This is a genomic window from Burkholderia pyrrocinia (genome assembly GCF_022809715.1).
GTDB lineage: Bacteria > Pseudomonadota > Gammaproteobacteria > Burkholderiales > Burkholderiaceae > Burkholderia > Burkholderia pyrrocinia_C.
This window is the reverse complement of record NZ_CP094460.1, coordinates 799,795-856,300: the sequence shown is the minus strand read 5'-3', so window position 1 is coordinate 856,300 and position 56,506 is coordinate 799,795. Positions and strand designations below refer to the sequence as shown.

At 66.9% G+C, this 56,506-nt stretch carries 52 protein-coding genes and 6 pseudogenes (1 of these 58 cut by a window edge); 35 read left to right on the top strand and 23 right to left on the bottom strand.

What is annotated here, in order from left to right; genetic code table 11:
* The 3 genes from MRS60_RS20655 to MRS60_RS20645 all read right to left on the bottom strand — a co-directional run.
* Window positions 1–46 carry the beginning of a nitrite/sulfite reductase gene (locus MRS60_RS20655; RefSeq protein ID WP_243566561.1) on the bottom strand. The gene continues 1,739 nt to the left of window position 1, outside the view, so 46 of the gene's 1,785 nt are visible here — the first part of the coding sequence; the start codon lies at window positions 44–46; the stop codon falls past the left edge of the window.
* Window positions 47–256: 210 nt separating this feature from the next.
* Complete coding sequence (locus MRS60_RS20650) at window positions 257–652, bottom strand: hypothetical protein (RefSeq protein ID WP_243566560.1); 396 nt, start codon at window positions 650–652, stop codon at window positions 257–259.
* Window positions 653–753: 101 nt separating this feature from the next.
* On the bottom strand, window positions 754–2,187 hold the full coding sequence (locus tag MRS60_RS20645; RefSeq protein ID WP_243566559.1) for a PLP-dependent aminotransferase family protein: 1,434 nt from the start codon (window positions 2,185–2,187) through the stop codon (window positions 754–756).
* A gap of 539 nt (window positions 2,188–2,726) precedes the next feature.
* On the opposite strand from MRS60_RS20645, the gene MRS60_RS20640 reads away from it, so the two are divergent.
* Entirely contained in the window at window positions 2,727–3,857 is a 1,131-nt protein-coding gene (locus tag MRS60_RS20640; RefSeq protein WP_034180197.1) for an extracellular solute-binding protein, read from the top strand.
* Window positions 3,854–5,635 carry a sensor domain-containing diguanylate cyclase gene (locus MRS60_RS20635; protein WP_034180196.1) on the top strand — a complete coding sequence of 594 codons (1,782 nt, stop codon included), beginning with the start codon at window positions 3,854–3,856 and terminating at the stop codon, window positions 5,633–5,635. Before MRS60_RS20640 ends, MRS60_RS20635 begins: the two co-directional genes overlap by 4 nt.
* 97 nt (window positions 5,636–5,732) lie before the next feature.
* Here the strand turns inward: MRS60_RS20635 and MRS60_RS20630 are convergent, their stop codons facing one another.
* Window positions 5,733–6,035, bottom strand: coding sequence for a DUF4148 domain-containing protein (locus MRS60_RS20630; RefSeq protein ID WP_131948915.1), 303 nt, complete (start codon window positions 6,033–6,035; stop codon window positions 5,733–5,735).
* Between the two features lie 270 nt (window positions 6,036–6,305).
* Window positions 6,306–6,563, bottom strand: a complete 258-nt coding sequence (locus tag MRS60_RS20625; protein WP_006478949.1) for a hypothetical protein — start codon at window positions 6,561–6,563, stop codon at window positions 6,306–6,308.
* A gap of 773 nt (window positions 6,564–7,336) precedes the next feature.
* On the opposite strand from MRS60_RS20625, the gene MRS60_RS20620 reads away from it, so the two are divergent.
* Both MRS60_RS20620 and MRS60_RS20615 read left to right on the top strand, forming a co-directional pair.
* A complete protein-coding gene (locus MRS60_RS20620; RefSeq protein ID WP_105391943.1) occupies window positions 7,337–8,233 on the top strand; it encodes a LysR family transcriptional regulator in 897 nt (298 codons plus the stop codon).
* A 126-nt stretch (window positions 8,234–8,359) separates the two neighbouring features.
* Window positions 8,360–8,992, top strand: coding sequence for a LysE family translocator (locus MRS60_RS20615; RefSeq protein WP_105391942.1), 633 nt, complete (start codon window positions 8,360–8,362; stop codon window positions 8,990–8,992).
* A gap of 69 nt (window positions 8,993–9,061) precedes the next feature.
* Here MRS60_RS20615 and yddG read toward each other — a convergent pair whose 3' ends face one another.
* The 3 genes from yddG to MRS60_RS20600 all read right to left on the bottom strand — a co-directional run bounded on the left by yddG (window position 9,062) and on the right by MRS60_RS20600 (window position 12,324).
* Window positions 9,062–10,006 carry an aromatic amino acid DMT transporter YddG gene (gene yddG, locus MRS60_RS20610; RefSeq protein WP_243566558.1) on the bottom strand — a complete coding sequence of 315 codons (945 nt, stop codon included), beginning with the start codon at window positions 10,004–10,006 and terminating at the stop codon, window positions 9,062–9,064.
* A 240-nt stretch (window positions 10,007–10,246) separates the two neighbouring features.
* Window positions 10,247–10,540, bottom strand: a complete 294-nt coding sequence (locus MRS60_RS20605) for a hypothetical protein (protein WP_243566557.1) — start codon at window positions 10,538–10,540, stop codon at window positions 10,247–10,249.
* A 98-nt stretch (window positions 10,541–10,638) separates the two neighbouring features.
* Window positions 10,639–12,324: a purple acid phosphatase family protein gene (locus MRS60_RS20600; protein WP_243566556.1), complete on the bottom strand. Its 1,686-nt coding sequence runs from the start codon at window positions 12,322–12,324 to the stop codon at window positions 10,639–10,641.
* A 323-nt stretch (window positions 12,325–12,647) separates the two neighbouring features.
* On the opposite strand from MRS60_RS20600, the gene MRS60_RS20595 reads away from it, so the two are divergent.
* The 7 genes from MRS60_RS20595 (at window position 12,648) to MRS60_RS20565 (ending at window position 17,974) form a co-directional block, all read left to right on the top strand.
* Window positions 12,648–12,947, top strand: a complete 300-nt coding sequence (locus MRS60_RS20595) for a YXWGXW repeat-containing protein (protein WP_034180189.1) — start codon at window positions 12,648–12,650, stop codon at window positions 12,945–12,947.
* A 241-nt stretch (window positions 12,948–13,188) separates the two neighbouring features.
* Window positions 13,189–13,974 carry an RNA polymerase sigma factor gene (locus tag MRS60_RS20590; RefSeq protein WP_432207847.1) on the top strand — a complete coding sequence of 262 codons (786 nt, stop codon included), beginning with the start codon at window positions 13,189–13,191 and terminating at the stop codon, window positions 13,972–13,974.
* A complete protein-coding gene (locus tag MRS60_RS20585) occupies window positions 13,971–14,390 on the top strand; it encodes a hypothetical protein (RefSeq protein ID WP_131948924.1) in 420 nt (139 codons plus the stop codon). The genes MRS60_RS20590 and MRS60_RS20585 overlap by 4 nt, the downstream gene beginning before the upstream one ends.
* Window positions 14,387–14,890, top strand: coding sequence for a periplasmic heavy metal sensor (locus MRS60_RS20580; RefSeq protein WP_131948926.1), 504 nt, complete (start codon window positions 14,387–14,389; stop codon window positions 14,888–14,890). Before MRS60_RS20585 ends, MRS60_RS20580 begins: the two co-directional genes overlap by 4 nt.
* Before the next feature lie 243 nt (window positions 14,891–15,133).
* Window positions 15,134–16,537, top strand: coding sequence for a DUF1800 domain-containing protein (locus MRS60_RS20575; protein WP_243566554.1), 1,404 nt, complete (start codon window positions 15,134–15,136; stop codon window positions 16,535–16,537).
* A 2-nt stretch (window positions 16,538–16,539) separates the two neighbouring features.
* A complete protein-coding gene (locus MRS60_RS20570) occupies window positions 16,540–17,697 on the top strand; it encodes a DUF1501 domain-containing protein (protein ID WP_243566553.1) in 1,158 nt (385 codons plus the stop codon).
* 58 nt (window positions 17,698–17,755) lie between these two features.
* Entirely contained in the window at window positions 17,756–17,974 is a 219-nt protein-coding gene (locus MRS60_RS20565) for a YXWGXW repeat-containing protein (RefSeq protein ID WP_034180184.1), read from the top strand.
* Window positions 17,975–18,234: 260 nt separating this feature from the next.
* On the opposite strand, the gene MRS60_RS20560 is transcribed toward MRS60_RS20565, so the two are convergent.
* Window positions 18,235–19,428: a tyrosine-type recombinase/integrase gene (locus tag MRS60_RS20560; protein WP_243566552.1), complete on the bottom strand. Its 1,194-nt coding sequence runs from the start codon at window positions 19,426–19,428 to the stop codon at window positions 18,235–18,237.
* 584 nt (window positions 19,429–20,012) lie between these two features.
* On the opposite strand from MRS60_RS20560, the gene MRS60_RS20555 reads away from it, so the two are divergent.
* The 3 genes from MRS60_RS20555 (at window position 20,013) to MRS60_RS20545 (ending at window position 21,644) form a co-directional block, all read left to right on the top strand.
* Window positions 20,013–20,462 carry a hypothetical protein gene (locus tag MRS60_RS20555; RefSeq protein ID WP_243566551.1) on the top strand — a complete coding sequence of 150 codons (450 nt, stop codon included), beginning with the start codon at window positions 20,013–20,015 and terminating at the stop codon, window positions 20,460–20,462.
* 2 nt (window positions 20,463–20,464) lie between these two features.
* Entirely contained in the window at window positions 20,465–21,076 is a 612-nt protein-coding gene (locus MRS60_RS20550; protein WP_105391936.1) for an OmpA family protein, read from the top strand.
* Window positions 21,077–21,263: 187 nt separating this feature from the next.
* A complete protein-coding gene (locus MRS60_RS20545; protein ID WP_131948931.1) occupies window positions 21,264–21,644 on the top strand; it encodes a DUF4377 domain-containing protein in 381 nt (126 codons plus the stop codon).
* Between the two features lie 9 nt (window positions 21,645–21,653).
* Here the strand turns inward: MRS60_RS20545 and MRS60_RS20540 are convergent.
* Window positions 21,654–23,043 (bottom strand): annotated as a pseudogene (locus MRS60_RS20540) (DHA2 family efflux MFS transporter permease subunit).
* Window positions 23,044–23,350: 307 nt separating this feature from the next.
* Here MRS60_RS20540 and MRS60_RS20535 point away from each other — a divergent pair.
* The 6 genes from MRS60_RS20535 (at window position 23,351) to MRS60_RS20510 (ending at window position 27,763) form a co-directional block, all read left to right on the top strand.
* A complete protein-coding gene (locus MRS60_RS20535; RefSeq protein WP_243566550.1) occupies window positions 23,351–23,782 on the top strand; it encodes an SDR family oxidoreductase in 432 nt (143 codons plus the stop codon).
* 117 nt (window positions 23,783–23,899) lie between these two features.
* Window positions 23,900–24,481, top strand: coding sequence for a hemerythrin domain-containing protein (locus MRS60_RS20530; RefSeq protein ID WP_034180179.1), 582 nt, complete (start codon window positions 23,900–23,902; stop codon window positions 24,479–24,481).
* A 446-nt stretch (window positions 24,482–24,927) separates the two neighbouring features.
* Window positions 24,928–25,131: a cold-shock protein gene (locus MRS60_RS20525; protein WP_006483056.1), complete on the top strand. Its 204-nt coding sequence runs from the start codon at window positions 24,928–24,930 to the stop codon at window positions 25,129–25,131.
* Between the two features lie 473 nt (window positions 25,132–25,604).
* Window positions 25,605–25,868, top strand: a complete 264-nt coding sequence (infA, locus tag MRS60_RS20520) for a translation initiation factor IF-1 (RefSeq protein WP_034180178.1) — start codon at window positions 25,605–25,607, stop codon at window positions 25,866–25,868.
* 402 nt (window positions 25,869–26,270) lie between these two features.
* Entirely contained in the window at window positions 26,271–27,518 is a 1,248-nt protein-coding gene (locus tag MRS60_RS20515) for an alkaline phosphatase family protein (RefSeq protein WP_034180177.1), read from the top strand.
* Window positions 27,515–27,763, top strand: coding sequence for a hypothetical protein (locus MRS60_RS20510; protein ID WP_105391932.1), 249 nt, complete (start codon window positions 27,515–27,517; stop codon window positions 27,761–27,763). Before MRS60_RS20515 ends, MRS60_RS20510 begins: the two co-directional genes overlap by 4 nt.
* Before the next feature lie 66 nt (window positions 27,764–27,829).
* Here MRS60_RS20510 and MRS60_RS20505 read toward each other — a convergent pair whose 3' ends face one another.
* A complete protein-coding gene (locus tag MRS60_RS20505) occupies window positions 27,830–29,218 on the bottom strand; it encodes an MFS transporter (RefSeq protein ID WP_243566549.1) in 1,389 nt (462 codons plus the stop codon).
* Between the two features lie 188 nt (window positions 29,219–29,406).
* Here MRS60_RS20505 and MRS60_RS20500 point away from each other — a divergent pair.
* From MRS60_RS20500 to MRS60_RS20470, 7 genes and pseudogenes are all read left to right on the top strand, one after another.
* Window positions 29,407–29,586 (top strand): annotated as a pseudogene (locus MRS60_RS20500) (FAD-binding protein); the annotation flags it as partial.
* A 5-nt stretch (window positions 29,587–29,591) separates the two neighbouring features.
* Window positions 29,592–29,882: pseudogene (locus MRS60_RS20495) on the top strand (phenylacetic acid degradation protein PaaY); the annotation flags it as partial.
* A 77-nt stretch (window positions 29,883–29,959) separates the two neighbouring features.
* On the top strand, window positions 29,960–30,208 hold the full coding sequence (locus MRS60_RS20490; RefSeq protein WP_034180175.1) for a hypothetical protein: 249 nt from the start codon (window positions 29,960–29,962) through the stop codon (window positions 30,206–30,208).
* 434 nt (window positions 30,209–30,642) lie between these two features.
* Window positions 30,643–31,287 carry a DUF1326 domain-containing protein gene (locus MRS60_RS20485; RefSeq protein ID WP_034180174.1) on the top strand — a complete coding sequence of 215 codons (645 nt, stop codon included), beginning with the start codon at window positions 30,643–30,645 and terminating at the stop codon, window positions 31,285–31,287.
* Complete coding sequence (locus tag MRS60_RS20480; RefSeq protein ID WP_243566548.1) at window positions 31,284–32,075, top strand: DUF2182 domain-containing protein; 792 nt, start codon at window positions 31,284–31,286, stop codon at window positions 32,073–32,075. Before MRS60_RS20485 ends, MRS60_RS20480 begins: the two co-directional genes overlap by 4 nt.
* Before the next feature lie 374 nt (window positions 32,076–32,449).
* Complete coding sequence (locus tag MRS60_RS20475) at window positions 32,450–33,652, top strand: collagen-like triple helix repeat-containing protein (protein WP_243566547.1); 1,203 nt, start codon at window positions 32,450–32,452, stop codon at window positions 33,650–33,652.
* Window positions 33,653–33,661: 9 nt separating this feature from the next.
* Window positions 33,662–33,905: pseudogene (locus MRS60_RS20470) on the top strand (IS5/IS1182 family transposase); the annotation flags it as partial.
* Between the two features lie 20 nt (window positions 33,906–33,925).
* Here MRS60_RS20470 and MRS60_RS20465 read toward each other — a convergent pair.
* Window positions 33,926–34,588 (bottom strand): DUF4410 domain-containing protein, encoded by a 663-nt coding sequence (locus MRS60_RS20465; protein WP_243566546.1) that lies wholly within the window; start codon window positions 34,586–34,588, stop codon window positions 33,926–33,928.
* 370 nt (window positions 34,589–34,958) lie between these two features.
* A complete protein-coding gene (locus tag MRS60_RS20460) occupies window positions 34,959–35,420 on the bottom strand; it encodes an Lrp/AsnC family transcriptional regulator (protein ID WP_034180170.1) in 462 nt (153 codons plus the stop codon).
* 114 nt (window positions 35,421–35,534) lie between these two features.
* Between MRS60_RS20460 and MRS60_RS20455 the strand changes: the two genes are divergently transcribed.
* On the top strand, window positions 35,535–36,167 hold the full coding sequence (locus tag MRS60_RS20455) for a LysE family translocator (protein ID WP_243566545.1): 633 nt from the start codon (window positions 35,535–35,537) through the stop codon (window positions 36,165–36,167).
* A 71-nt stretch (window positions 36,168–36,238) separates the two neighbouring features.
* Here the strand turns inward: MRS60_RS20455 and MRS60_RS20450 are convergent, their stop codons facing one another.
* The 4 genes from MRS60_RS20450 to MRS60_RS20435 form a co-directional block, all read right to left on the bottom strand.
* Window positions 36,239–36,487 carry a hypothetical protein gene (locus MRS60_RS20450; protein ID WP_243566544.1) on the bottom strand — a complete coding sequence of 83 codons (249 nt, stop codon included), beginning with the start codon at window positions 36,485–36,487 and terminating at the stop codon, window positions 36,239–36,241.
* 119 nt (window positions 36,488–36,606) lie between these two features.
* Window positions 36,607–37,581 (bottom strand): threo-3-hydroxy-L-aspartate ammonia-lyase, encoded by a 975-nt coding sequence (locus MRS60_RS20445; protein ID WP_243566543.1) that lies wholly within the window; start codon window positions 37,579–37,581, stop codon window positions 36,607–36,609.
* A 51-nt stretch (window positions 37,582–37,632) separates the two neighbouring features.
* Window positions 37,633–38,271, bottom strand: a complete 639-nt coding sequence (locus tag MRS60_RS20440) for a helix-turn-helix transcriptional regulator (RefSeq protein ID WP_034180166.1) — start codon at window positions 38,269–38,271, stop codon at window positions 37,633–37,635.
* A gap of 50 nt (window positions 38,272–38,321) precedes the next feature.
* A complete protein-coding gene (locus tag MRS60_RS20435; protein ID WP_131948972.1) occupies window positions 38,322–38,837 on the bottom strand; it encodes a YbaK/prolyl-tRNA synthetase associated domain-containing protein in 516 nt (171 codons plus the stop codon).
* 246 nt (window positions 38,838–39,083) lie between these two features.
* On the opposite strand from MRS60_RS20435, the gene MRS60_RS20430 reads away from it, so the two are divergent.
* Window positions 39,084–39,272 (top strand): hypothetical protein, encoded by a 189-nt coding sequence (locus tag MRS60_RS20430; RefSeq protein WP_034180926.1) that lies wholly within the window; start codon window positions 39,084–39,086, stop codon window positions 39,270–39,272.
* A gap of 284 nt (window positions 39,273–39,556) precedes the next feature.
* Here the strand turns inward: MRS60_RS20430 and MRS60_RS20425 are convergent, their stop codons facing one another.
* Complete coding sequence (locus tag MRS60_RS20425) at window positions 39,557–40,498, bottom strand: LysR substrate-binding domain-containing protein (protein WP_243566542.1); 942 nt, start codon at window positions 40,496–40,498, stop codon at window positions 39,557–39,559.
* Window positions 40,499–40,579: 81 nt separating this feature from the next.
* Between MRS60_RS20425 and MRS60_RS20420 the strand changes: the two genes are divergently transcribed.
* Window positions 40,580–40,978 (top strand): nuclear transport factor 2 family protein, encoded by a 399-nt coding sequence (locus tag MRS60_RS20420; protein ID WP_034180925.1) that lies wholly within the window; start codon window positions 40,580–40,582, stop codon window positions 40,976–40,978.
* 150 nt (window positions 40,979–41,128) lie between these two features.
* On the opposite strand, the pseudogene MRS60_RS35040 reads toward MRS60_RS20420, so the two are convergent.
* Window positions 41,129–41,452: pseudogene (locus MRS60_RS35040) on the bottom strand (EthD domain-containing protein); the annotation flags it as partial.
* Window positions 41,453–41,657: 205 nt separating this feature from the next.
* Between MRS60_RS35040 and MRS60_RS20415 the strand changes: the two are divergent.
* Window positions 41,658–41,918 (top strand): annotated as a pseudogene (locus tag MRS60_RS20415) (SDR family oxidoreductase); the annotation flags it as partial.
* 527 nt (window positions 41,919–42,445) lie between these two features.
* Window positions 42,446–44,311 carry a phosphoenolpyruvate carboxykinase (GTP) gene (locus tag MRS60_RS20410; protein WP_243566541.1) on the top strand — a complete coding sequence of 622 codons (1,866 nt, stop codon included), beginning with the start codon at window positions 42,446–42,448 and terminating at the stop codon, window positions 44,309–44,311.
* Between the two features lie 297 nt (window positions 44,312–44,608).
* On the opposite strand, the gene MRS60_RS20405 is transcribed toward MRS60_RS20410, so the two are convergent.
* Window positions 44,609–46,273: an acid phosphatase gene (locus tag MRS60_RS20405; protein WP_034180162.1), complete on the bottom strand. Its 1,665-nt coding sequence runs from the start codon at window positions 46,271–46,273 to the stop codon at window positions 44,609–44,611.
* A 472-nt stretch (window positions 46,274–46,745) separates the two neighbouring features.
* Between MRS60_RS20405 and ftsH the strand changes: the two genes are divergently transcribed.
* Window positions 46,746–48,719, top strand: coding sequence for an ATP-dependent zinc metalloprotease FtsH (ftsH, locus tag MRS60_RS20400; protein WP_105391922.1), 1,974 nt, complete (start codon window positions 46,746–46,748; stop codon window positions 48,717–48,719).
* An 83-nt stretch (window positions 48,720–48,802) separates the two neighbouring features.
* Window positions 48,803–49,270 (top strand): OsmC family protein, encoded by a 468-nt coding sequence (locus MRS60_RS20395; protein WP_034180160.1) that lies wholly within the window; start codon window positions 48,803–48,805, stop codon window positions 49,268–49,270.
* 7 nt (window positions 49,271–49,277) lie between these two features.
* On the opposite strand, the gene otsA is transcribed toward MRS60_RS20395, so the two are convergent.
* Window positions 49,278–50,684: an alpha,alpha-trehalose-phosphate synthase (UDP-forming) gene (gene otsA, locus MRS60_RS20390; protein ID WP_034180159.1), complete on the bottom strand. Its 1,407-nt coding sequence runs from the start codon at window positions 50,682–50,684 to the stop codon at window positions 49,278–49,280.
* 309 nt (window positions 50,685–50,993) lie between these two features.
* Entirely contained in the window at window positions 50,994–53,072 is a 2,079-nt protein-coding gene (locus MRS60_RS20385; RefSeq protein WP_243566540.1) for a TonB-dependent receptor, read from the bottom strand.
* Between the two features lie 453 nt (window positions 53,073–53,525).
* Here MRS60_RS20385 and adhP point away from each other — a divergent pair, with 453 nt between their 5' ends.
* Complete coding sequence (gene adhP / locus MRS60_RS20380) at window positions 53,526–54,554, top strand: alcohol dehydrogenase AdhP (protein ID WP_034180156.1); 1,029 nt, start codon at window positions 53,526–53,528, stop codon at window positions 54,552–54,554.
* A 60-nt stretch (window positions 54,555–54,614) separates the two neighbouring features.
* Here adhP and MRS60_RS20375 read toward each other — a convergent pair whose 3' ends face one another.
* Window positions 54,615–56,057, bottom strand: coding sequence for a sialidase family protein (locus tag MRS60_RS20375; protein WP_034180155.1), 1,443 nt, complete (start codon window positions 56,055–56,057; stop codon window positions 54,615–54,617).
* Window positions 56,058–56,506 lie beyond the last annotated feature (449 nt).

The following is a 56,506-nucleotide window of genomic DNA, read 5'->3' as shown; positions in this document are numbered from 1 at the left end:
CGCGGCTCAGCACGAGCGCCCGGTCGAAATCGGTATATCGATACATGACGTGATACGCGAGAGGAGCCGCGGCGCGGCATGCGCACGGCTCGGAGGAACGTTGCGACGGATGTCGGGCAACGGAAGACAGCGTAGGGAACGCGGTGCGGCGGGACAAGCAGCAGATCGGGACGAAAAGGGCGCAGCAGATGGCGGGCGCGGCGCCGGCGCGGCGGGCCGGGCATGCGTCGTGCATGCCCGTGGCCGGTTGATGTGTTTATGCGTCGGCGTCGACGACGAGCGCCGGATCGAGCGCGCGGATGCGCTGGTCGATGAAGTAGCCGCCGCCTTCCTGATAGCGCAGGAACAGGCGGCCGCACGAGCGGCAGCGGCTGACGTTGCAGCGGTTGTACGGGAAATGGCGCAGCGCGATCGGCGCATCGTCCGACGCGTAGCGCGTACCGGCCGGATGATATTCCGCATAGGTCGGCTCGGTATCGCCGGGCGGCGCGAGCGTGGCTACTTCGGTCAGTTGCGCTTCCGGCAGCGACAGCGGCAGGCTCGTCCATCCGGCGAGCGAGGTCTTCGTGCACGTGCAAGGCTGCGTGACGTGCGCGGCTTCGGCCGCCAGTTTCAACAGCGCGTCGTGATCGAGGTAGGGCAGTTGGCTCATGAAAAATCGTGAAGGGGCGGTGAGATTCGCAATGTAACCCGCGCGCGGATTGGCTGCATGGCCGCGACGCTGACGGCGCGTACCGTGCACACCGTGTGCGGTCAACCGCCCTTGCGAACCGACGGCTGCGCGACCAGCTCGCCGAGCACGCGGATCGCGCGCTCGATGTCGCGGCTCCACGGATGGCCGAAGTTCACGCGCACGCAGCGCTCGAAGCCGTGCGCGGCCGAAAACAGCGGCCCCGGCGCGAAGCTGATCCCGCGCGCGATCGCCTGGCGATGCAGTTCCATCGCGTCGATCGCGTCGGGGAACGCGAGCCACAGGAAATACCCGCCTTCGGGCCGCACCCACTCGACGCCGGCCGGCAGCCAGCGCCGCAGCGCGTCGTCCATCCGGTCGAGCTGCGTGTGCAGCGCGCCGCGCAGCTTGCGCAGATGGCGGTCGTAGCCGCCGTGCTCGAGATAGTTCGCGATGCCGGCCTGCGCGGGAATGCTCGCCGACAGCGTCGTCATCAGCTTGAGCCGCTGCACCTTCTCCGCGAACCGGCCGGCGGCGGCCCAGCCGATCCGGTAGCCGGGCGCGAGTGTCTTCGAGAACGAACTGCAGTGCATCACGAGGCCGTGTTGGTCGTACGCGCGCGCCGGCAGCGGATAGTCGGGGCCGAAATGCAGCTCGCCGTAGACGTCGTCCTCGATCAGCGGCACTTCGCGCGCCGCGAGCATGTCGACGAGCGCGCGCTTTTTTTCGGCGGACAGCGTGACGCCGGTCGGATTCTGGAAATTGGTCATGAACCAGCACGCTCGGATGTCGTGCCGCTCGAGCGCGTTCGCGAGCGCATCGAGATCGAGGCCCGTGCGCGGATCGACTGGAATCTCGACCGCGCGCAGGTCGAGCCGCTCGATCGCCTGCAGCGCCGCATAGAAGCCGGGCGCCTCGACGGCGACGACGTCGCCGGGCCGCGTGACGGCCATCAGGCACAGGTTCAGCGCTTCGAGCGCGCCGTTCGTGACGACGATCTCGTCGATCGACTGCGACACGCCGGTCGCGAGATAGCGCCGCGCGATCTGCTGGCGCAGCGCCTCGTTGCCGGGCGGCAGGTCGACGACCGTGCTCCACGGACTGACGAGCCGCGTGGCCTGCGCGAGCGACTTCGCGAGGCGCGGCAGCGGAAACAGTTGCGGCGCCGGGAACGCGGAACCGAGCGGCACGATGCCGGGCTGCGTGGCGGCATCCAGTACGGAGAACACGAGGTCGCTGATGTCGACCTTGCGCGATGCGCCGGCACGGCTCGCGCGGCGCTTCGCGGCCGGGCCTGCTTCCGGCGTTGCGCCCGGCGCGACGTAGTAGCCCGAGCGTTCGCGCGCGCGGATCAGCCCCCACTGTTCGAGCTGGTAGTACGCGCGAAACACCGTCGACTGGCTCACGCCGTGCTGCGCGATGATCTGCCGCAGCGACGGCAGGCGCGTGCCGGCCGCGAGGTTGCCGTTGCGGATGTCGTCGGCGATCGTGTGGGCGAGGGTTTCGTAGCGTTTCATCTGCGTGGACGGGGGGCGCCGTCGCCGCGCGCGGGCCGGATTGGCGCCGCGCCGGCGGGCGCGGGTCATTGTCCGATGCGCGGCCCGAAAAGAAAAGCGCGGGCGGCATGCTCCACGTGCCGAGCGACGCGAGCGAGAAGCCGCACGACTGCAGCAGGTAGCTCGGAAGCCGCGTGATGAAGAAGCAGATCGCGAAGTTCGGGCCGGTATCGCGCTGACGGTCATTTCCGCGAGTGGGGCGAACCGACGCAATCAGCGTCGACGGCCGCAGGCAGGTATGCAACGCATGCAATGCGTCGTCATCGCATCGTCATCGAAATGCGAACCAGTCAGCATCGGGCAACGCGCTTTCTTCTGATCATTCATCGCCCGGCTTGCCGCGTTCGTGCGCCCGCAACGATTCCGGATCGACGCGGCGCCGGGCATGTCGCATGTCTGCATGCGCGACGCCTGCCGCGTGCGGCTATTTCCAATTGCGCGCCCATATTTTTTATGGTCTTGTTGCGGGATATCGCATCGACTCGAAAAAGGATGGTCGAATGCAGCCGAGCGATTCATACGGGGTCCGCTTGATCAGGGGAATCGGCGTGCGTACGCGCGCCCGCGGAGCCGTGCGCGCGTTGTTCGTCATCCTGACACTCGGCTTGCTTGCGCCTGGCCTGCCGGCTTTCGCCGACTCTCCCGAAACCGTCAACGACAACGTGCTGCGCGTGCTGGCATGGCCCGGCTACGCGGACCGCGACGTCGTCAGCGCATTCGAGGCGCGGTTTCATGTCCGTGTCGAAGTGACGTTCGTCGATTCCGACGAAGCGCTGTGGGCGCGGATGCACGGCGCGGCGCCGCCGCCGTACGACGTGCTGGCCGCGAACACGGCCGAGATCCAGCGCTATGCGCACGAACGTCTGCTCGCGCCGATCGACCTGGCGCGCATCCCGAACCGGCAGCGGCAGTTGCCGAACTTCCGGCAACTCGCGACGATCGGCGGGCTCGTGCAGGACGGTGCGACCTACGCGATCCCGTTCACGTATTCGTCGATGGGGCTGATCTACGACCGCACGCAGGTTTCGGCCGCGCCGCGCTCGATGCGCGAGCTGTGGAATCCGCGCTACCGCGGCAAGGTGCTCGCCTTCAACAGCGCGCAGCACAATTTCTCGTTCGCGGCGCTGGCGCTCGGCTATCCCGATCCGTTCCGCCTGTCGCCCGCGCAGACGCTCGCCGTCGCGCGCAAGCTGATCGACCTGCGCCGCAACCTGCTGACGTACTACACGCTCCCCGAAGAGGCGACCGCGCTGTTCGTCCAGCATCGCGCGGCGCTGATGTTCGGCAACTACGGCACGCAGCAGGTCGAGTTGCTGCGTCGCGCCGGCGCGGATGTCGGCTACGTGATCCCGGACGAAGGCGCGCTTGCGTGGCTCGACTGCTGGGCCGTCACGCGCGGCGCGCAACATGCCGAGCTCGCGTTCGCGTGGATCAACTACATGCTCGAACCGGCGATCGGCACGCTGCTGACCGAGCGCCAGGGGCTCGCGAACACGCTCGAGCCGCCGCCGGGCCTCGATACCGGGCACCAGCATCTCGTGTGGCTCCAGCCCGTCGAGGACATCGCGCGGCGCGAATCGCTGTGGAGCCGCATCGTGTCGGGCGATCGCCCGGAGCGGTTCGACAAATGATCCGGCTCGGGCTCACGTCGAAGCTGTCGGTGCTGTTCGCGTGCATCGGCGTGATCGCGTCCGGCACGACCGGCTATTACGCGTATCACGCGAACCGCACGATGCTCGTGCAGGAAGCGCAGCACAGCCTGCTGATGTCGACCCAGCTGCTCGGGCAGCGCTTCACGACCGCGCTGTCCGACGTTGCCGCCGATGCGCTCGTGCTCGCGCAGTTGCCGTCGTCCGCGCTCGTCGCGGGCAGCGACAATCCGGACAGCGCGCGACGCACGCGGCTCGAGCAGGTGTATTGCAGCTTCATGAGAAATCATCCGGAATACCTGCAGATTCGCCTGATCGCGAGCGGGCATTTCGGGCTCGAACACATCCGCGTCGTTCGCGACGCGCGTGGCGTCGTCGTGCTGCCGGAAAGCGAATTCCAGGAGAAAGGACAGTTCTCCTATGTATTCGATACGCTCGCGACGGAGCCCGGCCATATCTACCTGTCGCCGATCGTGATCAACCACGAGACGGGTTCGCACGCGGCCGAAGGGCTGCCGATCCTGCGCGTGGGCACGCCGGTCGTCGACACGTCGGGCCAGACGGTCGGCGCGCTGGTTGTCGATGTCGAGCTGTCGCGCGTGGTCGACCGGCTCGAACGCGATCTGCCGGAAGACTATGCGGTGTATCTCGCGAACGAGTGGGGCGATTTCCTCGTGCATCCCGACCCGGCGCAGACGTTCGGCTTCGATCGCGGCCTGCGCGTGCTGATGCAGGACCGCTTTGCCGTCACGCGTACGCTGTTCGACAGCACGCGCACGAGTGTGACACTCAATGGCCTCGAGCAGCCCGACGACGCGCCGGGGCAGATGTTCGCGTTCGCGCGCACGCCGTTCGGGCACGACGAGGGCAACCGCTTCGTCGTGCTCGGGATGGCGCGTCCGCTTGCCGACGTGCTGGCACCGGCCGGCATGCTCGGCGAACGGATCGTCCGGATGGTGCTCGTATCGAGCCTGATGGCGGTGATTCTCGCGATCCTGTTCGCGCGCGCGATCACGCGGCCGCTGCAGGCGCTCGCGCGCGCCGCGACGCACGTGTTCGACGATCCGGCCGCCGAACGGCTGCCGGTTCGGCGTGCCGACGAGATCGGCGTGCTCGCGCGCTGTTTCGACAGCATGCGTGTCGAGATTCGCACGCAGGTCGCGATGCTGCGCGCGAAGCAGCAGGAGCTCACGCACCTTGCCGGCCACGATCCGTTGACCGAGCTGCCGAACCGCCTGCTGTTCATGGAGCATCTCGATGCCGCGATCCGGCATGCGGCCGCGGTGCACGAAGGGCTGGCCGTGATGTTCGTCGATCTCGACCGCTTCAAGCAGATCAACGACCAGCACGGGCATTCGGCCGGCGACCGCACGCTCGTCGCGGTCGCGAAGCGGTTGAGCCTCGTGCTGCGCAACGGTGACATGGTCGCGCGGCTCGGCGGCGACGAGTTCATCGTGCTGATTGCGGACGTGCGTTCACCGGCGGTGATCGGCGATGTCGCGTCGCGGATCCAGATCGTGATGGCGGAAGAACTGGAGTTCGGCGACCGGCGCTTGGCCGTCGGTGCGAGCATCGGCGTCAGCGAGTTTCCGGCCGACGGCGCATCGGCCGAGGAACTGCTCGTCAAGGCCGACGCGGCGATGTATGCGGCGAAGGCATCCGCGCAGTGCGCGTACGTGCGCTATCAGGACCTGGTCGGCGGCGGCGCTGCGCCGGACGAAGCCGGGGCCGGCCGCGTCGCATCGGGCGCCAGCCGGTGACGGCCGGCCGGTAAAACACGCGATGCAAGCGCAACGAGCCCGTCATGGACGGGCTCGTTGCATGTGCGGACTGCGCGCGGGGCGCGCAGCGGCAGGCTTAGTGGCCGAAGTAGACCGAGTCGCGCGGGCTTTGCGCCTTGGCGGCCGGTGCGCCACCCTGGACGGTCGCGGCCGGTTGCGCACCGTAGCCGGTATTGTCGTCGGCGGCGCGCACGCGGGCTTGCGCGGCCTGGATGTCGGCCGGGTAGTGCGGGCTCGACAGGCCCGGCGTGTAGCCGGCTTTTTCGAGCTGGACCAGCTCGTTGCGCAACTGGGCGCGGGTCACGGTGCTTTGGGCGAATGCGCCGAACGAGGCGGACAGGGCGACAGCGGCAACGACTGCGGAAACGAGCGATTTCATGATGACCTCCGATGTTTGTCTTGGCTTTCCGCGTTCGACACCATGTCGTAAGCGGTTGATTACATCGTAGGCGCCGGTCGATTCAGGGTAAACGTGGATTTCAGCGAAAGATCGTTGTCGCGGAGGCAATAATCCCGGGACAAATATCTCCTGTCCCCATTCAGTATTGCCGGATTTGCAAGGGCGCGGTGATACGGGCGGGCGCCCGGTGGCGACTGGCGGAGGACGGCGGAGGTGGAAATGACGCGGGCGGGCCGCGGTGCGGCCGGCTCAGACGCCGTCGTCGTCGATTTCCTTGCGCTCCCGGCGTTCCTCGTTGCCGCGGCGCGCGCGCAGGCGCTGGCGCGACAGAACGGCGATCACCTGCTGGGTCGGCGCGCCGGACGGCAGTTCGTTGCGGATGCGATCGGGCACCATCGGCAGGCCCGCGCGCTGCCGGCGCAGCGCTTTTGCGATTGCCCGGCGGCACTCGTCCCCGTGGCAATCCCATTCATCGCGGATTCTCTGGCAATAACGGCATTGTTCCATCGAAATAGTCTAACGCGTCTTGGGGAACCGGGCAGCGCGCGGGGCCGAACGGGTCACGCATGGCGCTTCCGTCGCGGACGTATCGACGATGGGCGGTTGAATGGGACTGCGAAGCAATCGGGTGAAATGGGCTGCCTGAAACTACAATTCCCCATCCGTCTCCATACGGATTCCTTGCGGACGAACGGGGTTTGAACGGCTTATCGGAGCGACCAGATTCCCCAGATGGCGATCAACAGGCCAACGCCGAGTCCGCAGCCCAGCAACACATAGGTTTCCATCTCGTGCCTTTGAAAACGGGGCAGCGCTGACGTCGGCGTCAGCGTGCGAGCAGCAAAGCCGGTCACGTATCGTCGCGCTGTCGGGCGGAGCGATACGCCGGGTCCGCGAATACTACGCTTTGCAGCTTTCAGAACGCATGCGCGATCGATGGCGGCGGGCTGATCGCTATTTCTTGCCCGCGTGCCGGCTATTCGTGTGCGGCCGGCGGGCGCGTGGCCCAGATTCAGGCCGGCAGTTCGTATCGGCAAGCATGAGCAATGCGGTGGCGTGGTTCAACATGGATTCTCGAGCGCAGGTCGGTGCGCGTGCAATCGACGCGGCGGATCGAACCTGCATCTTGCCTGCGCGCTGCCGTGGACGTTCGACTCGACCGCGGCGCAGCGCGGGGCCGGGTGCGGTGCCGTTTGAGGTACTGTCGGAACGGTTCAATATAATTCATGATGCTTCAATGCCTCATGTGAAACATACATACCCCGGAACAAGGAGACCCGATGACGCTTGCCCAGTTGCAGGCACTGGCCGCCGTAGTCGAACTCGGTTCGCTTACCGCCGCGGCCGACCGGCTCAGCCGCAGTCAATCCGCGATCAGCCATGCATTGACCGAGCTGGAGGACATCACGCAGGTCAAGCTGCTCTGGCGGGACCGGCAGCCGGTGGTGTTGACGGCGGCGGGCGAACGCCTGTGGCCGTACGTCCAGAGCGTGGTGCGGGAAGCGCAACTGCTGCGCCAGCAGTTCAGCCTGTCGCGCGGCAAGCTCGAAGGCAAGCTGGTGGTTGCGTCGCTGCCGAGCGTCTCGCTGGCGTTCGTCGTTCCCGCGCTCGAGGCGTTGAAGGAGATGCACCAGGGCGTGTCGGCGGTGCTGCTCGAAGGCACGGACAGCGAAGTCGAAGGGTGGATCGACGACGGTACGGCCGACATCGGCGTGGTGGCCGGCACGAAGACGTTCGCACACACTCTGCCGCTGCTCGACGAGGATTTTGTCGCGGTGGCGCCGGACGGCATGTTCGGCGGCCGCAAGAGCGTGTCGGCAAAACAGTTGTCCGCGGCGCCGTTCATTTTCTCGAAGGCAGGGTGCGGGCCGGTGATCGCGGATTACTTCGCGCGTGGCGGCGCGCCGCTCCGGGCCGCGTTCAACGTGGTGGAGATGCGCACCATTCTTTCGATGGCGGAGGCCGGTATGGGCGTATCGATCGTGCCGCGCATCACGCTCACGTACACACCGTTCGGCGGCCGCGTGCTGGAACTGTCGCCGAGGCTGCATCGTTCCGTGCGGTTGTCGTGGAACGTGGCCGGCAACGCGGTCACCGACGAGTTCGTGAGGCTCGTCGACGCACAACGCGCCAAAGCCGCGAAAGCGATTCAGGCGCGTGCGAAAAAGGGCAGGTAGCGCGCGGCCGGCGAGATGAATAACGCTCATTGGCGCCTTGCAGTTTATTCATGCCGAGGATGATCGAGATGCAATACAGTGTTCGAACCTCGTCACCCTGACTGCCCTGCCGCGAAGGAGCCTGCCGTGCCGGCTTTGCCCACCCTGTTTGCGTTCGGACTCGTGTCGCTCGGCATGGTGCTGACGCCCGGACCGAACATGATCTACCTGGTTTCGCGCTCGATCTGCCAGGGCCGCCGCGCAGGGCTCGTGTCGCTCGGCGGCGTCGCGCTGGGGTTCGTTTTCTACATGGTTTGCGCGGCGCTGGGCATCACCGCGCTGGTGATGACCGTGCCGTATGCGTACGACGTGCTGCGCTTTTCCGGCGCGCTCTATCTGTCGTACCTGGCGTGGCAGGCACTCAAGCCGGGCGGCCGCTCCGCGTTCCAGGTCCGGCAGTTGCCGCACGACAGCCGCGTCAGGCTCTTCACGATGGGTTTCGTCACGAACCTCGCGAATCCGAAGATCGCGGTGATGTATCTGTCGCTGCTGCCGCAGTTCATTTCACCGGGGCACGGCAGCGTGCTCGCGCAATCGCTGGCGCTCGGCTGCGTGCAGATCGCGGTGAGTGTCAGCGTCAACGCGCTGATCGCCTGCTTGGCTGGTTCCATCGCGGGTTTTCTGGCGGGACGACCGGTTTGGGCGTCGGTCCAGCGCTGGTTGATGGGCACCGTGCTGGCCGGATTGGCGGTGCGTATCGCGCTGGAATCGCGAAGCTAAAGCGGGCGGCTTGCGGTTCGCGCAGCCGTAGCCGGCAACCCTGCGTCCCGTCGGAAGCATCCCGCATCGTCACCCGGGGCAATTGCCTTCGGCATCCTTCCCGACCCGAACGGGCGCTGCCTTTTCACTGCGTCGGCTGCGTGTCGCGAGCCAGCACAGGATCGACCCGCCGCAAACCATCACTGCGCCTTGCCAGAATTCGGCTGACAGAGGCGCATGCAGCAGCGTTGCGGCGAGCGCGGCCGCGAGCACCGGCGTCAGGTACGACGCGCCGACGATGATCGTCACGTTGCCGTGCATGATGCCGGTGTTCCATGCCGCATAGCCGAACCCGAGCGCCGATGCCGCCAGCACGATATAGATGATCGTGTGAAGGCTGAACGTCATGGCGCCGCCGCCCTCGATCGCGAATTTGATCCAGAGCGCCGCTGCGACCAGCATGAAGAACGGCGTGACGCCGTTCTTGCCGTCGGCAATGCGTGCCGTCACCGTGCAATAGCCGGCCCAGATCAGCGCGCCGAAGAAGGCGAGGCCATAGCTCAGCGGATTGTCCGCGACGTTGCGCAGCATACCGGCCGGATCGAGGCCCTGGTCGCCGCCGAGCACCCAGCAGATGCCGAGCATCGACAGCAGGACGCCCGGCACGACCAGCAGGTTGGCACGCTGCTTGTTGAACACGATGGCTGCGACCAGCGTCAGGCTCGGCCACAGGTAGTTGACCATCGCGACTTCGATCGCCTGCCGGCCGTTGCTCGCATACCCGATCGACAGCGCTAGGCACAGCTCGTACGAGACGAACAGCAGCCCGCCCCACAGCAGGTAGTTTTTCGGGAACTTGCTCAGGTCGGGGAAGCCGATCGTAAACAGCAGAAGCACGGACGCCACCGTATAGATCATCGCAGCGCCGCCGGTCGCACCGAGGCTTTCGCTGACCCCGCGAACGAGGGCGACCACCGAGGCCCACAACAGCACCGCGCCGAGCCCGATAAGTGTTGCCTTGTTCTTGCGTTTCATGCTTCCTGTTTGTTTCGACATTCAAATTCGACTTCGGATGATTCGGTTGCGCTCGCGTGTGCTGCCAGCGCGAACGGAAAAATCCGGTTGCGACTGCAACCGGCAATGCAATGCGGCGATTGCGCCGGACACGCGTAGTTTAAAGGGGCCGAGCCAGCGCGACCGAGTGGCGGACGATGGTGGGGGAACAGCCGGGTGCATGCGGCGGATTCAGGTGTGTGTGCGGAACGTGCTAGCCGGTCATGCGTCGTCGATGCGCCGTTCCGCTCCGATTGCCGACAACGCACGTCCGATCGAGTCGAGCATGGCGTCACGCGTCGGCCCGAGCGTCGTGACGAGGAAGAACCCGTGTTCGTCGGTCGACAGGCCGATCAGCGGCCAGCGGCCGGTGTCATCGCGAATTTCAAGTTGTCGTCTGTCGGAATCGACGTCGACGTCGACGTCGCCGTGCGTTTGCCGCAGCGCATCCGCGATTGCATCGAATGCGTCGGCCGACGGGGGCGTGTGGATGCGGTATTCGAAACTCATCTTCATGGGCCGGTGTGCGAGGCACGCAGTCTAACCCGCGTCGTGGCACGCCCATTCCTCGATGCCAATGCAACCGGCACCCGCCGCAGCGGGCGCCGGCCCGATCACCGTTCGTGCCGCTTCTTGCTCAGCTCGATCGTCTCGAACAGCTCGTACTGCGCGGTCGGGTGCTGATCGGCGCCCGGCGCATGGTAGTAGCGCATCGTGATCGTCGTGTGGCCGCCCGGCTTGCCCGGGTCGTGGTCGAACACCGCGATCCCGTAACCGGTGCCCGTATCGCGGCGCGCGGACCAGATCGCATCCTCGAGCGCATCGGCCGGCTGGCGCACGAACGTGTTCGGCGCGGTGCCAGGCACCGGCCGGTTCGGCTTCGTGAACACCTTCGCCCGCGCAAAGCCGGTCGACGGGTTCTCGCCGTACACGTCGAGCGGTGCGCTGGTGCCGCCGCCGCCGAGGATCAGGTGGATCGTGCCGTGGCTCGTGTCGAACGTCGTGCGGTCCGGGTCATTCGAGCCGACCGGACGCGGCTGCAGCGTCTCGACCACTTCGCCGGTCGTCGCGTCGACGCCCGCGCGGTGATTGCAGCCGCGCACCGGGTAGCTGCGCTCGTAGTCGTGATCGTGGCCGCACAGCACGAGGTCGACGCCGTAACGATCGAACAGCGGCAGCCATGCCTCGCGAATGCCTTTGTCGGAACCGTTGCCCGTCTTCGACGAACTGAGCGCGTCCTGGTGCATCTGCACGACGATCCAGTCGATGTCGTCGTCATGCGCAGCATGGCGCAGCGTGTGTTCGAGCCAGCGCGTCTGCTCGCCGTTGCTGTAGCCGCGCACGTAGAACGACGTGCCGGGCTCGATCGGCGGGCGGCCCGTGCTCGCGGCCGGCACGAGCGGCGCGGGGCCGCCGACGAACGCGGCGGCGTCCTGGTACACGACATCGTCGGCGTCGAGCGACACGAACAGCACCGAGCTCACGCGGAAGCTGTACCAGCGGCCCGGGAAGCGCGTACCGTTCTCCGGCAGCGTATAGCGCGCGAGATACGAGTCGAGCCCTTGCGGACCGTTGTTGAACTCGATCTCGTGATTGCCGGGGCAGGGCATCCACGGGCGATTCGCGGCCGACGTCTCGTTGTTGTTGCCGAAATCGCGCCACACCTCGGGCTGGTGCGCGGGGTTCAGGTTCGCGTAGCAGAGGTCGCCGTTCAGCAGGTGGAACAGCGGCTGGAACTGCTCGACGGCCTGCACCGCGAAGCGGCTCTGCGGCGATGACAGCACCCATGCGCCGTTCGGCGTCGCGAGATCGCCGTAGCTCGTGAAGCGGAACGGCGCGCGACCGCGCGGCGCGGTCGAGAAATTCGCGGCGAACGGCTGCGCGGCGTTGCTGTCGTTGTCGGCCGTGATCTCGTAGCGGTAGCGCGTATCCGGCTTCAGCCCGTGCACGCGCGCGTGGTACGCGAACACGGTTTCGCCGTTCAGGCCGTCGGTGTACAGGCGCTGGACGCCGTGCACCGTGCGCGGCGGCTCGCCGTCGGCGACGATGCGCGCGCGCGGATTGACGGCCGGTGCGAGCGACGCCCACGAGATCACGACTTCGGACGTCGGGTCGTTGCCCCACGTCAGATGGACCTGCTCGGGCGTGCCGTCCGGATTCGACGCGGCGGCCCGGGCGGCCGCGAGCCCGCCGGCAGCGGTCGCAAGGCCGGATACGCCGGCGAGTTTCAGGAAGCCGCGACGCGACACCGACGCGGCCGGCTCGTTCGGCTGATCAGGGAGATTGTCCTGGTTCGACATGGTCGTAGTTTTCGTTGATGGGGACGCGAAAAGTGGAACCGCTCGGCCATGCGCGAGCGCGGCCGGGGCGTGGGCCGGAAACGAGCGGGATCCCGGTGACACGCATTGTCGACGGGCAGTTTTGCCGCGTTGTGACAGCACGGCAACCACGTGTGTGGCGGCCGATACGAAGAGTCGCGCATCGCGTGGCATCCGGCCCGCTCCGAAGCGCGCTCGATCGCACCGAAAATTATTCGCCAACCTCGCGACGGATTTCTCTTGCCCGCTCCGTTTAACGCATGAACGGCCGCTTCCGGTCGATGCCCGTTACTTCGGAGTCTTTCATGAAACTTTCTGTTCCATTGCGGTTTGCCGCCGGATGCGTGGCGGCGCTGGCGGCGTCCGCCGCATTCGCGCAGGCCGTGATCGTCGCGCCTTACGCACCGCCGGCGCCGCGCGTCGAAGTGATGCCGGCGCCGCGCGCGGGCTACGTGTGGGACCAGGGCCACTGGCACTGGCGGCAGGGGCGCTACGTCTGGATTCCGGGTCACTGGCAAGTGGTGCGCGTCGGTTACCACTGGGTGCCCGGGCACTGGGCCGCGCGCGGGCCGGCCTGGCGCTGGGTGCCGGGCCACTGGGCCTGATGCGCGCGCCGTCGCGCGGGACATCGGGCCGGCGCGGCGGATCATTCACGCAATGTCATGAGTCGAAGCCATGCCTTTTCGAACCATCGTGATACTGGCGGCCGCGGCCATCGTGCTGGCCGGCTGCGTCGTGGTGCCGGCGCGTCCGGTGTATTACCGGCCCGCGCCGGTCGTCGTATATTGAGCACGCCGGCCGACGGTTGCGCAACCGGGCGACGCGTGAGTTGCCGACAGGATCGATATGCCGCGCGACACGGATGTCGATGAAACGGACATGGCGGACGCCGTGTGCGACGCCGCGCGCGATGCGCACGGCGTTGCCGAACCGTCGGCGTGGCGCCGCGCGGCGATGGCCCGACGCATGCAAGGAGAGCACGACGATGAGCTTCAGCCGGGCGGCGGGCACACCTGCCGGCACAGCGCGACGCAATCGCGCTGCGCGACGGAGCGGGCGGCGTTGAACGATCGCGGCGACCGCGATCCGGACGCGGAACTCGTCGCGCGCGTCGGCGCGCGCGATTCGTCGGCGGTGCGCGTGCTCGTCGCGCGCAAGCTGCCGCGGCTGCTCGCATTGGCGACGCGCATGCTCGGCGATCGGAGCGAAGCCGAGGACGTCGCACAGGAGACGTTCTTGCGAATCTGGAATCAGGCGCCGCGCTGGCGCGAAGGCGAGGCGCGTTTCGACACGTGGCTGCATCGCGTCGTGCTGAACCTGTGCTACGACCGGTTGCGCGGCCGGCGCGAGGAGCCCGTCGATACGTTGCCCGACGTGCCGGATCCGCAACCGGAGCCGGCCGCGCATGCGGAACTGCGCTCGCGCGATGCGCGCGTGCGGCAGGCGCTTGCCGCGTTGCCGCCGCGGCAGCGGGAAGCGCTCGTGCTCCAGTACTATCAGGAAATGTCGAATGTGGAAGCAGCCAACCTGATGGGCATCACCGTTGATGCGCTGGAAAGCCTGCTCGCCCGCGCGAGGCGCAACCTGCGCGCGCAACTGGCCGGCGACCCACTTAGCGAGGACAAGCGATGACACCCGAACGATTTCGCACCATCGTCGCCGCGTACGGCTCGGACGCGCGGCGCTGGCCGGACGGCGAGCGCGCGGCCGCCGAGGCGTGGGCGCGCGCGAACCCGCGCGACGCGCTGCTGGCACTGGACGATGCCGCCGACCTCGATGAATGGCTCTCGTACGACACGGTCATGCCGCCTGCACCGGCGCTGGTCGAGCGCATCGTCGCGTCGGCACCCGCGCCGCAACGCGCGCGGCGGCGCGGCAACGTGTGGTGGTCGGGCGCGGCGTTCGCGGGCGTCGGCCTGGCCGGTGCGCTGGCGGGCGCGGTGGCCGTGTCGATGCTGATGCTCGGCAGCGTGCCGACGTCGCAGCACGAACCGGGTTATCTGACGACGACGTTCGGCGGCCCGAGCATCGACGGGAGCGATGAATGAGCGAACGCGGCTGGAAATTCATCCTCGTCGGCTCGGTCGTGTTGAACGTGTTCATGCTCGGCGCGATCGGCGGCGGCGTGTATCAGTGGTTCTCGACGCATCGTGACCAGCTTGCGGCGGGCGCGCCCGCGCAGCGCACCGCGTTGCGTTTCGCGGCGGACGAATTGCCCGATGCGCGGCAGCGCGAGTTTGCCGCCGCGCTGAAGGCCGCGCGCAAGAACGGCCGCGATTTCGCGCGGGAAGGGCGCGACGGCCGGATCACCGTGCTGGATCTGCTCGCCGCGCCGCAACTCGATCGCGCGGCGATCGACGCCGCACTTGATCGCACGCGCGCGGCCGATACCGCGATGCGTGCGCAGGTCGAGCGCAGCGTCGTCGATTTCGCGGCGACGCTGACGCCCGGAGAGCGCGTGAAGTTCGTCGACGGGTTGCAGCACAGCGGCAACTGGCGTCTGCCGCCGAGACTGCAGAAGAAGCCGGACGCGCCGGCGAGTCAGTAGGCAACAGGCAGCGCGACACGCGATACGCGTGTCGCCGGCACCCGCATTCGGTCATGCGCAATGCGTACACGGGATGAATCGCACGCGCCGTTGCGCGTCGATGACTCGCGCCGTTGCAGTGCCTCACCTCCGCCGCCTCTCCCGTTCCTCGTTTCTCCGATCCAGAAAATATTTGCGAGCTCCGCGACGGATTTCCCTGCATGCCTGCGTTAAACGTGGGTACGCACCGCCAGAGAGCCCGTCATGGACCACCCGAACGACACCACGCCGGCCGCGATCGCGCTGAACCGCTTCGGTCTCGGCGCGCGGGCCGACGAAGCGCTGCCTGCCGACCCGAAGGCGGCGCTCGTCGCGCAATTCGACCGTTACGACGCGCGGCCCGCCGCGTGGGCCGGCGAACCGGACGCAATCGCGCTCGCGACGCGCTTCGCGAACGCGCGCAACGCGATGACAGGCGACGACGCGGCCGCGAAGCGCGCGACCGCGCAATCGATCCGGCGCGACGGCTACGACGCGTATCGCAGCGCCGTCGCCGCACGGTTGAACAGCGCGCTGAACACACCCGCGCCGTTCGTCGAGCGTCTCGTGCATTTCTGGGCGAACCATTTCGCGGTGTCGGTCGACAAGGGGCAGGTGGCCGCGTATGCGGGCGCGTTCGAACGCGACGCGATCCGCCCGCATGTGCTCGGCCGCTTCGAGGACATGCTCGTCGCCGTCGAACAGCATCCGGCGATGCAGGTTTTCCTCGACCAGGCACGCTCGGTCGGCCCGGACAGCCCGGCTGCATTGCGCGCGGAAGCGCGCAATCCGTCGGCGAAGCGCGGGCTCAACGAGAACCTCGCGCGCGAAATCATGGAACTGCACACGCTCGGCGTGCGAACCGGCTACACGCAAGCCGACGTGACGGAGTTCGCGCGCGCATTGACGGGCTGGAGCATCGCGGGCGGACGCGGGCTGCAGCCGGGCGATGCCGCGCCCGGCGCGTTCGTGTTTCGCCCGAAGCTGCATGAACCGGGCACGCGCACGGTGATGGGGCGCACCTACGACCAGCCGGGCGAAGCGCAGGCGCGCGCGATCCTGCACGACCTCGCGCGGTCGGATGCGACGGGCCGGCATATCGCGTTCCAGCTTGCCCGTCATTTCGTCGCCGACAATCCGCCGCTCGCGCTGACCGACCGGCTGGCCCGCGCGTTCGATGCGAGCGGCGGCGATCTGCCGACCGTCTATCGCGCGCTCGTCGATGCGCCCGATGCGTGGTCGCCGGTCAACCGCAAGTTCAAGACGCCGTGGGAGTGGGCCGTATCGTCGCTGCGCGGGCTCGGCTGGCGCGAGATGGACGATCGGGGCGACCTGAAGGCCGCGCCGCTGCTCGCGCAGCTCGGCCAGCCGGTGTGGCGGCCGGGCTCGCCGGCGGGCTACGACGACGTCGCCGCGAGTTGGGCCGCGCCCGACGCGCTCGTGCGCCGCGTCGAGATCGCGCAGCGCCTGGCCGCACGCACCGGCGACCGGCTCGACCCGCGCACGCTCGGCAACACACTGCTCGCCGGGTCGATGAGCGCGCCGACCGCGACCGCGCTGTCGCGCGCGGAAAGCGCGACCACGTCGCTCGCGCTGCTGCTCGTATCGCCCGATTTCCAACGGAGGTGAACATGGCACTGTCCCGCCGACAATTCCTGAGCGTTGCCGCCGCCGGCGCAGGCGCGATCCTCGTCGCGCCGCGGATCGTGTTCGCGAACGTCGAGACCGACCGGCGCTTCGTGTTCGTGATTCAGCGCGGCGCGGCCGACGGCCTGAACATCGTCGTCCCGTATGCGGAGCCCGCGTATGCGTCGCTGCGCGGCGCGCTCGCGATCGACACCGCGGCCGCGACGCGGCTCGACGGCACGTTCGCGCTGCATCCGTCGCTCACGCAGACCGCGCGGCTATACCGCGACGGGCAGGCGCTGTTCGTGCACGCGATCGCGTCGCCGTATCGCGACCGCTCGCATTTCGACGGGCAGAACGTGCTCGAAACAGGCGGCCGCGCGCCATATCAGGTGAAGGACGGCTGGTTGAACCGGCTCGCCGCGCTGCTGCCGGCGACGCGCGAAAGCGCGATCGCGTTCGCGCCGACCGTGCCGCTCGCGTTGCGCGGCACCGTGCAGGCCGCGTCGTATGCGCCGTCCGGTTTGCCGGCCGCGCCGGACGACCTGCTCGCGCGCGTGTCGGCGCTTTACGAGGCCGACACGCAGCTCGGCCCGCTGTGGCAATCGGCGATGCAAGCGCGCGGCCTCGCCGGCGACGCGCATGCGCGGCAGGATCCCGCGGGTGTCGGCAAGCTTGCCGCGACGTTCCTCGCGCGCGACGACGGCCCGCGGATCGCGATGATCGAAACGGGCGGCTGGGACACGCACAGCGCGCAGAACACGCGGCTCGCCAATCAACTGAAGGCGCTCGACACGATGCTCGCCGCGCTGCGCGACGGCCTCGGGCCCGCATGGCAGCAGACCACGGTGCTGGTCGCGACCGAGTTCGGCCGCACGGCCGCGGCGAACGGCACGGGCGGCACCGATCACGGGCAGGCGTCGGTCGCGATGCTGGCGGGCGGCGCGGTCGCGGGCGGCCGCGTGATCGCCGACTGGCCGGGACTGCGGCCGGGCGACCTGTATGAAGGCCGCGACCTGAAGCCGACCGCGTCGCTCGATGCGCTGATCTCGGGCGCGGCTGCCGAAAGCCTGCGGCTCGATCCTCGCCGCACCGCGTCCGCGCTGTTTGCGGAAAGCGGTGCGACGCGGCCGATGACGGGCCTGATTCACGGGGCTGCGTGATGCGGGGTGTCGCCGCGTTCGACCTCGCCAAACGATTACACAACAGGGAGAATTGACGATGAAGATCCGATCCGTTTCGCTTGCCGTGCTGGTGAGCGCGAGTGCCGTGCTGATGTCCGCGTGCGTGGTCGAACCCGTGCGGCCGCCGCAGCCGGCGCCGCTCGTCGAAGTGATGCCGCCGCCACCGGCACCCGGCTATCGCTGGGCGAAGGGGCATTACCGGTGGGCCGGCAATCATTGGGCGTGGGTGCCCGGGCACTGGGTGGCCGTGTATTGACCGTGTGAGACGTGCCGCGCGGTTCGCGGCGAGGGTGCCGGGAAGCGGGCTCGAACTCGTTCACTGAACGCTGGTGCGAAACGCAAGTCGGCTTCGACATCGACATCGACATCGACATCGACATCGACATCGACATCGACATCGACATCGACATCGACACCGACACCGACACCGACACCGACACCGACACCGACACCGACACCGACACCGACACCGACACCGACACCGACACCGACAGCATGCTGCCGCGCGCGCAGCGCCTACCACCCGATCCGGTGCTTCTCCTCCGTCTCGCGATGCCGCCAGTCGTCGTCCGCGTGCAGGTACTGGCTCGTCGTCGTGAGCGACACGTGGCCGAGGTTGTCACGCACGAGCCGCAGGTCGACGCGGCCGTCGGCCATATGCGAGCCCGCGCTGTGGCGCAGCCAGTGCGCGGACGCCTGTTCGAGCACGCGCGCCTGTTCGTCGCCCGCCGCGCCGTTCGCGCGCAGCCGGTCGGCCGCGTGCCGGAACACCTGCTTCACGATCCTGTGCAGCGCCGCGCGCGTGAGCGGCTTGCGCGCCTGGCCGAGCGGCAGCACGAGCGGCGTGGGCTCGCCGTCGGACGGCAGCGCGGGCAGCCCGTGCGCGCGCCGGTAGCGCGACAGCTCGGCCATCATCTCGTCGGTGGCCGGCACGAGCCGCTGCCGGCCGCCTTTGCCCATCACGTCGAGCCACCAGCGGTCGTGCCCGTTCGCGTCGTGCCGGCAGAAGAACTGGCCCATCGTCGTGTCGGCCGCTTCGGTGATGCGCAGCCCGCCGAGATACAGCAGCGTGAACAACCAGCGCGCGCGATCCGCATGGAAGCACGCGCGCGCATCGTCGCGCGGCATTGCGACGATCGCGTCCTTGACCGACTGCCACAGCGGTTGCCCGAGATGACGCGTGATGCGCGGCGCGGGACGACGCTGCCGCTGCCGCGACAACGCAAGCGGATTGCCGGCGAGGTAGCCGGCCTGCACGAGCCACGAGAACATCACGTTCAGGATCACCAGCGCCTGCCGCTGGCTGGCCGCCGACAGCGGCCCGTAGAACGGCCGCCAGCGCGGGTCGTCGCGCGGATGCTTGCGGCCGCCGTTCGCGCACCATACGTCGGTCGGTGCGGGCGCGAGCAGGAACTGCCGGTAGACGACGAGATCTTCGTGCGTGAGCGACGACAGCGGCTTGCCGCACGCGATCACGGCCCACAGCAGCAGGCGCTCGGCTTCCTTGCGGTAGTTCTGGAACGTGGTCGGCGTATCGACGAAGCGCGCGAGCCATGCGCGCACGGCGTCGAGATCGTTGGTCGCGGCGATCTGCGGATGCGTGCTGCCCGAGCGGTTGGTGCCCGCGCGTCCGTCGAGTGCGGCCGGCACGGTCAGCGTATCGATCGGCAGCGGGCGCAGCGCGGCGCCGGACGGAACGGGTGAGGTCATGCGAAGCGGGGGCGCAGTGTGGGCCGCGCGGGCGAACGAAGGCAGCGCGACAAAGCGTATCGGGAAGCGCCGATGGTACACGATCGTCATGCGGCGCATGCCGGTGCTTCGACGCCGAAGCGGACCAGGGTCCGTTGATGCGGATCACTGACGTTCCGCTGATCCTGCAAATTCACTCGCGAGGCTGGCCGTATCTCCGTGCTCGAAACCCCCATGACCGCGATCGCGCACGAAGTGCGGTCGGTTTTTCCGCACGACATGGCAGATTCGATGGCATCGGGCATGTCCACGCCGTGCGTAGTCCCTTGTTTTTTCAAGGAGCCACCTGACAGTCGGAAATATTTACGCTCGAATCGCGCCACGGGAATATGCCCGCGACGGTTGTCGATCCTTACGAAAGGCGTGTATTCTCCCTACAAATTCATAAAATAAAATCCGAGACACAGCCAGGGTTCCAGCGCCGGAATGGCAACGAGAGAACTCGTTTCGTAATTGACGCACGCTACCAATAACCTTAAAAAAGGACGGTTCCCGTGACACCAATTAGAAACGCAGCAACCATCTGCACCGTCGTGGGTGCGCTCTTGGCGACCGCGGCACTTTCCGATAACGCGTCGGCTCAGGCGCCCGCGGGGTCTTCCTCCGCTACGCCGCTGGCTGTCGGGCTCGTTTCGAGCGGCGTAGCCGAAGCGCAGGCAATCGAGGCGATCCGCGAAGGCGATATCCTGACGATCAAGCTGCGGTTCAAGCCGCTCGTCGCAAACAAGGTGGAAGTGCTCTATAGCTCGATCAGCAAGAGCGACTACGAGAACGGCATCTACGTGCTCGCAGGCAACAAGAAGCACTTGCTGCTGACGGACAGCAACAACCAGCCGCTGGCCAGCCCTCGCGTAGTTCTTAGCACATCGAAGGATTCTCCGAGCGCGGGCACGTGGTACGGGAGATTTCCCGCTCCGCCGAAGAACGTCACCAAGGTGTCGTTGTCGATTCCGGGTGTGGAAGCGCTCGACGGCATCAAGATTACCGATCGCTGACCATGGCCGGAGCGATCACATCAATCGTGGCGCTGATCCTGTCGGCGACCGCCGTCGGCGGTGCCTTCGCGCAAGCGCCGCCGGCGCATCGCGACATTCGCGATCTCAACGCAACCGTCCTGGACGTGAAGGGCTTCTCGTCCGATCTGAACAGCACCGTATCGGATCTGTCGGCCAGGGCATCGGGGCTCGCGGCACGGCACGACGGCCTGTCCGTGCGCGATGACAAGGCGACAGTGCGGGTGTCGATGCTGGGCGACATCCTGTTCGACTTCGACAAGGCCACTATCCGGCCGTCTGCCGAGCCGACACTCGACGACATCCTGCGGCTCGCCGCGTCCGTTCCGTCCGGGGCGATCGTGATCGAGGGGCATACCGATTCGAAAGGATCTGCCGCGTATAACAAGACGCTGTCTTTCCGTCGTGCGAATGCCGTGGCCGACTGGCTCACGTCGCACGGGATGAAGAAGGCGCGTTTGTCGGTCAAGGGGCTGGGGGGCAGCCGGCCGGTCGCGCCCAATACGCTCAGGAATGGCGCGGACAATCCGGACGGCCGTGCACTGAATCGCCGTGTCGAGTTCGTGTTGCCGAACGACGCGAAGCGCGCGAAGTAGGCGCCCGGCGTGCACATGCGGACCGTCGGCTGCGATGCGCGCGGCTGAACCGGAGCACGGTAACGTGTCGGCGTGCGGGCGACATGGCACGAATGAGGGGGGAGAACGCCGGCTGTAGGGCATTTGCGAACTTTCCCGCCGCGCCGATCGTCTAACCGCCCCTCCAACGCTTCCAGAGGAACACCAGATGCTTCGCCATTCCAGAACGCTGCTCGGCGCGGCCGTCATTGCCGGCAGCACGCTCCTCGCCGGATGCCAGACCGACGCGGCCGTCACGGCCCAGAACGCGGCCCGCCCGGCCGACAGCCGGCCGGTGGCCAGGACCGTCTATGTCGCGCCGCAATCCGCGCGCTGCACGGGCGTCGCACCGATGGAATGCCTGCAGGTCCGCAGCAGCCCGAGCGAGCCGTGGAGCTTGTGGTACGCGGGCATCGAGGGCTTTGCGTACCAGCCCGGTTACCTGTACACGCTCGAAGTCGACGAATACCGCGTCGCGCGGCCGCCGGCCGACGGTTCGTCGATCCGCTGGGTGCTCAAGCGCGTCGTCGAGCGCCGCCAGGCGAACTGACGTCCGCGCTCACGCGGACGATCGCGCCGCCGCACGGGCCGGCGGCGCGGCCGTATCGATCCGCCGGAACACGACGGACGACAGCAGCGTGACGGCGCCCATGCACGCGAACGACAGCATGAATCCGCGCCCCCATCGAGCCCCACCAGGCGGCGAACAGGTTCACTAGCCCGCCGCCGATCGACACGCCGAGCCCCATCGCCAGCATCTGCATCATCGTGAACAGGCTGTTGCCGCTGCCGGCGTCGGCATGCGACAGCCCCTTCAGCGTCACGCCGTTCATTGCCGCGAACTGCATCGAGTTCGCGGCGCCGAACACGATCAGCAGCACGATCTCCAGCACCGGCGCGGGCCGCGCCGACACCAGCGCGAACCCCGCGATCGCACAGCCGACGATCCCCGTATTCACGACCAGAAACGTCGCGTAGCCGAAGCGCTTCACGAGCGGCGCGATCCAGCGTTTCGCGATGACGCCCGCGATCGCGGCCGGCAGCATCATCAGCCCCGATTGCAGCGGTGTATAGCCGAGTTGCACTTGCATCAGCAGCGGCAGCATGAACGGCACCGCGCTCGTGCCGATCCGGCACAGCAGGTTGCCGAGCAGCCCCGAACCGAAGTTCGGCTCGCGAAACAGCCCGAGCCGGAACAGCGGCTGCGCGCGCCGCCGCGCATGCGGCAGGTACGCGAGCGCGCTCGCCAGGCCGAGCACGGCGAGCCCGGCCGACCAGGCGGCGCGATGCGCGGGCATCGGCGGGTCGATCGCGAGCGACAGTGCGATCATCGCGACCGACAGCAGCGCACAGCCGACGAAGTCGAACGGCGGCGGCTGTTTCGCCTGGTCGTGCGGCAGGTAGCGCTGCACCGCGATGAAGCCGACCACGCCGACCGGCACGTTGACGATGAACACCCAGTGCCATGAAATCGCCTGCGTGAGCCAGCCGCCGAGCGTCGGCCCGACGATCGGGCCGAGCTGGCCGGCGATCGATACGAACGCGATCGCCGCGACGTACTGTTCGCCCGGCACGCGGCGCAGCACGGCGAGCCGCCCGATCGGCAGCAGCATCGAGCCGCCGATGCCTTGCACGGCGCGCGCGACGACGAGCTGGCCGAGCGTATGCGATGCCGCGCAGCCGATCGACGCGAGCACGAACACGAGAATGGCGACCGAGAACACGCGGCGCGTGCCGAACCGGTCGGCGAGCCAGCCGGACGCCGGCGTGAGCATCGCCATCATCAGCGTGTAGGCGACCACGACGGGCTGCATCGCGAGCGGCGACGCGTGCAGGCTTTGCGCGATCGAAGGAAGGGCAGTGTTGACGATCGTCGTGTCGAGCGACTGCATGAAGAACGCAGCGGCGACGATCCAGAGCAGCGCGGAGTGTGTGGGTTCCCGGGACATGGCGAAATGGCGGTGCGAAGACCGGGCGCGGGCGGCGCCATTGCACGGACGCGCGGCGCCTGCCGGTCTTCAAGCGCTTGATGGTACCGATTCCTGTGGCCATCGGGAAGCTGCCTGGAGACATCGATTGTCATCGGCAATGCGTGATGCTCGATCCCGTCCGGCGTAGCGCACCTGCCACGCGTGATGCGCCCGTATTCCCGCACGCGCGCCGCGCATCGTCATGCTGCCCGTTTCTGCGAAATCACGAGCGGCGCGCCGCTCTTGTCCTCCAGCACCGCGCGGTATTCGTGCGGCCCGCACGGGCATGCGCACCGACGCGCTGGCTTTCACGGCCCGCGCCATCGCCGCATACAGGTCGTCGTCCTCGTCGACGCGCAGCGTGTTGGTCGCGCCGAAGGCCGCGAACGAGGCACTGGTCAAGGGGCTAGCGCGCGAGGAGGGGCGTTGCAACGTTCGCGCGAATTCGATCCTGGTCGGCGTGATCGAGGCCGGGATGTTTCCGGTGCTGCTCGAACAGGGGCAGTTCGACCAGGCTTGGATCGACGAGACGCAGAAGATGCTCGCGCTCAAGCGCTGGGGGAAGGCGCACGCACGGCTACGCAAATCGCTCGAACGCATCGAAGAATGCTATGAATATACCGACCGAGGATCCGGCCGAGGGGCGCTGACTCCGCGGGCCACGATGTCCGCACAGATCGTTGATTTCCATCAAGGCTTTGGCGTCGGCTTGCTTTGATGTCGGGCTGCTGATGAACGACATTGAAAGTGTCGACACTGGCGCTTGTACTTGCTGCCGGAGTGGCGCAGCGGGTCGATTCGCCGGTGCATTTCACGTACTGCCGCGGAGCTTGATATGTCATCGCACGGGCCGCGTAGGGCCATCGCCATCATTTTCCGCGAGCATGAGCAATTGTCTACCGTGATCGACGGCATGCGGCGGTTTGTCCATCTTCTGACGACTGGCAAGCCCGCTCCGGGTCTCATGGTGTTTCGGGCCATGCTTTATTACATTCGCGAGTACCCTGAGAAGGTGCATCATCCCAAGGAGGAGCGTTACTTGTTTGCGCCGCTGCGGGACAAGACAAACGAGTTCGACAGTGTCATTGACGAACTGGAATCTCAACACGCGTTGGGAGAATTGAAGTTGATGAATCTGGAGCACGCATTGACGCGCTATGAGCTGAAGGGCGCTCCCGCACTTCGTGCTTTGCAAGCCAAGGTGGACGAATATGCCGAGTACTACGCCGATCACCGGTGTATGGAAGAGACGTTGATTTTGCCCGCCGCCGGACGCCTGCTGACGGCGGAAGACTGGGCCGAGACGGACGCCGCCTTCGGAGCCAATCGCGATCCGTTCGACGGGAGCGAGCTCGAAGCCGATCTCGACAAATTGTTTTCGATGATCGTCAATACGATTCCGGAGACGGAAAGTTAGCGGCTCGGTGATGGCTCTTTCGGTGCGGGCCGTCTCATGACGCAAACCCGGATCGAAATGGCGGCCGCGCAGTCGAGCAAGTGTTTTATCGGCGTGCAGGTCAGGCGCGCGAAAAAAGCGACGCGCCGCCGGCGCTGCAGCACGTGCTCGAGCTGCGGCAAAAAACCGGCGGCCCGGCCAAAAATCGGGGGCGCATCGAAATATGCTCCGTCGGCCGGCAACACCCGCCACATAAGGCGCGCGCGGCGCCCGTGCGCGCGCGTCGCACCGAAAGAGCTTGACGGGGCGGCCGCTACCGCGTAGTGTCCGTGACCGAAGTCTTCAAGAAGTTCGATTGCTCATCATTGGCCGCACTCCGTGTGCGGCAGTCGTTGGTCTCTCCCTCTTTGATTCTTTCTGTGCCCGTCGCGGGCGCATGTTCAATTATTCGTATTAAGGAAGTATTTGTGGATACCGGTACCGTCAAGTGGTTCAACGAAACCAAGGGCTTTGGTTTCATCTCCCCGGACAACGGCGGCGACGATCTGTTCGCCCATTTCTCGGAAATTCGCGGCACGGGCTTCAAGACCCTGGCCGAAGGCCAGAAGGTCAGCTTCGAAGTGAAGCGCGGCCCGAAGGGTCTGCAAGCGTCGAACATCACGCCGCAGTAAGCCGCGTCGGCATCGGCCGCCGATCGGCGGCGGGTGCCGGATGGAGTTTCGCGCGGGGCGCCGCTGTTCCGGTGGCCTGCGCGTTCCGATGCGCACGACCGATGCATCGCGACATTCACGATGCATCGGCCGTGACGCCTCCCCATCGCATGCGTGACCCGCGTGCGACATAACGCCCTCGCGAAGCGAGCGCCGCTTCGCCAGCGCATCACCGCTTTAACGCATCAACCCGAGCAGACCGACGCCATGCCATAGCAGCCGGCGCGGTCCCGACTACTTGCGCGGCGCTCATCGCGCCGCCGCCACCGACCGCCCGAACGCCGCAACGCGCCGGGCTCCGATCGCAAGACAGGCCCGTGGCCCGTCTGAACGAACCGATACCCGGCAGCCTGCCGGCCGTCGTCCCGTTGCGGGAAACGGCGCCGGGCAGATCGCCGCGGCCGCGGTCAATCACCTTGTCTGGAGGAATTGGTTTGGCAAAAGAAGAACTGCTGGAACTGGACGGAATCGTCGACGAAGTGCTGCCGGACAGCAAATACCGTGTCACGCTGGAAAACGGCGTGGTGGTGGGCGCATATGCGTCGGGCCGCATGCGCAAGAACCACATCCGCATTCTCGCGGGTGACCGCGTGACGCTGGAACTGTCGATGTACGACCTTACCAAGGGCCGCATCAACTTCCGTCACAAGGACGCGAATTCCCCGCGTCCGCAACGCAACAGCGGGCCGCGCCGCTAAGCGGCCAGGATCGCGCGCGCAGCACCGCGCCGATCTACTCCCGTCCGGCCATGCGGCCGGACGAACCGGATGGACGGCACGGGTCGTGCCGTTCGTCGGTCGCCGGCGGCGTCGTCACGCCGTGGCGGCCCAGGTCGCATCCCGATCGAACCGCCCGGTTCGGATCGTCGTTTCTCCCCCGTACTCGTTGATTCGCTGCGCATTGCGCCGGCCGGCCACATCGGCAGCTGGTTGAGCACGCACGCCGCGCACGCACAGTGCGTCGCTTTACGCGGATGCCGGCACGGTCGTACACTCGTCGGCAATTCGCGGCCCGCGCGTGGCTTTCAATCCCTTCAGTCGCTTTCAGCGGGCCAACGACCGTGCCAGCCGGACATTCGTCGCGCGACGCCAGGAGGCGCCATGAGTGCAGACGCAGCTCCCGCATCCCCACCGGTTCAGGATCGCATCCAGCACGTGTTCGTGCTGATGCTCGAGAACCGCTCGTTCGATCACCTGTTCGCGCTGTCGGGCATCGCCGACATCGTCGCCGCGTCGCCGGGCGACAGCAATGCGTATGGCGGCGCCGTCTATCCGTTCGGCGGCGGCGCGCCCGACCGGATGCCGACCGACCCGTGCCACGAATTCACCGACGTGCTCGAACAGCTCTGCGGCGCGGGCGTGCCGTTCGTGAAAGGGCAGGCTTATCCGGGCGTCAATAATTCGGGATTCGTGTCGAACTACGCGACGTCGCATTCCGAAGGCACGCCGCCTCAGCCGGCCGACGCGGGCAAGATCATGCAGGGCGCCGACGTGCGGACGCACGCGCCGTCGCTGTACGCACTCGCGAATGCGTTCGTGCTGTGCGACGCGTGGCATGCGTCGATGCCGGGGCCGACCTGGCCGAACCGCTTCTTCCTGCACGGCGCGTCGTCGGCCGGGCTCGACCATTCGCCGACCAGGGAGGAAATGGGCGGGTGGGAGGCGTTCGACGGCTTCCGCTATCCGAAGGGTTCGATCTTCGGCGCGCTCGGCGACGACAACTGGCGCATCTACCAGGATCAGTCGGGCGACCCGCTCGGCCACGTGCCGCAGGTCGCGTCGCTGAAGGGCATCAGCTTCGTCGACGTCGACGATCTCGCGCACTTCGAGGCCGATCTCGCGGCCGGCTACACGGCACGCTACACGTTCATCGAGCCGAGCTACGGCGACATCGTGCACGGCACCTACCGGAACGGCAGCTCGCAACACCCGATGGACGGGCTGGCCGGCGGCGACCAGCTCGCCGCGCGCGTGTACAACGCGATCCGCAATTCGCCGGTGTGGAACAGCAGCCTGTTCGTGATCGTCTACGACGAGCACGGCGGCTTCTACGATTCGGTCAGGCCGGGCGCCGCGCCGCCGCCGAACGACGGCGCGGCCGCGACGCTGAATGCGAGCGGCTTCGGCTTCGACGTGTATGGCGTGCGCGTGCCGGCGATCGTGATTTCGCCGTGGGTCGCGGCCGGGAAGGTCGACCACACGCCGTACGATCATGCGTCGGTCGCCGCGACGCTCGAGCGGCTGTTCGGCCTCGCGCCGCTGACCGATCGCGACCGCCTCGCCAACGACCTGCTGGCGCTCGTGACGACCACCTGCCGCACCGACTGCCCGCAAAGGATTGGATCATGAGCACGACCCCGGCCCTGGACCCGCGTGACGCGCTGCCCGTGCGCGACGGCACGAGCCTGATCGCCTATCTGCACATCCTGAAGAAAGCGCATGCGGCGCTGGTCGGTCACGACAACGCCCATCTGCGCTTCAGCGAGATCGTGACGCGCGGGCAGGCGCGGCAATACATCGAGGAACTGATGCCGACGCTGCTGCAGGCGCGTGCGGAACACCGGCGGCGCCGGCACGGCGGGAAGCATCGCTGACGGGTATGGCGGCGCACGGGTGGGGCGGTGTGAAGCCGGTGCGTGCGTGAGAGAGGCCGCGACGCGTCACGCCGCTTGGCGCGCGCGCTGCACGCGGACTGCCGCTACCGCCGCACCCGTCAACTGAACGGCCGCGCCGGCAAACATCGCCGCGCGCAAGCCGGTCGCGCCGCCGTGCGCGGCCGCGAACAGCGTGCCGAGTACCGCGATTCCGAGCGTCGCGCCGGCCATCCGCGCGACGTTGACGAGCGCACTCGCGGTGCCCGAGCGCGCGGCCTCGACCGCGCCGACGGCGACGGTCATCAACGGCCCTGTCGCGATCCCCATTCCGAGTCCCGTCAACGCTAGCCCGATTTCAGCGCCGAGCAGGCTCGATGAACCGGCGGACACGCCGATCGCAGCGAGCCCGCTCGCGATCACCGCGACGCCGCCGGCCGTCGTCGTGCGCGTGCCGACGCGCTCGGACAGCGGCCCGGAGCACGGCGACACGACAACGAACGCGAGCGCCATCGGCAGCAGCGCGAGGCCCGCGCCGATCGAGTCGAGGCGGCCGATGCTTTGCCAGGTCAGCGGCAGCAGGAACAGCACGCCGTACATCCCGAACGTCATGCCGGCGGTTGCGGCGATCGCGCCGCGAAACGTGCCGATCCGGAAGAGGTCGAGCGGTACAAGCGCGGCCGCGCCGTGGCGCCGTTCGATCGAGGTGAATACGACGAACGACACAATCGCGACGCAGCTCGCGAGCGCGCACGCGGCCGGCGAATCGCGGAGCACGATCGCCGAATATGCGAGCGCGCCGAGCGCGAGCGCACCCGTAACTTGCGCGCCGCCGTCGAAATGCCGGCCGCGCGGGTCGGACGACTCGGGCACGGCCGGGATCGCGAGCAGCATCGCGGCGATGCTCAGCGGCACGACGACGAAGAAGATGCTGCGCCAGCCGAAGTGCCGGATCAGCACGCCGCCGAGCGTCGGGCCGATCGCCATTGCCGCGCCGTTGCACGCAGCCCAGATGCCGAGCGCGCGGCCGCGCTCGACCGGATCGCGCCACACGACACGCACGATCGCGAGCGACGCGGGCAGCAACAATGCCGCGCCGACACCGGCCAGCGCGCGTGCGGCGATCAACACCGACACCGACGGCGCGAGCGCGCACAGCAGCGACGCGACCGTAAACAGCGCGGTGCCGGCGATGAAAATGCGACGCCGGCCGTGGAGATCGGCGAGTAGCCCGCCGGTCAGCAGCAGTACCGCGTAACTGAGGTTGTAACTGTCGACGACCCATTGCAATGCATCGACGCCCGCGTGGAAATAGTCGCCGATCGCGCGCGTCGCGAGATTGACGACGGCCGTGTCGACCTGTGCGACGAGCACGGCGATGCAGAGGGGCAGCAGGGTCAGGCCGCGCCGTCTGCCGGCACGGCTGGCGTATTCGGCGAATTGTTCGATGCGGGTCACGAGCGATGCTCCTCGGGTGTCGAACGATCGAGCTTAGGCGCCGCCTGCTGACAGCGTGGCGTCAGCAGGCGAGGGCAGCCGGCACGCAAGCGGCGTACCCGGCATCGCGGTCGTTTGCCTCTTTCCTCCAGTCAAAAGAAAACGGGGCTTCCACCCCGTTTCGCACCGCTTCCGGATGGATGCCTGCCGCGCCGCAGTTGTACATCGCGGTCGGCATCTCGGGCGCGATCCAGCATCTCGCCGGCATGAAGGATTCGAAGGTGATCGTCGTGATCAACAAGGATCCGGAAGCGCCGATCTTCAGCGTGGTCGACTACGGTGTCGTCGGCGATCTGTTCACGCTCGTGCCGGAAGCGGTCGCGGCGCTCCGACGATGCCGCTATTCGAATTCAACGAGATGCGGCCGCGCGTCGATCCGTCCGCGTATGTCGACCCGAGCGCGGTCGTGATCGGCGACGTGACGATCGGCGCGCGCTGCTACATCGGCCCGCATGCGAGCCTGCGGCGACTTCGGCGCGATCGTCGTCGCGGACAGCAGCAACGTGCAGGACGGCTGCGTGCTGCATGAAGGGTCGGCGAGCCGTGCCGGCTCGGCGTCAACGGCCACGTCGGCCATGGCGCGATCGTGCATGACGCGACGCTCGAACCGGACACGATGAGCGGGCCGATACCGGATCGATTGCGTCACACGTCGCCGTTGGCTTAAGATCGGCAGGAGTTCATCCCACGCCTTCAGCGCCAATGAAAACGAGCATACGCCTGCGGGTCGCCGTCATTACCTCCGCCTTTGCGGTTTTCAACGTCTACATGCACATTCAGCAGTTCATCAGCGGCTGCATATGGGTCAGGGGCCATCATCGCTGCAGTTTCGAAAACAGCGCGAATTTCGAAGGCTGGATGGATCTCGACCTGCTGGTCACGTGCTGCTGGGTCGCCGGCGCCGTGATGGGCTGGGTGGCCGTCGCAGAGGCGGCGAGAAAGCCGGGTTAACGGGCGACACCCGTGTTCGTGTTCGACGAATCGGCTGCAACATGACGCTCGATCGAATCGACTCTGTCAATCCGTGACTACGCGTATTCGCTGGCCGGCGGCGAAGCCGCTCTTGATTCCGCTCTTGATTCAATCGAACCGGAAATGAACTCGCGAGCTGCTGTCGGCGGAAGAGATCGCGGCGATCCTCGGCGAGTGTTTCCGCGCGGCGCGAGTGCCGCGTGGTGTGCGATCGTCGCGTCGCTGTTCGTGTGAGATCCGGGTGCGACGACGGTGGCCGGAACCGCCTTCGTCGAGTCGTTCGGAACGTCACGCGTGAGGCCGGAACGCACGGGTTTCACGCGTCGAACCGGCCTTCCATTCCGGCTTTGATTTCCCCAGTGCCGTGCACTAGATTCGAAGCGTTCCTATGTCACCGAGCGCGAGGTGGAGTCATGACTCCGTGGGAAATTCAGGGTACCGAATTGATCAGTTGCAATTGCTCATACGGTTGTCCTTGCCAGTTCAGTGCGTTGCCGACCAACGGCAATTGCGAAGCGATGGGCGCGATTTCGATCGACAGCGGCCACTACGGCGACGTGGTGCTCGACGGCGTCAGGATCGCTGTCGTGTTTCAGTGGCCGGGGGCGGTCCACGAAGGCAAGGGCAAGTGCCAGCCGATCGTCGACGAGCGCGCCAGCCCGGCACAGCGCGAAGCGGTGCTGAAGATCATGACCGGTCAGGATACCGATCCGTTTGCGACGATGTTCTCGGTGTATGCGTCGACGCTCGAGCACGCGTTCGAGCCGATCTTCACGAAGATCGATTTCGACGTCGATGTCGATGCGCGGCGCGGCCGGATTCATGTCGACGGCGTGTTCGACGTTGCGGGCGATCCGATTCTCAACCCGGTGACGGGCGCCGAGCATCGCGCGCGAATCGACCTGCCGAACGGCTTCGAATACGAGCTTGCCGAGATCGGTTCGGGCACGGGGCGCTCGCAAGGCAACATCGCGTTGACGCTCGACGGAACCTACGCGCAGTTCGCGCGGCTGCACATGAACAACCACGGGCTGATCCGGCATCGCGTTGCGGCATGACTCCGTTCGACACCTGGCTCGGGCGCGAGCGCGTCGTCACGCTGCTCGGCATGGCCGCGCTCGTCGGCGCGTGCTGGTTCTATCTGTGGACGGGCGCGGGAACCGGCATGTCGGCGCTGGAGATGACAACGGTCGCGCTCTTTCCGCATCGACTGGCGGCCGGCATGGGCAGCATGGATCCGTCGCTGCCGACCGTGATTGCGATGTGGTGGGTGATGATGATCGCGATGATGACGCCCAGCGCGGCGCCGCTCGTGATGCTGTACCGGCGCGTGCTGCGGCATCGCGGCGCGGACGGCTCGGGTGCCGCGTTCATGTCGGTGTCGCTGCTGGCCGGTTATCTGGCCGCATGGCTCGCGTTCTCGATCGGCGCGGCGTTGCTTCAGGTGCTGCTGCAGCCGGCCGGGCTGATCTCCGCAATGATGCTGTGGTCGAAGAGCGCTGTTCTTTCCGCAGTCGTTCTCGCGCTGGCCGGGCTCTATCAATTCTCGCCGCTGAAACGCGCGTGCCTCCGGCAATGCCGCGCGCCGGCCGGTTTTCTGGTCGCGCACTGGCGTCCGGGCGTCGTCGGCAGTTTCCTGCTCGGCGCGCGCCACGGCATGTATTGCGTGGGCTGCTGCTGGTTGCTGATGGCGCTGCTGTTCGTCGGCGGCGTGATGAATGTCGTCTGGATTGCCGCGCTGTCGCTGTTCGTGTTCGCGGAAAAAATCCTGCCAGGTGGAGACCTTGTCGGGCGCGTGCTGGGCGTCGTGCTGATCGCCTGGGCCGGCGTGACGTTGATCGTTTGAATGGGGCATCCGGGTTCGCAAGTCATTCGCGATGCGCGACTTCCACACGCAGCGGAAACGTCTTCGGGGTAACGGGAGATTTTCAATGAAGCGGCGGCTTGCGCGAGGTGCCGGGGCGGGGGCAAGCGAGGTGCGGTCGCGGCCGTTTTTTCACCGCTCGTGCTACGTAACGCAGGGCCGGTGTTACGTCGGCGTCGCGGGGACGCGAGGGCGGATCGAACCGCAGGGCTGGACTCGCATGCGATGCGTCGTGCCGGAAAGTGCCGTCAGGAAAGCCGCTACGGCGCGGTTGAGGAATTGTTAACGAAGCCGACGAAGATGGCACGGTAGATGCTTGCTGGAATGTTCGCGCTGAATAGCTGACGGGGACTTCCATGCAAAATCATTTCATCAAGGCGAACGTTGCGCTCGCCGCCATTGCCGCGGCGTGTGCGCTGGCCGCGTGCGGCGGCAGCGACGTTACGGCGCCGAAACTGGCCGGTAACAACATCGGAACGAGTACGAGCGGCACGAGCGGGAGCAGCGGCACGAGCGGGAGCAGCGGCACGAGCGGGAGCAGTGGCACGAGCGGGAGCAGTGGTACAAGCGGAACCAGCGGAACCAGCGGAACCAGCGGAACCAGCGGAACCAGCGGGACTAGCGGGACCAGTGGCACAAGCGGAACCAGCAGCGGCACCAGCGGAATCGGAGGCACCAGCGGGACCAGCGGCACGCCCAGCACCAACGGCATCGTCAGCTCGGTCGGCTCCGTCGTCACGGACGTGGGCGTCACGATAGGCGGCGCGAGCCTGCCCGGCGGCGTCAGCAAGGGCGTGACCGCCGGGCCGGCCGACACGGTCACCGGCGTCGGCACGATCGTCCGCGATACGTCGAACGCCGTGAGCAACGGCATCGGCCAGATCGGCTTCACGCCGAACCCGGTCGGCACGACGGTCGCCGGCCTCGGCACCATCGTCGGCTCGACCAGCAATCCGGTTAGCGGTCTCGGCGAAACGGTGAAGGCGCTCGGCTCCGGTCCGCTGTCGCCGCTGGCGCCGATCACGACGCCGGTCGGCGGCCTGCTCGACACGGTGGCCGGCGGTCTGAAGTCGGGCGGCACCATGCTCGGCTCGGCCCTGTCGTCGGGCCCGGTCCAGCAGGCGACGCAGGCGCTCAGCACGGCGATCACCCCGCTCGTGACGACAGCAGGCCAACTCACGCAACAGGTCGGCACGGCAACCGGCCTCGGCCAGCCGGTCGCCGGCCTGCTCGGGCAGGTCGGCAGCGCAATCACGTCCGCCGGATGGAAGGTGACGTCTACGTCGCCGCAGCCGGTCGTCAGCGGTGTCGGTGACCTCGTCCGTGCCGTCGGCAATACGGTCACCAATGCGGGCGGGCTCGTGAATCCGAGCGGCGCGAATGGCGCGGTGCCGATCGCCGGCCTGGTGACGAGTGTGGTCGGCGGCATGCCGGCGCCCGTGCACGACGGTTCCGCGACCGGCACGGGTGGCACCACGCCGTTGGGCGGTAGCGGCAATCCGCTCGCGCCGGTGACGTCGCTGGTGGGCGGCCTGCTCGGCGGCGCGGTCGGCAAATAGCCGATCGGCGCCGAACGTCACAGAGGCAACCGGCCAAATGGCCTTGGAGACGGCTTCAGCATCGCCCGACGCGGGAAACCTGACGGCAGCGGTCCCGGGAAGGTCCGTTGGGTCGTTGAACGCACGCACGCTCGGTTTGCATCATTTCCGGCATCCTCGCATTCGTTTCGAGCGACGTGCCGACATCCACGAAGCGCTTCTTAAACCCGGCTGCCGCATGATCTGCTGGAACACCTCACGGCGATCGTTATGAAACCGCCTCTTGGCCTCACCTTAATGCGGCCGTGCCGCCGCATGCTGCTGCAGCGCCTCCAGGTGCTCGATGATCTGATTGGCGATTTCCTTCGCCAATGAATCGACCGCGATCGTCCCCTCGACTTTCTTGACGACGAACTTTGCCGCAACGATGTACGGATTCCAGCTCGCCACCGTGCCCTGCGCCTTGATCGCATCCTTCACGCCGATGATCGCAAACGGCACGTTGGAGTCCCCAGCCGCGTCGGCGATCGTCACTGAGACTTCCGTGTTCGGGTTGCCGTCGTCCGAGCCGCCTTGCAGCAGCGACTGAATGCGGCCGCTCGGGACGCGTGAATAGAAAACGCCGCCGATCAGCCAGCCCGATGCGTGCATCGGCAATGGCTCGCCGGGTGCGAGATAACGCGCGGTGACGCCCGCGTTGCTTAGCTGCTGGACGATGGCCTTCGCCAACGCACCTGCATTCTGGCTAGCCGACCTCCCGTGCGTGATCGCGCGCGAACGGGACAGCAAGCGCCCCGAGCCGTTGCTTTCTTGAACGACCTGGAAAGCCCGCACGTACATGACCGGTGTGGCAGGCGCGACGTCCGAGCCGCGCGCGGCCGGCTGCTGCGCGTGCGCGAAACTCGTCGCAAACCAAATGATGAACGCGGCAAAAACTGCCTGATTGAGCTTTCTCATTGTTTTCGCCCATTTTTCAAGATTGGAACGAGGGCCAGCTTATGAGCGTGAATACGGGGCGTCAACCTTGCAATTACCCACAACCTGCGAAAGCAGGTCAATAAGTGTTTTGAGTAAACGACTTTGAAGATTGAGCATTAGGTATATCTGCGCTTGGAACCGAGGGATGGATTCTTTTCCCTCTTATTTCAAACGCAGAGCTGCAACGATTCGCAGCGCTCGCCCGTCTTGATGACGACAAGTTGAGCCCTATCCAGACGCCATCGGCTGAGTTGTCGACCATTGCTACCCGTCTCTTGGTCGGCCGACCGTCACCGGTCGCCCAGGGTTCCAGCCGGGATCTTCCGGCCGGCCATTAAAACGCGGCCAGCTACTTGCGGCCGTCATCGAACTTCGACGGCGGCCGCGCCAGCCCGCGCGCCGGCAGCGGCGTCGACATCACGATCGACGTGCGCGTTTCGCCGTACAGGTTGATGCGTTCGATCAGTTGCTCGAGGTGGGTCATGCTGGTGGCGACGAACCGCATGACATACGAGTCGGCGCCCGTCACGTGATGGCATTCGACGACTTCGGGAATCGTCTCCAGCAACTTGAGGAATTTCGCTTTCGCCGGCTGCGGCACCGTGATGCCGATCAGCGCACTCACCGGATAGCCGGCTGCGGCCGGGTTGATCCGGGCCGTGTAGCCCTCGATGACGCCGGCCGTTTCAAGGCGCTTCACGCGTTCCGTCACCGCCGGCACCGACAGGTGAACCTGGCGGGCCAGCTCCGTATAGCTGATGCGGCCGTTGGCCTGCAACAGCGCGAGTATCTTCCAGTCCAGATCGTCCATCGCGGCGTTTTTTTAAGGCAGAACGGCTATTTTTCCTTAAAAACCGCATTCAGCGGCGACCGGACTTTCCCTACGATGCCTGTTCAACCCATTGCATGTCGCAAGGAGCAGGCGATGCTGTTCATCAAGTCCGTCGTAATGGGGCTGTCGATCGCGGTGCCGGTCGGCCCGATCGGCATGCTGTGCATTCAGCGCAGCCTGAGCCGCGGCTTTCAGGCGGGGTTCGCGACGGGTGTCGGCGCCGCGTGCGCCGACGCGATCTATGGCCTGCTCGGCGGGCTGGGCATCGCGGGCATCGTCACCGCATTCCCGATGCTGACCGTCGGCCTGAAGATCGGCGGCGGCGCGTTCCTCGTGTGGCTGGCGTGGACCATCGCGCGCCAGGCGCCGGCCGCGTCGACGCAGCAACGCGACCTGCCGCGCACGACTGTCCTGCGCGATTTCCTGACGACGTTCGGCCTCACGCTGTCGAACCCGATGACGATCCTGTCGTTCGTCGGGATTTTCGCGGCGCTCGGCCCGTTGTCGGGCGCGCGGGAAGGTGCGATGTGGCCGGCCGTGTCTCTGATGGTCGCCGGCGTGTTCATCGGTTCCGCAACGTGGTGGCTGTGCCTGAGCGGCGCGACCGCCGCGCTGCGCACGAAGATGTCGTTCGCGTTCATGCACGGGCTGTCGCGCGTGTCGGCCGTCGTCGTCGCGGCATTCGGCGCGATCCAGTTGGTCGCGGGCGTGCGCGGCGTCATCTAGGTGAGCGATCCGTCGCTGCCGTCGTTCCGACAATGACGACCGCGCGCGGCAGCGCCGGCCGGCACGCGCCGTTACATGCGGGTGCCGGCGTGCGTGCGGCCGCTCGGGTCGCCGCCGCGGTCGGGCGGTGTATTGTTCTGATCGATCTTCGCGAGCACGAAGCCGGCGGCCGGCAGCGCGCCGGGCGCACGATGGGGCGCCTGCGCGACTGCTTCGTGCGGCGATGCGGCGGGAAAAACGGCTGACGTAACGCCCGGTTGAGCGAACGCCGAAAGGGAAACGGCCGCCAGGGCGGCGGCGACGATCGCGTGCGTGTTCATGATACGGCTCCTTCACGACTGACTTCAGGACAACGTAATCAGTCTAGGGCGCGAAACTTAACGCGTCGTGAAGGAGCGGCGGCGCGCAGATGACAGGATGTTCATGCGCATCGCGACGTTCATGCCGATGTCGATACCAGCGCGCAGAAGTTCTCGAGATCGACGTTGCCGCCGCTGATCACCACGCCGACACGCTTGCCTTGCAGCTGGTCCTTCATTCGTCGCACGGCGGCGAACGACAGGCAGCCGGTCGGCTCGACGACAATCTTCATACGCGTCGCGAAGATGCGCATGCAGTCGACGAGTTCGGCGTCCGTCGCGGTCAGGATGTCGTCGACGTCGCGGCGGATGATCGGGAACGTCAGGTTGCCGAGGTGCTGCGTCTGCGCGCCGTCGGCGATCGTGCGCGGTGTGTCGATATGCACGATCGCGCCCGACCGGAACGATTGCTGGCCGTCGTTACCGGCTTCCGGCTCGACGCCGTACAACGTCGCGTGCGGCGACAGCGCACGCGTGGCCAGCGCGGTGCCCGACAGCAGCCCACCGCCGCCGAGCGGCGTGAATACCGCGTCGAGCGGCCCGACTTCGTCGAACAGTTCCTTCGCCGCCGTGCCCTGGCCGGCGATCACGTCCGGATGGTCGTAGGGCGGGACCAGCGTGAGCCCGTGCTTCTCCGCAAGGTCGCGCCCGATCTGCTCGCGATCCTCGGTATAGCGGTCGTAGGTCACGACGTTGCCGCCATAGCCGCGCGTCGCGGCCATCTTCGCGGCCGGCGCATCCTGCGGCATCACGATCGTCGCCGGGATGCCGAGGATGCGCGCCGACAGCGCGATCGCCTGCGCATGGTTGCCGGACGAGAATGCGACGACGCCGTTGCGGCGCTGCTCGGCGTCGAAGCGCGACAGCGCGTTGAACGCGCCGCGGAACTTGAATGCGCCCATGCGCTGCAGGTTCTCGCACTTGAAGAACACCTGCGCGCCGAGCGCCTCGTCGATCGTCCGCGACGTCATCACCGGCGTGCGGTGCGCATGGCCTTCGAGCCGGGCCGCGGCGGCGGCAACGTCGTCGTACGTGGGGAGAGTCGGAGAGTTCATGGTCGTTCGAGGGTCGGAAAATTTAGTCAACATGAAAGCAGTGCGCTTGCCTCATTTCGCATCGTTGTACACGGTCGCGCGCGATACGCCGAGGTGCTGCGACACGATCTCCATCGCGCGGCGCACTTCGAGAAAGCCGTCGGCCTTCAGCGTGTGCATCAGCTCGCGACGCTGGTCGGTCTTCAGTTCGCGCGGCGTCGTCGCGAGGCGCGTCGCGAACGCGTCGATGCGTTGCCGGATCGCGTCCGCACCGGCCGGGTCGAGCGTTTCGGCGACGGTCTCGCCGTCCGTGCTGCAGAACTGGTTCAGCATGCCCTGGAAGCCGCGGAACAGCGTGACGTCGGCATTCAGGCACAGCGCGGCCACGTAGCGCCCGGTCGAATCCTTGATGCCGATCGACGTGCTTTTCGCGGTGCGGCCGTCGGCGAAGCGGTTCGGGTAGTTCGCGAGCACCTGCGGGAAATCGTCGTCCTCGATGCGGGCGAGGCCGAGCTCGGTCGCGGGGTCGCCGACCGCGCGTCCGGACAGGTTGTTGTGGATCGCGAGGATCGCGTGCTTCGGCGTGCGCAGGTCGTGGACCACGACCTCGGTGAACGGCGCGAACATCTCGCCGAGCCCTTCGGCGATGCGCTGAACCTGTTCGATCAGCGATGCCTGCTCCGACTGCGCTTTGTTCCGGGTGGTGGTCATGGTGGGCTCGCGTTCAGGTTTCGGATCGATGCGACGGTTTCGGGAAACGGTCAACCGGCGTGTTCCTGGTCGGCTGTCGTTTCCGGCCGCGTGATGTCGGCCAGCAGCGGGCGCGCGATCCGCACGTAGTCGGCCGCATCGAGCACGACCGAGCGATCGAGGCGGCCCGCGTTGAACGCGATCTCGTCGTTGCGTTCGACCAGCGCGGGATCGACGACGAGCGTCACGTTGCCGTCGAACACGAACGGCGGCACGGCGCCCATCACGCAGCGGGTAACGGCGGCCGCGACATCGGGTGACGCGAGCGTCGCCTTGCGGCGGCCGACGGCGTCCGCGACCTTGCGGAAATCTATCTTCAGGTGGCCGGGGATCACGGCGAGCGCGGTCGTGTCGCCGCCGTCCTTGAACGTGCACAGCATCGCCTTCGCGCCCTGTTCGGGGCGCGTGCCGCGGATCGCGGCGATGATGTCGGATTTACCTTCCGCCGGGTGCTCCAGCACGCGGAAACGGGCGCCGGACGTGGTCAGCAGGTCGCAAAGCGTGTCGAAAACGGGGTAGTCGTTCATGTCGCTCATGTCGTTCCGGGCGGGCTTGTCGATGGATTGTCCAATTATAGACGTTTTGTCATGAAAGCAAGCGTCTATCGTTGAGCTGGTCCTTTGACGCACGCAGGATGACCTTTGGCGTAACTGCGGTCACGGAGGATGACGAATCTTGACGGCAGATCAATTCGACTGCCGGGGTTGCATACGGAATCATGGAAGCTAGACTGGAAGTTCCCCATGCAAACCATGGAGGGAGGCATGACGACCATGACGACCATCTATGTCGTGAAGACCGGTGAGCAGTTCCTCTGCACCGGTGAGGATGGCGACATCGGCATGGCACCGGTGATTGAAGACGCCATGTCCTTTCTGTCGTATGAGGAAGCGAAAAAAGCGGCGAACGAGAACGCCGACCCCGGATACGAAATCGTGACCGTCGACATCACCGTCCGCTGACGCGGAGTTCGTTGCCGGGCGCTCGGTGACGGCGGGTGCCAGCAATTTTGCTTGCTCCATGCGATATGGTGACCGGTTGGCTGCGTCCAAAATCATCTGCGAACAGGCTACATCGCGCATCGAGATTCGCACGATGCGGCCAACCGAATACCGCCGCAGTGCGGGCGCCACCGCCTCGCGAGCACGGTGCGGCGTTGTCCCGGTTCGGCCAAAACCCGTCCTTCGCACGTGACTCGGGTGGAACATGTGAATGTCGGCTCGGCTACGAGACTTTCGTCTATCGGTCAGTCTTCTCGCGCAAGACGTAGCAGGATGTCGGCGAGGGCACGAATTTTCGGTTGTGCCGCCCGTTGGGGCGGGTAGACGAGGAAGTAGGAAAGGCCGTTTCGAACCACGTCCCGAAACGGCGTCACCAGATATCCCTCCCGAAGTCGGTCTCTTGCCATCCGCGGATCGCCTATTGCAATTCCGTGTCCTTCCATCGACGCTGCGAGCGTCAATTCGAGGGTATCGAATACGAGTCCACGTCCTGCATCGATCCGGGGTGAGCCAACATGATCGAGCCAGCATCGCCACTCTGCATGACTGGGGCCGGGATGGAGCAAATTGGCGTGCGTAAGGTCGGCTACGGATTGCAGCGATGTTGCCAATATGGGCGCGCACATCGGCGTGAGCGTCTCCTCGAATAACGGAATCGCTTCCATACCGGCCCACTGCCCCGTGCCTCGCACGACGATGGCATCGACGTCGGTCGCAGTGAAATCCGGGGTATCGTGCGCCGATGTCGAGATGCGGAGCTCCGTATCGCCCAGCGCGCGATTGATGTCAGGCAGCCGTGGGAGCAACCAGCGAATTGCAAACGTGGACGGTAACCTCAACGTGAGTACCGAGGTCGTCCCTGCATGGATGTCGGCATGCCGAACCAATTGCGTGAGAACGTTCACCGTGACAGTCAGCAGCGCGCTTCCTTCTGCCGTCAACGTCAGCCCCGACGCGTGACGCACAAAGAGTGCGCACCGATAATGCGCTTCCAGCTGCTGGATCTGGCGGCTCACTGCGCCTTGCGTTCGGCATAGATGGTCCGCGGCCTTGCTGACGCTGCCGAGCTGCGCCGCTGCCACGAATGACTGAAACGCTGTCAACGGCGGCAGGGGGCGCGTAAGGTCAGCCAGCGGATATGCATGCGCTGCATACCCGGATTGCGAATTTTTCGATTGTTCAGTCATCGGTGCGTCGCTATCGTGCGTCTACCGCATGCCCCATTCTTGCGAATGGACGGGTTATCAACGAACGATCGGAGGAAAATTTTGAACTCAACGCCGGAATCACCATACCCGCAACGGGTTCGTGCCTACCTCCGGGAACTGGAGCGAGGTGATGTTGGCGCCATCTGTGCGTTGTTCGCGCCGGAGGCCCTGATTTTCTCGCCGTTTCTCGGCTGGATGCACGCTGAGCCGTTCTTTTCGAAGGTCGCTGCCGCATCGGGAGAGAGCAAGATTACACCAATCGATATCTGCGTCAGCGCGACCGGGGCTCGACGCGCGACGGGTTATTTCATCTACGACTGGGGCCTGAAAGACGGTTCCTCGGTGCGCTTCGAGTGCGTCGACGTGTTCGAGTTCGACGTCGCGGGGCTCATCGAACGGATGATCATCGTCTACGACACGCATCCGATTCGCAGTACGGTCGGCGACAAGTACGCGTAGCCGAGGCGATGGGGGCTGTAACGGTCGGCATCCTGCGACGAATGTCGCTCGATATCGAGGGCTGGCGTCTGCGGGGAGCTTGTCCGCGTGACGTCGAACATCCGCAGGTGGCGGAGTCCGGCTGGGGGCGAGCGTTTTGGGATGAGGCGGGATGGAGCGTCCACGGCTATCCATCATCTCGGCCACATTGCGCTGAAACTTTTCGCCTTCGCCGACCGCATCGAAGAACGCATGCGGATTGGTCATCGCAGCAGCCGGGAAGCATTCCTCGACGATCGCGTTGCAACCGGGCGCCGCATGCGTGAGCGCACGCACGACGACGTTCTGCATTTAAAGGAAGTTGTCCTGCGTATCGATCGCGACGAGCGTGTGATGGTCGTGCTACACATCGAGCAAAGCCTCGTGCGTGAGGCGCGGCGGCCGCTTCAGGAGTGCGAGCTGCGAGAAGCCGGCTTGTCGGCGAGCTGCGCGCGCACCGTTTGGCTCCACAGATCGGGCGCAGCCGGTGCGTCGCGCGGCAGTAATGCGGCATCGACGCGGCGTCCGATCCGCGCCGGCACAAGGAGACGGGATGACCCTCGTCGAATCGCTGGAAACGCGCGTGCGCAGGCTGGAGGATGCCGATGCGATCCGCCGGCTGAAGGCGCGCTATTTCACGTGCTGCGACCGCAAGGACCCGCAGGGCGTGCGCGTGAATTCGATTCATCCGGCCGGCGCGAACACCGCGATGTCGAACCCGGCCGGCGCGCCGCTCGAGGAGATCAACAACCACTATGCGAACGTGCCGCTGCAGCGCGTCGGCCTGCCCGACGAGATCGCACGCGCGACGCTGCTCCTCGCGAGCGACGAAGCGTCGTATTGCAACGGTGCCGAACTGGCCGTCGACGGCGGGATGGCGGCGGGCGCGTATTACCCCGGATTGCCGGGGGCGCCGTTTTGAGCAGTGGCGTACATCACGCGTTGGAGCACGATGTTTGTGTACGCAACCTAATTCAGGGTTTGCCTGAGTAGCGAAAACGAGAATTCGCCGGGTGCGCATGTGCAATTTTCATCCGCGCAACCGGCGGGCCGAACTTGCCGCTTTCGCCAAACGCTTGTCCGACGGACGTTCCCCGCGTTTCGTCCCCGGCAGCGATCGCGTCGACGCAGTCGAAATGACTTTCCTGCAACACATGTGCCTGCACGTCGTGACAGTTGTTTCTTGTTGCAACGCAACGCCCGCTCGATAACGGCGATGGTATGCTGGCCGGCATGGAAGTTGTAAGGCAGGTTGCTGGCATGGCGAAACTCGCGTTCGCATCTTCTAACGAGACATCACATCCTCTCGCCCGCATCGCGGCATCGACACGCGCACAGCTCGCGTGCCCCGCGTTGCGCGTTGCTGCGTCCTGCATTCCGATCGCATTTCCCATCTGGCGGGTTCACCCCGCATCCCCCATTCCCGTCCAATAATCTGGAGACATCCCCATGTCGCAAAACAATCTGGCCGAAGCAACGCACGGCCCGCTGATCGCTCCGCCGGCTTTCGTCAAGCATCGCAAGCTGATCGACTGGGTGTCGCGCATCGCGGCGCTCACGGAGCCCGATCGCGTCGTGTGGTGTGACGGTTCGCAGGAGGAATACGACGCGCTGTGCCAGGCGATGGTCGACCAGGGCACGCTTACGCGCCTGAACCCGGCGAAGCGCCCGAACTCGTATCTCGCGCAATCCGATCCGTCCGACGTTGCACGTGTCGAAGACCGCACGTTCATCTGCGCGGAATCGCGCGACGACGTCGGCCCGACCAACAACTGGGTCGCGCCCACCGAAATGCGCGAGACGCTCGACGAGCTGTTCCGCGGCTCGATGCGCGGCCGCACGCTGTACGTGGTGCCGTTTTCGATGGGCCCGCTCGGCTCGCCGATCGCGCACGTCGGCGTCGAACTGTCCGACAGCCCGTACGTTGTGGTGAACATGCGGATCATGACGCGCATGGGCCGCGACGTGTACGACGTGCTGGGCGAGGACGGCGAGTTCGTGCCGTGCGTGCACAGCGTCGGCCATCCGCTCGAAGCGGGCGAGCAAGACGTGCGGTGGCCGTGCAACCCGGCCAAGTACATCGTGCATTTCCCCGAGACGCGCGAGATCTGGAGCTTCGGTTCGGGCTACGGCGGCAACGCGCTGCTCGGCAAGAAGTGCTTCGCACTGCGCATCGCGTCGACGATGGGCCGCGACCAGGGCTGGCTCGCCGAGCACATGCTGATCCTCGGCGTGACGTCGCCGGCCGGCAAGAAGTATCACGTCGCGGCCGCGTTCCCGTCCGCGTGCGGCAAGACCAACTTCGCGATGCTGATCCCGCCGCAGGGCTTCGACGGCTGGAAGGTCACGACGATCGGCGACGACATCGCGTGGCTGAAACCGGGCCGTGACGGCCGCCTGTATGCGATCAACCCGGAAGCCGGCTTCTTCGGCGTCGCGCCGGGCACCGGCGTGAAGACCAACCCGAACGCGATCTCGACGCTGAAGGAAAACGTGATCTTCACGAACGTCGCGCTGACGGAAGACGGCGACGTGTGGTGGGAAGGGCTGACCGACACGCCGCCTGCGAAGCTGACCGACTGGCAGGGCAACCCGTGGACGCCCGAAATCGGCAAGGAAACGGGCCGCAAGGCCGCGCATCCGAATTCGCGCTTTACGGCGCCGGCCGCGCAGTGCCCGTCGATCGACGCGGACTGGGAGAACCCGGCCGGCGTGCCGATCGACGCGTTCATCTTCGGCGGCCGCCGCTCGACGACGGTACCGCTCGTGACCGAGGCGCGCGACTGGGTCGAAGGCGTGTATATGGCCGCGACGATGGGCTCGGAGACGACCGCCGCGGCAGTCGGCCAGCAGGGCATCGTGCGCCGCGACCCGTTCGCGATGCTGCCGTTCTGCGGCTATAACGTCAGCGATTATTTCGCACACTGGCTGAAGCTCGGCAAGCAGCTCGAAGGCGCGGGCGCCACGTTGCCGAAGATCTACTGCGTGAACTGGTTCCGCAAGGACGCGAACGGCAAGTTCGTCTGGCCTGGCTTCGGCGAGAACATGCGCGTGCTGAAGTGGATGCTCGATCGTCTCGAAGGCACCGGCGGCGGCGGCGAACATGCGTTCGGCGTGTCGCCCGCTTATGAAGACCTGCACTGGGACGGGCTCGATTTCACGCGCGAGCAGTTCGCCGCGGTGACGTCGATGAACGCCGACGAATGGCGCGAGGAGCTGAAACTGCACGCGGCGCTGTTCGACATGCTGAAGCTGCGCTTGCCGGCTGAAATGACCGATACGATGAAGAAGATCGAACAGCGCCTCGGCGGCTGACGATCCGCATCGGCCCATCGATGCATCGACCTTGACGTCCCGCCGCCGGCTTCCATCGCCGGCGGCGGGACGTTTTTGCATCGATGCCGTTTCTCCATCCGCATCTCGCGAAATGCGACGCGGCGGGCCTGTCCACGACGGACATGCGCCGCGCACGCGGCGCGCGACGCATTACGCAGCGCCGCGTAGCGTAGCGTCGCCTGAAATGAACGACGCCCCGGGCAATCGATCGCATTGCCCGGGGCGTCGTCGTTTCAAGCGGTGAAACGGTGAACCGGCTAGGCGACCAACCCGCCGTCAGCCGAGATCGAGCGCATTCGTGAGATCGCCCGGCGGCGTCTCGCCGCGCGCGGCGAACGCGTTGTTGCGCGCGGCCACGCCGTCGAGCGGCGCGAGCCCGTGTACGCGGCTGATGAAGCGCAGGATCGAGTTGGTGTCGTACAGCGTGTGATCGACGAAGCCCTTCTTCGCGAACGGCGAGATCACGAGTGCCGGAATCCGCGAGCCCGGCCCCCAGCGGTCGCCGACCGGCGGCGCGACGTGATCCCACCAGCCGCCGTTCTCGTCGTGCGTCATCACGATCACGGTGTTGTCCCATTGCGGCCCGCGCCGGATATGGTCGATCACGGTCGCGATGTGGCGGTCGCCCGATTCGATGTCCGCGTAACCCGCGTGCATGTTCAGGTTGCCCTGCGGCTTGTAGAACGTGACGGCCGGCAGGCGCCCCGCATCGATGTCGGCGATGAAGCGGTTCGTCGACGCATCGTCGCCGAGCCCTGCATCACGCAGGTGCCGCTGGCGCGCAGCGGTACCCGGCGCGTAGTTGCGGAAGTAGTTGAACGGCTGGTGGTGGTACTGGAAATCGGGCACGGTGCCCGTGTCGCGATGCTCGAGCGCGTATTGCCACGCGCCGCTGTACCACGCCCAGTCGATGTTCTTCTCCGACAGGCGATCGCCGATCGTCGCGTAGCCCTGCGGCGGCAGCACGCGATGGTCGCCCGGATCGGCATACGCGGCATTGCCCGGGTCGGGCGGCGGCACATAGCTCGGCTGGTACGGCGGCGCCATCGTGTTCACGCCGTAGCCGTCGGGCGTCAGCGGGCCGTCTCCCGCGAACTTCGGCGGGCCGTCGAGCGCGGATGCCGGCGAATCGGCGGCGAGCGCGAGGCGTGTGCCGGCCGGATCGTCGCCTTCGACCTTCGACAGCAGCTTCGCCGCCTGCGGATGCTTGTGCGCGTCCGGATACAGCGGCGGCTGCGCGGAAATCAGGAACATGTGGTTCAGCCACGAACCGCCGAAGGCCGCCATGAAGAAGTTGTCGCACAGCGTGTACTGGCGCGCGAGATTCCACAGCCGCAGCGTGTCGGCCGAATTGCGGTAATGGCCCATTACGAGGCCGCCCGAATCGGCCCAGGCGGCGAACTGGTTGTTGCGGCCGGCCGCGATCTGCATCTGGTTCTGGTAGAAGCGGTGCCACAGGTCGCGCGTGATCACGCCGTTCGGCAGCGGCTTGCCCTGCGCGTCGGCGATCCGGAACGGCGCATTCGGCAGCTTGTCGATGTCGCGCTCGGCAATCGCGTAGCGCTTGCCGTCCACTTCCTGCGCCTGCGGCACGAGCCCGCCCCAGATCTTCGGCAGCACGGGCAGCGGCGTCTTGCCGTCGCGGTCGAGCTGCTGCGCGTGCTCGGGCCGCACCTCGCTCAGCGGATGGCGCACGCCCGGGAAATCGCCGTACAGGTTCGCGAAGCTGCGGTTTTCCGCATAGATCACGACGATATGGCGCACGCGCTGGCGCAACGCTTCGTCGATGCGCAGGTCGGCGGCGGAGCGCGGCGCGCTGCCCGGCGTGGTTTCGCAGCCGCCGAGCGCGACACCGGCACCGAGCGCGGCGAGGCCGCCGAGTACGCGGCGGCGGTCGGGATCGGCGGGAAGGTCGTCGGGGCGATCGGGGGTGTCGGTCACGTCGTGGGCTCCTCGAATGAGCAGGTTGGCGGTGTGGATCGATACGCGGCCGCGTCGCTCGGGCTGCCGCGATGCGAAACGGACAGCAACGGCCGGCGTCGCGCAAAAGCAGGTGCGATGCAACTGTCACACAAATGTCATGAACGCGACTATAACGCGGCGGGCGCCGCCGACGAAAGGTGTTTGTCGGACGATTCGACTCGTGCGGCGGGCGATGCGCGACGCCCGCGCGCGAGCTAGACTGAATTCAGGGGCGGCGCGTCGCGGCGTGCCGCCCGGGCGACGATCGCCCGACGGTGCCGGCCGACGGCGCCGCCGCGGCGTCATCGAGGCGACGAGGCGAGGCGACACAGCGAGGCGACGATGGCGCGGATGGATGCCGTTTCCGCATGGCTGCCGATGCCGTACGCCGGTCGCGTGCGGTTGTCCGAGTGAGTGCGCGCCGCACCGCGCGTGCGGCAGGCTCGATGCCATGGACAAGAAATTCGACTACCCGGGATTGCTGATCGCGGCGGGCTTCTTCGTGCTGTTCGCCGCGCAGTTGCTGATGCTGCACCCGGCTTCGGCGCCGATTGCGTACAGCGATTTCCACCAGCTTGTCGCCGCGCGGCTAGTCGACGATCTCGAGGTCGGCCCCGCGTCGATCACGGGTACGTTGAAGATGCCGCAGGCCGGCACGATGCTGCCGGCGTCCGAAGCCGCGGCCGTGCAGCAGGCCGGCGCGCCGTGGCGCTTCACGACCAACCGCGTGACCGACGAGCACCTGACCGACACGCTGACCGCCGCCGGCATCCGCTATCACGGCACGCCCGACACGAGCTGGATCGCGTCGCTTGCCTCGTGGCTGCTGCCGCTCGTGCTGTTCGTGTTCGTGTGGAACATGATGCTGCGCAGGCGCGGCGGGCTGCAGGATTTCACCGGGATGGGCAAGAGCCGCGCGCGCGTGTACGTGCAGCAGGAAACCGGCATCACGTTCGACGACATCGCGGGCATCGACGAAGCGAAGGCCGAGCTGCAGCAGCTCGTCTCGTTCCTGCGCAACCCCGACCGCTACCAGCGGCTCGGCGGCAAGATTCCGAAGGGCGTGCTCGTGGTCGGCGCGCCGGGCACCGGCAAGACGCTGCTCGCGCGCGCGGTGGCCGGAGAGGCGGCCGTGCCGTTCTTCTCGATCAGCGGCTCGGCGTTCGTCGAGATGTTCGTCGGCGTCGGCGCCGCGCGTGTGCGCGACCTGTTCGAGCAGGCCCAGCAGAAGGCGCCGTGCATCGTGTTCGTCGACGAACTCGATGCGCTCGGCAAGGTGCGCGGCGTCGGTCCGATGTCGGGCAACGACGAACGCGAGCAGACGCTCAACCAGCTGCTCGTCGAGATGGACGGCTTCCAGGCCGGCTCCGGCGTGATCATCATGGCCGCGACGAACCGGCCGGAGATTCTCGATCCCGCGCTGCTGCGGCCGGGACGCTTCGATCGCCACATCGCGATCGACCGGCCCGACGTGAATGGCCGCCGGCAGATCCTCGGCGTGCACGTGAAGCACGTGAAGCTCGCGGCCGAGGTCGATCTCGGCGAACTCGCGTCGCGCACGCCGGGCTTCGTCGGCGCCGATCTCGCGAACGTCGTCAACGAGGCCGCGCTGCATGCGGCCGAACTCGGCAAGCCGGCGATCGGCATGGCCGACTTCGACGAGGCGATCGATCGCGCATTGACGGGCCTCGAGCGCAAGAGCCGCGTGATGAACGAGCAGGAGAAGCTGACCATCGCGTATCACGAGGCCGGCCATGCGCTCGTCGCGGAAAGCCGCGCGCACTGCGATCCGGTGAAGAAGGTGTCGATCATTCCGCGCGGCGTCGCCGCGCTCGGCTATACGCAGCAGGTGCCGACCGAGGATCGCTACGTGCTGCGCAGGAGCGAGCTGCTCGACCGGATCGACGCGCTGCTTGGCGGGCGCGTCGCCGAAGAGCTCGTGTTCGGCGACGTGTCGACGGGCGCGCAGAACGATCTCGAGCGCGCGACCGCGATGGCGCGCCACATGGTCATGCAGTACGGGATGAGCGAGAAGATCGGGCTCGCGACGTTCGACGACGGCGATGCACGCCAGGGCATGCCCGGCGCATGGCATGCGGGCGCCGGACGCTGCAGCGAGCACACGGCACGGATGATCGACGACGAGGTGCACGCGCTGCTGGCCGACGCGCATGCGCGGGTCGCGGCGACGCTCGGCGAAGGGCGCGATGCGCTCGAACGCATCGCGCGACGGCTGCTGCAATGCGAGGTGCTCGAACGCGACGCGCTGCAGGCGCTGATCGACGGGCGCATCGAACCGTCGTCCACAACGACGGCACCCGGTGATGAAGCCGGTCCGCGCGGCGACGCGCTCGCGCCGGAGCAGGCGTCGGCAGTCGAGCGCGATTTCGTCGCGTACGGGCCGCCGCGCGAACCCGAGCGCTGAACGCGCCGCAATCCTGCGGCCGGCGCGTGTCGATGCGGCGATGCGCCGGAATTCCTATCCCTCTTTCCAGCTACGGAGTCGCCATGAGCGAGGCGCACGTATCGGTCGAAGTCGCGCAGCAGGCGCGATTCGGCTTCGAAGTCACGTTTGCCGGCACGACGTTGTCGCCGGTGCTCATCGATGAACCGCCGCCGCTCGGCGACGGGCGCGGGCCGAACCCGATCCGGCTGCTTGCCGCGTCGGTCGCCAGCTGTCTCGCGGCGAGCCTGCTGTTCGCGCTGAACCGGCAGCATGTCGATCCGGAGCCGGTCACCGCGCGAATCGACGTCGACATGGCGCAGAACGAAGCGGGCAGGGTGCGCGTGGGCGCGATGGCCGTGCGGCTGTCGATCGGCAAGACGTGGGCCGATCTCGCGGCGGCGACGCGCGTGCTCGATCAGTTCGATGCGTATTGCGTGGTGACCGAGAGCATACGTGCGGGCATCCCGATCTCGGTCGATGTGTGCGACGTGAACGGCGCGGCGCTCGAATACGCGGCGACGGATATGTGAGTGCGCGTCAGTGCTCGGTGGCCGCCGCGACTTCGGCCGCTTCGGCGAGCGCTTCGAGAAAACGCGTGCGCCACCAGTGCACGTCGGTCTTGCGCACGATCGCCATCAGCGCGGAGTGACGCTGGCGGCGTTCTTCGAGCGGCATCGCGAGCGCGCGCTGGATCGCCTGCGCGGTGCCTTGCGTGTCGTACGGATTGACGAGCAGCGCCGGCTTCAATTGCTCGGCCGCACCCGCGAAGCGCGACAGCACGAGCACGCCCGGGTCGGCCGCGTCCTGCGCGGCGAGGAACTCCTTCGCGACGAGGTTCATCCCGTCGCGCAGCGGCGTGACGAGCGCGACGCGGCTCGCGCGATACAGGCCCGGCAAGCGCTTGCGCGCGACGGTGCGGTGAATGTAGCGCATCGGCATCCATTCGAGTTCGCCGTAGTCGCCGTTGATCGCGCCGCACAGGCTGTCCATCTCGCGCCGCAGGTCGTCGTATGCGCCCAGATCCTCGCGGCTCGGCGCGGCGATCTGGATCAGCGTCGCGCGGTTGCGGTTCTCCGGATACTGCTCGAGCAACTGGCGGAACGCATGCACGCGCTGCGGCAGCCCCTTCGTGTAGTCGAGCCGGTCGACGCCGACCAGCAACTGGCGGCGCGAATATTCATCGCGCATCCGGTCGAACATGTCGATGCCGTCGCGATCGCGGGCGAGCGACTCGAACTCGTCGACGTTGATGCCGATCGGAAACGCGCCGGCCGACAGCGTGCGGCCGAACGCGCGCAGGCGGCCATCCGGCAGCCGCGCGGCGCCGGCTTCCGCTTCGACGTAATGCTCGAAGTGGAGCAGATCCGATTCGGTCTGGAAGCCGACGAGGTCGTACGCGAACAGCGAGCGCATCAGCCATTCGTGTTCGGGGATCGCGGCCATGATCGGCGGCGGCGGCATCGGGATATGCAGGAAGAAGCCGATCGGATTCGTGCAGCCCATCGCGCGCAGCTCGGCGGCGAGCGGTATCAGCTGGTAGTCGTGCACCCAGACGACGTCGTCGGGGCGCAGCAGCGTGCGCAGCTTGCGCGCGAACAGCTGGTTCACGCGCCGGTAGCCGTCGGCGAAGCGCCGGTCGAACTGCGCGAGATCGAGCCGATAGTGGAACACCGGCCACAGCACGTTGTTCGAATAGCCGAGGTAGTAAGCGTCGTAGTCCTGCGGGTCGAGGTCGATCGTCGCGAGCTGGATCCCGCCGACGTTCTGGATCTGCACCTCTTCGCCGTGCGAGGGCTGATCGTCGGCGCCGCGTAGCCTGCCGCTCCAGCCGAACCAGACGCCGCCGGTTTCCTGCAGGCTGTCCTTCACGGCGACGGCGAGGCCGCCGGCCGCGGCTTTACGGGGATCTGCGATGCGATTGGATACGACGACGAGTCGGCTCACCAGCTCTCCTGACGATTGTTGGGGGAAGGTTCGTGCGGCCGGGGCGCGAAGCGGACGCCGCCATCGGCGCGCTGCGCGCGATGCGATGGGGCCGCAATGCGATCGGACGGGAATCAGGGCACGCGATTCGCCGTCCGAACGGGGAGTGCTTTTTTTAGGATACTCGTCATTCGCCAGTTTTAAAAGTCTGCGTCGGCGCAGGGGAAACGGCGAGATGCCGCGCGATGTGCGCTGCATCTCGCGACGGGCGGGGCCGGAACTTGTGCGGGCGAACGCCGCGTGCGCAAGTTCCGGCGGGCCGCACGGCACTCAGAACGTAGTGCGCAACCCGGCCATCACGCTGCGGCCGCCTTCGGGCGCGAAGCCGCGCACGACCGAAGTCGAATAGCGGATTTCCTGGTTCGTCAGGTTGTCGCCGCGCAGGTACGCGAGCCAGTGCGTCGCGCCGACGCGGAACTTGTAGGTCAGCATCACGCCGAGCGACGTGTAGCCGTCCGTCGAGAAGTCGTTGTCGGGCACGCGATGCTGCGACCACGCGTGCGTGACCTGCGCACGCGCGCCGAACGGGCCGTAACCGTAGTCGGCCGCGAGCGTCGCGCGCAGCGGCGCGATGCGCGGCAGCGGCTGGCCCGTGTCGACGTTGCGCGCGTGCGTGTAGTCGGCCGTCAGTTCCAGGTCGACCGTATGGCCGCGCCGCGAGAACGCGCGCCATTTGCCGTCCAGCTCGATGCCGTAGAACTCGGCGCGCACGCCGCGATAGATCGCTTCGTTCAGCGAGCCGTCGGCGCCGGGCGTGACGGGCTCGCCGTCGTCGTTCACGACGCGGCCGGTGTTGTACTCGGTCAGGTAGTTCGAGAAGCGGTTGTAGAACACGCCGACGCTGCCGCGGTTCGGGCCGCTCGCATAGCGCAGCGACAGGTCGGTCGACACGGCCTTTTCCTTCGACGCGTTCGGGTTGCCGATCAGGAACTGGCCGGTCGCATCGTGCGGGCCGTTCGAATACAGCTCGTAGAAGGTCGGCGCGCGTTCGGTGTACGCGACGTTCGCCGCGACCGACCACACGGGCGTCAGCGAAAACAGCGCGCCGGCCGACAGGCTGCCCGCATTGAAATCGCGCGGCTGCGCACCCGCGAATTTCTCGACGCCGGCCGGATCGGGGTCGACATTCACGTGCTCGAAGCGGCCGCCGAGAGACAGCTTCAGCGCCGGGACGACCTGCCATTCCTCGAGGCCGAACAGCGCGACGCTGTTGGTGCGGGTGGACGGCACGAGCGTCTCGTCGCCGAGCGCGGAAAACGTGTTCTGGCCGAACTGCACGCCGATCGCGCCTTCGAACGGGCCGATCCTGCGATGCCGCGCCTCGATGCGCGCCTCGTAGCCGCGGTTGCGGAAGGTGGTCGCCGTCTCGCCGTTGTCGACTTCCTTGTGGCGATAGTCGGTATACGCGAAGTCGAATTTCAGCTTCGTGAACGGCCCGCTCAGGTTGCGCACCTCGGACGCGAGCGCGAGGCGTTCCTGGCGCATCCGCAGCCGCACGTCGCTCTCCGCGACGGAGCCGTAGTTCGATTCGTAGCCGCTGTACGACAGGCCCGCGAAGCCGTCCGCCCACGTGTACGACGCGCCCACCGCGCCGCCGTGCACGCGGCCGTCGCTGTTCGGCACGCTGCCTTCCGGCTGCGGCGTATCGGGGCCGTCGATCGCGCGTTGTGCGCTGCTGCGTGCGTAGCCGGGAATCCGCAGCTTGCTCGTTTCGCGGTCGAACGCGTCGACGTGGAACGCGAAGCGGCCGTTGCCGCCTTCGACCTGCGCGGCACCCGCGCGCACGGAATTCGCGCCGCCGTAGCGCGCGTCGAGCGCACCCGTCACGCCTTCGATCGCTTCGCGCGGAATCCGGTTGTCGATCGTGTTGACGACGCCGCCCACCGCGTTGCCGCCGTACAGCAGCGCGGCCGGGCCGCGCACGATCTCGACGCGTTCGATCGACAGCGGATCCTGCGGTACCGCATGGTCGTACGACAGCGACGACGCGTCGTAGGACGCGACGCCGTTCTGCAGCAGCCGGATCCGGTCGCCGTCCATGCCGCGGATGATCGGGCGGCCGACCATCGGCCCGTAGGTGGTGGTCGACACGCCGGGCAGCCCGTTCAGCGTTTCGCCGAGCGAATCGGCCTGGCGGCGCGTCAGCGCGTCGCCGGAAAGCTGGACGGTCGGCGAGATCAGCTCGGTATCGCCGAGCGGGTTCGCGGTCACGAAGATCGGCGCGAGCGCGGTAGCCGAAGGCGTGCCCGATGCGGCGGGTGCATCGGTCTGCGCGTGCGCGGCGGCGGCGAGCAGCATCAGCGAAAGGGGCGAAAGCGGGCGAAGCGGTAGACGAGGGAGGTCGCGCATGGTCGGTGAATCGGTTGGAATCGGATCGGATAACGAGCGATGCGGGTCACAGCTGGATACGATATATTGTTGCGTCAACGACGCGCGGTGACCCGTTGGAACATGGCTCGGCGACGCTCGGCCACCCGGGAGGAAAGGCGTCAGGCGGACGAGCACGCGAAATGATATGTTATATCATTTCAAATTCCAAGCCGGATGTCAGCGGAGCGTACGACTTCCGTCTGGTCGTCGAAATATCGGTTCGAGCGGAAGGCGTTCCGGCTGAAGATCGCCTGCGAGTGCGACCGGCACGGCGTGGAGCGAAGCGCCGCGCGCCCGACCGCGTCGCGCCGCCGTGCGGCGCGATGAAGCAGCCGCGATTTGCGGATGGCGCGCATCGCGTTGATACGTATCAACGTCCTCCGATTCCGAAACCGGATACTGGATCGCTCATCGACCAGACAGGAGCGACGCATGACGCAAACCATGAAAGCCGCCGTGGTGCACGCATTCGGCGAACCGTTGCGTATCGAGGAAGTGCCCGTGCCGACGCCGGGCCCCGGCCAGATCCTCGTCAACATCAAGGCGACGGGCGTCTGCCATACCGATCTGCACGCGGCCGACGGCGACTGGCCCGTGAAGCCGTCGCTGCCGTTCATTCCGGGGCATGAAGGCGTGGGCATCGTCGCGGCGGTCGGCGCGGGCGTCACGCACGTGCGCGAGGGCGACCGCGTCGGCGTGCCATGGCTTTACAAGGCCTGCGGACATTGCGAGTACTGCTATACGGGCTGGGAAACGCTGTGTCACGACCAGCAGAACACCGGCTATTCGGTGAACGGCAGCTATGCGGAATACGTGCTGGCCGATCCCGACTACGTCGGCCATCTGCCGGCGAAGGTCGCGTTCGACGAGATCGCGCCGATCCTGTGCGCGGGCGTGACCGTCTACAAGGGCATTCGCGTCACCGATACGCGCCCCGGTCAGTGGCTCGCGATCTCCGGCGTCGGCGGCCTCGGGCACGTGGCGGTGCAATATGCACGCGCGATGGGCCTGCACGTTGCCGCGATCGACATTTCGCCCGACAAGCTCGCGCTCGCGCGGCAGCTCGGCGCGGAACTGACGATCGACGCATCGGTCGACGATCCGGCGAAGGTGATCCAGAAAGAGATCGGCGGTGCGCACGGCGTGCTGGTCACGGCGGTGTCGCGCAGCGCGTTCGCGCAGGCGCTCGGGATGGTGCGGCGCGGCGGCACGGTCGCGCTCAACGGGCTGCCGCCCGGCGATTTCCCGTTGCCGATCTTCTCGACGGTGCTGAACGGCATCACCGTGCGCGGCTCGATCGTCGGCACGCGCCGCGACCTGCAGGAATCGCTCGACTTCGCGGCCGACGGCCTGGTGCGCGCGCATATCCATCGCGACCGGCTCGGCAACATCAACGACGTGTTCGCGAAGTTACGCGAAGGCAAGGTCGACGGGCGCATCGTGCTGACCGAGATGCAGTGACGCGCGCGGCCGCCGCGCGACGGATCACGTCGCGACGGCGGCCGTGCAGCCTGGTTCACATCATTGGGCGAAGAACACGTCCGTGCGGTTCGTCAGGTTGCCCGCGCTGGTCTGGACGAAGAACGGATGGAACGACGACGACGGGCCGACGTCGAGGCCCTGGTAGTCGCCGATGAAGAAGCCTTCCGCGTTCGGCGCGAGCTTCATGTCGAACGGTCCGCCGACGCGCCGCTCGTCGCTGAACGTGGCGCCGCCGTCGTGCGAGATCTTGCGCCAGAAGCCCGTCGGCAGCGTCGTCGTGTTCCCGGCCAGCAGGTCGCGGAAGTCGTAGTGGGTGACCATCACGGCGCCCGCGTTGTCGACGCGCACCGACGGATTGAAGGCCGGCCGGCCGGTCGGCGTGTTGATCTGCAGCGGCGCGCTCCAGGATGCGCCGCCGTCCTTCGACGTCGATAGCGCGACCTCGTCGTACTTGCCGCCGTTGAAGCGGCTGTCCTGCCATACGACGTAAAGCTGGCCCGATGCGGGATCGATCGCGGGCTCGGGAATGATGTCGCCGGTGCGCACGGGTTCGCCGGTGTTCGGGTCCGTCACGCCGACCGTCTGCAGCCCCGCGATCACCTGCGGCTGTGTCCAGGTTGCGCCGTCGTCGGTCGACTTGATGAACGCGACCTTGCCCGCGGCCTTGCTGAACGGCGGCTGGATCAGGTTGAAGAAATCGTACAGCGTGCCGCTTTTCGGATCGACGACGATCTGGTTGCCGATCGTCTGCTGGCGCGACGGCACGTGGACGATGACCTTCGCCTTGCTCCAGGTCTTGCCGCCGTCGGTCGTCTTCGAGAACAGCGTCGGCCCGCGGAACGCCTGCGTATGCAGGTTCGCGTACGGATTGCCGTTCGGCAGTTCGAGGCGGTCCCATACCGCGTATGCGGTGCCGGCCTTCACCGGGTTCGCCGTCACCGATTCCTTGTCGTTGAAGAACTGCGTGGTCGGTTCGTTGTCCGCCATCAGCAATGCGGGGCTGCTCCACGTCTGCCCGCCGTCGGCCGATACCGATGCCGCGACCGCGTTGCTGTTGTTCGACTGGTTGAACGAGATCGATACCGAATACGCGGTGCCGTCCGGGCCGAAGGACACCCATGGGTCGGACGCGCGCTCGTACTTGAGCCCGCCCGGCGCGCACGCGCTGAACGGCTGAGTCGTCCGCGCCCAGGTCGCGCCGCCGTCGAACGTATAGCCGGCGACGAGCCCGTGCGCGCCGCCGTTCGACCAGCGGTCCTGCTGCCATACGCCGATCATGTTCGTCGGGTTTGCCGGATTGACCGAAAGCCAGGGTTCGACCTCGGCATTCACATAGACGGTGCCGGGCCCGCCTATGGTGCAGGCGGCGTATGGACTGGGGCCGGACACGAGCACGGGATCGGCGTGCGCGGCGGCACAGGCCAGCGCCATCACGGCGGGCAGGCAGGTGAAAAGCGGGTGGGACACGATAGTGCGTCGCATGAACTGCTCCTCGTTGACGTGCGGCCGCGATGGTGCGGCGGAACGAGGCAGCGCGAGCCGATGCGCGGCGGCACAGGCCGCCGGATCGGGGCGCCGCGGCGACGCGCACGATGCATGCCGCCGGGACGTGTCGTTCAGGATACCGCTTCAGCCACCGCGATCCGCGTGCGCTGGATACCGCCAGCACTTCGGTCAAGACTCCTATTCGTTTTATTGCTTGTAACGGATGTGTCGTTGATGCCGCCCGGCTGGGACGCCGGTTCGGGCAGGCGAAGAATGCGTAGAAGTGGATTGCAATGTAGATGATCCGGATGCGGCGCGGCAGGCAATTTTTTGTAACAGAGCGTAGCCGGAAAGCGTTGCCGGAGCGGCGCGGCGCGAACGCAAAATTTGCCGTCGCGAGTGCGCGGAAATCGAATCGAAAAGGCGAATCGCAATCGCTTTCGATT

Coding starts and splice junctions, on each gene's coding strand:
- MRS60_RS20455 (WP_243566545.1), top strand. CDS start 35,535: ATGCTGTTCATCAAGTCCGTCGTAATGGGGCTGTCGATCGCGGTGCCG.
- MRS60_RS20375 (WP_034180155.1), bottom strand. CDS start 56,057: ATGCGACGCACTATCGTGTCCCACCCGCTTTTCACCTGCCTGCCCGCC.
- MRS60_RS20640 (WP_034180197.1), top strand. CDS start 2,727: ATGCAGCCGAGCGATTCATACGGGGTCCGCTTGATCAGGGGAATCGGC.
- MRS60_RS20475 (WP_243566547.1), top strand. CDS start 32,450: ATGCAAAATCATTTCATCAAGGCGAACGTTGCGCTCGCCGCCATTGCC.
- MRS60_RS20545 (WP_131948931.1), top strand. CDS start 21,264: ATGCTTCGCCATTCCAGAACGCTGCTCGGCGCGGCCGTCATTGCCGGC.
- MRS60_RS20625 (WP_006478949.1), bottom strand. CDS start 6,563: ATGGAACAATGCCGTTATTGCCAGAGAATCCGCGATGAATGGGATTGC.
- MRS60_RS20450 (WP_243566544.1), bottom strand. CDS start 36,487: ATGAACACGCACGCGATCGTCGCCGCCGCCCTGGCGGCCGTTTCCCTT.
- MRS60_RS20575 (WP_243566554.1), top strand. CDS start 15,134: ATGGACCACCCGAACGACACCACGCCGGCCGCGATCGCGCTGAACCGC.
- MRS60_RS20510 (WP_105391932.1), top strand. CDS start 27,515: ATGAGCACGACCCCGGCCCTGGACCCGCGTGACGCGCTGCCCGTGCGC.
- MRS60_RS20645 (WP_243566559.1), bottom strand. CDS start 2,187: ATGAAACGCTACGAAACCCTCGCCCACACGATCGCCGACGACATCCGC.
- MRS60_RS20585 (WP_131948924.1), top strand. CDS start 13,971: ATGACACCCGAACGATTTCGCACCATCGTCGCCGCGTACGGCTCGGAC.
- MRS60_RS20535 (WP_243566550.1), top strand. CDS start 23,351: ATGCGCACCGACGCGCTGGCTTTCACGGCCCGCGCCATCGCCGCATAC.
- MRS60_RS20435 (WP_131948972.1), bottom strand. CDS start 38,837: ATGAACGACTACCCCGTTTTCGACACGCTTTGCGACCTGCTGACCACG.
- MRS60_RS20600 (WP_243566556.1), bottom strand. CDS start 12,324: ATGTCGAACCAGGACAATCTCCCTGATCAGCCGAACGAGCCGGCCGCG.
- MRS60_RS20605 (WP_243566557.1), bottom strand. CDS start 10,540: ATGAAGATGAGTTTCGAATACCGCATCCACACGCCCCCGTCGGCCGAC.
- MRS60_RS20550 (WP_105391936.1), top strand. CDS start 20,465: ATGGCCGGAGCGATCACATCAATCGTGGCGCTGATCCTGTCGGCGACC.
- MRS60_RS20410 (WP_243566541.1), top strand. CDS start 42,446: ATGTCGCAAAACAATCTGGCCGAAGCAACGCACGGCCCGCTGATCGCT.
- MRS60_RS20635 (WP_034180196.1), top strand. CDS start 3,854: ATGATCCGGCTCGGGCTCACGTCGAAGCTGTCGGTGCTGTTCGCGTGC.
- MRS60_RS20460 (WP_034180170.1), bottom strand. CDS start 35,420: ATGGACGATCTGGACTGGAAGATACTCGCGCTGTTGCAGGCCAACGGC.
- MRS60_RS20570 (WP_243566553.1), top strand. CDS start 16,540: ATGGCACTGTCCCGCCGACAATTCCTGAGCGTTGCCGCCGCCGGCGCA.
- MRS60_RS20565 (WP_034180184.1), top strand. CDS start 17,756: ATGAAGATCCGATCCGTTTCGCTTGCCGTGCTGGTGAGCGCGAGTGCC.
- MRS60_RS20395 (WP_034180160.1), top strand. CDS start 48,803: ATGAGCGAGGCGCACGTATCGGTCGAAGTCGCGCAGCAGGCGCGATTC.
- ftsH (WP_105391922.1), top strand. CDS start 46,746: ATGGACAAGAAATTCGACTACCCGGGATTGCTGATCGCGGCGGGCTTC.
- MRS60_RS20595 (WP_034180189.1), top strand. CDS start 12,648: ATGAAACTTTCTGTTCCATTGCGGTTTGCCGCCGGATGCGTGGCGGCG.
- MRS60_RS20620 (WP_105391943.1), top strand. CDS start 7,337: ATGACGCTTGCCCAGTTGCAGGCACTGGCCGCCGTAGTCGAACTCGGT.
- adhP (WP_034180156.1), top strand. CDS start 53,526: ATGACGCAAACCATGAAAGCCGCCGTGGTGCACGCATTCGGCGAACCG.
- MRS60_RS20480 (WP_243566548.1), top strand. CDS start 31,284: ATGACTCCGTTCGACACCTGGCTCGGGCGCGAGCGCGTCGTCACGCTG.
- MRS60_RS20530 (WP_034180179.1), top strand. CDS start 23,900: ATGTCATCGCACGGGCCGCGTAGGGCCATCGCCATCATTTTCCGCGAG.
- yddG (WP_243566558.1), bottom strand. CDS start 10,006: ATGAAACGCAAGAACAAGGCAACACTTATCGGGCTCGGCGCGGTGCTG.
- MRS60_RS20630 (WP_131948915.1), bottom strand. CDS start 6,035: ATGAAATCGCTCGTTTCCGCAGTCGTTGCCGCTGTCGCCCTGTCCGCC.
- MRS60_RS20560 (WP_243566552.1), bottom strand. CDS start 19,428: ATGACCTCACCCGTTCCGTCCGGCGCCGCGCTGCGCCCGCTGCCGATC.
- MRS60_RS20385 (WP_243566540.1), bottom strand. CDS start 53,072: ATGCGCGACCTCCCTCGTCTACCGCTTCGCCCGCTTTCGCCCCTTTCG.
- MRS60_RS20515 (WP_034180177.1), top strand. CDS start 26,271: ATGAGTGCAGACGCAGCTCCCGCATCCCCACCGGTTCAGGATCGCATC.
- MRS60_RS20425 (WP_243566542.1), bottom strand. CDS start 40,498: ATGACTGAACAATCGAAAAATTCGCAATCCGGGTATGCAGCGCATGCA.
- MRS60_RS20430 (WP_034180926.1), top strand. CDS start 39,084: ATGACGACCATCTATGTCGTGAAGACCGGTGAGCAGTTCCTCTGCACC.
- MRS60_RS20580 (WP_131948926.1), top strand. CDS start 14,387: ATGAGCGAACGCGGCTGGAAATTCATCCTCGTCGGCTCGGTCGTGTTG.
- MRS60_RS20490 (WP_034180175.1), top strand. CDS start 29,960: ATGAAAACGAGCATACGCCTGCGGGTCGCCGTCATTACCTCCGCCTTT.
- MRS60_RS20650 (WP_243566560.1), bottom strand. CDS start 652: ATGAGCCAACTGCCCTACCTCGATCACGACGCGCTGTTGAAACTGGCG.
- MRS60_RS20590 (WP_432207847.1), top strand. CDS start 13,189: ATGCCGCGCGACACGGATGTCGATGAAACGGACATGGCGGACGCCGTG.
- MRS60_RS20440 (WP_034180166.1), bottom strand. CDS start 38,271: ATGACCACCACCCGGAACAAAGCGCAGTCGGAGCAGGCATCGCTGATC.
- MRS60_RS20485 (WP_034180174.1), top strand. CDS start 30,643: ATGACTCCGTGGGAAATTCAGGGTACCGAATTGATCAGTTGCAATTGC.
- MRS60_RS20445 (WP_243566543.1), bottom strand. CDS start 37,581: ATGAACTCTCCGACTCTCCCCACGTACGACGACGTTGCCGCCGCCGCG.
- MRS60_RS20465 (WP_243566546.1), bottom strand. CDS start 34,588: ATGAGAAAGCTCAATCAGGCAGTTTTTGCCGCGTTCATCATTTGGTTT.